The sequence below is a fragment of the Bartonella bilalgolemi genome, from assembly GCF_023500045.1.
GTDB lineage: Bacteria > Pseudomonadota > Alphaproteobacteria > Rhizobiales > Rhizobiaceae > Bartonella > Bartonella bilalgolemii.
The window spans coordinates 57,672-114,298 of sequence record NZ_JAMCOF010000006.1 but is presented as its reverse complement, the minus strand read 5'-3'; the positions used below and the strand labels follow the sequence as shown (position 1 = coordinate 114,298).

General features: G+C 32.9%; 48 protein-coding genes and 4 tRNA genes (1 of these 52 only partly in view). 24 read left to right on the top strand and 28 right to left on the bottom strand.

What is annotated here, in order from left to right:
* The first annotated feature begins 394 nt into the window (after window positions 1–394).
* Window positions 395–940 (top strand): hypothetical protein, encoded by a 546-nt coding sequence (locus M4Z11_RS04710; protein WP_249677020.1) that lies wholly within the window; start codon window positions 395–397, stop codon window positions 938–940.
* A gap of 29 nt (window positions 941–969) precedes the next feature.
* On the opposite strand, the gene M4Z11_RS04705 is transcribed toward M4Z11_RS04710, so the two are convergent.
* On the bottom strand, window positions 970–2,733 hold the full coding sequence (locus tag M4Z11_RS04705; protein ID WP_249677029.1) for an extracellular solute-binding protein: 1,764 nt from the start codon (window positions 2,731–2,733) through the stop codon (window positions 970–972).
* 368 nt (window positions 2,734–3,101) lie between these two features.
* Here M4Z11_RS04705 and M4Z11_RS04700 point away from each other — a divergent pair, with 368 nt between their 5' ends.
* Window positions 3,102–3,719, top strand: coding sequence for an invasion associated locus B family protein (locus M4Z11_RS04700; protein ID WP_249677018.1), 618 nt, complete (start codon window positions 3,102–3,104; stop codon window positions 3,717–3,719).
* Window positions 3,720–3,808: 89 nt separating this feature from the next.
* On the opposite strand, the gene M4Z11_RS04695 is transcribed toward M4Z11_RS04700, so the two are convergent.
* Entirely contained in the window at window positions 3,809–6,409 is a 2,601-nt protein-coding gene (locus M4Z11_RS04695) for an Rne/Rng family ribonuclease (protein ID WP_249677016.1), read from the bottom strand.
* 575 nt (window positions 6,410–6,984) lie between these two features.
* On the opposite strand from M4Z11_RS04695, the gene M4Z11_RS04690 reads away from it, so the two are divergent.
* The 3 genes from M4Z11_RS04690 (at window position 6,985) to prfB (ending at window position 12,111) form a co-directional block, all read left to right on the top strand.
* A complete protein-coding gene (locus M4Z11_RS04690; protein WP_249677014.1) occupies window positions 6,985–8,214 on the top strand; it encodes an N-acetylmuramoyl-L-alanine amidase family protein in 1,230 nt (409 codons plus the stop codon).
* Window positions 8,215–8,369: 155 nt separating this feature from the next.
* Window positions 8,370–10,835, top strand: a complete 2,466-nt coding sequence (locus tag M4Z11_RS04685; protein ID WP_249677012.1) for a penicillin-binding protein 1A — start codon at window positions 8,370–8,372, stop codon at window positions 10,833–10,835.
* Between the two features lie 153 nt (window positions 10,836–10,988).
* Window positions 10,989–12,111 (top strand): peptide chain release factor 2 gene (gene prfB / locus M4Z11_RS04680; RefSeq protein WP_249677010.1). Its coding sequence is split into 2 segments (ribosomal slippage): window positions 10,989–11,057 and window positions 11,059–12,111, totalling 1,122 coding nucleotides; the frame shifts between segments, so codons are not numbered across the junction.
* A 10-nt stretch (window positions 12,112–12,121) separates the two neighbouring features.
* On the opposite strand, the gene M4Z11_RS04675 is transcribed toward prfB, so the two are convergent.
* Window positions 12,122–12,601: a peroxiredoxin gene (locus M4Z11_RS04675; protein WP_249677009.1), complete on the bottom strand. Its 480-nt coding sequence runs from the start codon at window positions 12,599–12,601 to the stop codon at window positions 12,122–12,124.
* Between the two features lie 219 nt (window positions 12,602–12,820).
* Window positions 12,821–14,074: a tyrosine--tRNA ligase gene (gene tyrS, locus M4Z11_RS04670; protein WP_249677007.1), complete on the bottom strand. Its 1,254-nt coding sequence runs from the start codon at window positions 14,072–14,074 to the stop codon at window positions 12,821–12,823.
* Between the two features lie 750 nt (window positions 14,075–14,824).
* Between tyrS and M4Z11_RS04665 the strand changes: the two genes are divergently transcribed.
* The gene (locus M4Z11_RS04665) at window positions 14,825–15,037 is read left to right on the top strand and encodes a DUF3126 family protein (RefSeq protein ID WP_249677003.1); all 213 of its coding nucleotides are present in this window, start codon (window positions 14,825–14,827) and stop codon (window positions 15,035–15,037) included.
* Window positions 15,038–15,080: 43 nt separating this feature from the next.
* Here the strand turns inward: M4Z11_RS04665 and radC are convergent, their stop codons facing one another.
* The 3 genes from radC to sfsA are packed head-to-tail and all read right to left on the bottom strand — an operon-like array spanning window position 15,081 to window position 17,429.
* Entirely contained in the window at window positions 15,081–15,875 is a 795-nt protein-coding gene (radC, locus tag M4Z11_RS04660) for a RadC family protein (protein WP_249676995.1), read from the bottom strand.
* Window positions 15,876–15,892: 17 nt separating this feature from the next.
* Window positions 15,893–16,723 (bottom strand): type I methionyl aminopeptidase, encoded by an 831-nt coding sequence (gene map / locus M4Z11_RS04655; protein WP_249676985.1) that lies wholly within the window; start codon window positions 16,721–16,723, stop codon window positions 15,893–15,895.
* Window positions 16,716–17,429 carry a DNA/RNA nuclease SfsA gene (sfsA, locus tag M4Z11_RS04650; RefSeq protein ID WP_249676973.1) on the bottom strand — a complete coding sequence of 238 codons (714 nt, stop codon included), beginning with the start codon at window positions 17,427–17,429 and terminating at the stop codon, window positions 16,716–16,718. The genes map and sfsA overlap by 8 nt, the downstream gene beginning before the upstream one ends.
* A 302-nt stretch (window positions 17,430–17,731) precedes the next feature.
* Between sfsA and M4Z11_RS04645 the strand changes: the two genes are divergently transcribed.
* The 4 genes from M4Z11_RS04645 to ttcA all read left to right on the top strand — a co-directional run bounded on the left by M4Z11_RS04645 (window position 17,732) and on the right by ttcA (window position 21,321).
* Entirely contained in the window at window positions 17,732–18,553 is an 822-nt protein-coding gene (locus tag M4Z11_RS04645; protein ID WP_249676971.1) for an RNA methyltransferase, read from the top strand.
* Window positions 18,554–18,560: 7 nt separating this feature from the next.
* Window positions 18,561–19,373, top strand: coding sequence for a glutamate racemase (gene murI / locus M4Z11_RS04640; RefSeq protein ID WP_249676967.1), 813 nt, complete (start codon window positions 18,561–18,563; stop codon window positions 19,371–19,373).
* 174 nt (window positions 19,374–19,547) lie between these two features.
* Window positions 19,548–20,165 (top strand): 30S ribosomal protein S4, encoded by a 618-nt coding sequence (gene rpsD / locus M4Z11_RS04635; protein ID WP_249676953.1) that lies wholly within the window; start codon window positions 19,548–19,550, stop codon window positions 20,163–20,165.
* A 301-nt stretch (window positions 20,166–20,466) separates the two neighbouring features.
* Window positions 20,467–21,321, top strand: a complete 855-nt coding sequence (gene ttcA, locus M4Z11_RS04630) for a tRNA 2-thiocytidine(32) synthetase TtcA (protein ID WP_249676942.1) — start codon at window positions 20,467–20,469, stop codon at window positions 21,319–21,321.
* A gap of 34 nt (window positions 21,322–21,355) precedes the next feature.
* Here the strand turns inward: ttcA and rimO are convergent, their stop codons facing one another.
* Window positions 21,356–22,669 (bottom strand): 30S ribosomal protein S12 methylthiotransferase RimO, encoded by a 1,314-nt coding sequence (rimO, locus tag M4Z11_RS04625; RefSeq protein ID WP_249676935.1) that lies wholly within the window; start codon window positions 22,667–22,669, stop codon window positions 21,356–21,358.
* A gap of 287 nt (window positions 22,670–22,956) precedes the next feature.
* On the opposite strand from rimO, the gene M4Z11_RS04620 reads away from it, so the two are divergent.
* Window positions 22,957–23,032 (top strand) — tRNA-Lys (locus tag M4Z11_RS04620).
* Between the two features lie 580 nt (window positions 23,033–23,612).
* Here M4Z11_RS04620 and M4Z11_RS04615 read toward each other — a convergent pair.
* The 4 genes from M4Z11_RS04615 to M4Z11_RS04600 all read right to left on the bottom strand — a co-directional run bounded on the left by M4Z11_RS04615 (window position 23,613) and on the right by M4Z11_RS04600 (window position 26,359).
* Window positions 23,613–23,702, bottom strand: a tRNA-Ser gene (locus M4Z11_RS04615).
* Window positions 23,703–24,160: 458 nt separating this feature from the next.
* The gene (locus tag M4Z11_RS04610) at window positions 24,161–24,487 is read right to left on the bottom strand and encodes a hypothetical protein (RefSeq protein WP_249676924.1); all 327 of its coding nucleotides are present in this window, start codon (window positions 24,485–24,487) and stop codon (window positions 24,161–24,163) included.
* On the bottom strand, window positions 24,465–24,812 hold the full coding sequence (locus M4Z11_RS04605; protein WP_249676922.1) for a hypothetical protein: 348 nt from the start codon (window positions 24,810–24,812) through the stop codon (window positions 24,465–24,467). Before M4Z11_RS04605 ends, M4Z11_RS04610 begins: the two co-directional genes overlap by 23 nt.
* A 317-nt stretch (window positions 24,813–25,129) precedes the next feature.
* Complete coding sequence (locus tag M4Z11_RS04600) at window positions 25,130–26,359, bottom strand: UbiH/UbiF family hydroxylase (protein ID WP_249676920.1); 1,230 nt, start codon at window positions 26,357–26,359, stop codon at window positions 25,130–25,132.
* Window positions 26,360–26,586: 227 nt separating this feature from the next.
* Here M4Z11_RS04600 and pcsA point away from each other — a divergent pair, with 227 nt between their 5' ends.
* A complete protein-coding gene (gene pcsA / locus M4Z11_RS04595; RefSeq protein ID WP_249677027.1) occupies window positions 26,587–27,300 on the top strand; it encodes a phosphatidylcholine synthase in 714 nt (237 codons plus the stop codon).
* Window positions 27,301–27,382: 82 nt separating this feature from the next.
* On the opposite strand, the gene M4Z11_RS04590 is transcribed toward pcsA, so the two are convergent.
* The 7 genes from M4Z11_RS04590 to M4Z11_RS04560 all read right to left on the bottom strand — a co-directional run bounded on the left by M4Z11_RS04590 (window position 27,383) and on the right by M4Z11_RS04560 (window position 34,474).
* Window positions 27,383–28,195 (bottom strand): MBL fold metallo-hydrolase, encoded by an 813-nt coding sequence (locus M4Z11_RS04590; RefSeq protein WP_249676913.1) that lies wholly within the window; start codon window positions 28,193–28,195, stop codon window positions 27,383–27,385.
* A gap of 9 nt (window positions 28,196–28,204) precedes the next feature.
* The gene (locus M4Z11_RS04585) at window positions 28,205–28,978 is read right to left on the bottom strand and encodes a TatD family hydrolase (RefSeq protein ID WP_249677025.1); all 774 of its coding nucleotides are present in this window, start codon (window positions 28,976–28,978) and stop codon (window positions 28,205–28,207) included.
* Window positions 28,979–28,986: 8 nt separating this feature from the next.
* A complete protein-coding gene (gene metG / locus M4Z11_RS04580; protein WP_249676902.1) occupies window positions 28,987–30,528 on the bottom strand; it encodes a methionine--tRNA ligase in 1,542 nt (513 codons plus the stop codon).
* 64 nt (window positions 30,529–30,592) lie between these two features.
* Window positions 30,593–31,648, bottom strand: a complete 1,056-nt coding sequence (locus M4Z11_RS04575) for a DNA polymerase III subunit delta' (protein ID WP_249676892.1) — start codon at window positions 31,646–31,648, stop codon at window positions 30,593–30,595.
* A complete protein-coding gene (gene tmk, locus M4Z11_RS04570) occupies window positions 31,645–32,286 on the bottom strand; it encodes a dTMP kinase (protein WP_249676887.1) in 642 nt (213 codons plus the stop codon). The genes M4Z11_RS04575 and tmk overlap by 4 nt, the downstream gene beginning before the upstream one ends.
* A gap of 42 nt (window positions 32,287–32,328) precedes the next feature.
* Window positions 32,329–33,501, bottom strand: coding sequence for a D-alanyl-D-alanine carboxypeptidase family protein (locus M4Z11_RS04565; RefSeq protein WP_249676881.1), 1,173 nt, complete (start codon window positions 33,499–33,501; stop codon window positions 32,329–32,331).
* A 127-nt stretch (window positions 33,502–33,628) separates the two neighbouring features.
* Complete coding sequence (locus M4Z11_RS04560; RefSeq protein ID WP_249676877.1) at window positions 33,629–34,474, bottom strand: septal ring lytic transglycosylase RlpA family protein; 846 nt, start codon at window positions 34,472–34,474, stop codon at window positions 33,629–33,631.
* 1,321 nt (window positions 34,475–35,795) lie between these two features.
* On the opposite strand from M4Z11_RS04560, the gene M4Z11_RS04555 reads away from it, so the two are divergent.
* The 4 genes from M4Z11_RS04555 (at window position 35,796) to parE (ending at window position 40,500) form a co-directional block, all read left to right on the top strand.
* Window positions 35,796–36,443: a LemA family protein gene (locus tag M4Z11_RS04555; protein WP_249676869.1), complete on the top strand. Its 648-nt coding sequence runs from the start codon at window positions 35,796–35,798 to the stop codon at window positions 36,441–36,443.
* The gene (locus M4Z11_RS04550) at window positions 36,444–37,295 is read left to right on the top strand and encodes a TPM domain-containing protein (protein ID WP_249676862.1); all 852 of its coding nucleotides are present in this window, start codon (window positions 36,444–36,446) and stop codon (window positions 37,293–37,295) included.
* 294 nt (window positions 37,296–37,589) lie between these two features.
* Window positions 37,590–38,327: a lipoyl(octanoyl) transferase LipB gene (gene lipB, locus M4Z11_RS04545; RefSeq protein ID WP_249676852.1), complete on the top strand. Its 738-nt coding sequence runs from the start codon at window positions 37,590–37,592 to the stop codon at window positions 38,325–38,327.
* A 94-nt stretch (window positions 38,328–38,421) separates the two neighbouring features.
* Window positions 38,422–40,500, top strand: coding sequence for a DNA topoisomerase IV subunit B (gene parE / locus M4Z11_RS04540; protein ID WP_249676844.1), 2,079 nt, complete (start codon window positions 38,422–38,424; stop codon window positions 40,498–40,500).
* Window positions 40,501–40,517: 17 nt separating this feature from the next.
* Here the strand turns inward: parE and recJ are convergent, their stop codons facing one another.
* Window positions 40,518–42,302, bottom strand: coding sequence for a single-stranded-DNA-specific exonuclease RecJ (gene recJ / locus M4Z11_RS04535; protein WP_249676838.1), 1,785 nt, complete (start codon window positions 42,300–42,302; stop codon window positions 40,518–40,520).
* A 243-nt stretch (window positions 42,303–42,545) separates the two neighbouring features.
* On the opposite strand from recJ, the gene rplM reads away from it, so the two are divergent.
* Window positions 42,546–43,010 (top strand): 50S ribosomal protein L13, encoded by a 465-nt coding sequence (rplM, locus tag M4Z11_RS04530; RefSeq protein ID WP_249676835.1) that lies wholly within the window; start codon window positions 42,546–42,548, stop codon window positions 43,008–43,010.
* Window positions 43,011–43,012: 2 nt separating this feature from the next.
* Window positions 43,013–43,498, top strand: a complete 486-nt coding sequence (rpsI, locus tag M4Z11_RS04525; protein WP_249676830.1) for a 30S ribosomal protein S9 — start codon at window positions 43,013–43,015, stop codon at window positions 43,496–43,498.
* Window positions 43,499–43,614: 116 nt separating this feature from the next.
* Here rpsI and M4Z11_RS04520 read toward each other — a convergent pair whose 3' ends face one another.
* The 6 genes from M4Z11_RS04520 to M4Z11_RS04495 form a co-directional block, all read right to left on the bottom strand.
* The gene (locus M4Z11_RS04520) at window positions 43,615–43,980 is read right to left on the bottom strand and encodes a response regulator (protein WP_249676824.1); all 366 of its coding nucleotides are present in this window, start codon (window positions 43,978–43,980) and stop codon (window positions 43,615–43,617) included.
* 806 nt (window positions 43,981–44,786) lie between these two features.
* Window positions 44,787–44,863 (bottom strand) — tRNA-Arg (locus M4Z11_RS04515).
* Between the two features lie 37 nt (window positions 44,864–44,900).
* Window positions 44,901–45,206 carry an ETC complex I subunit gene (locus tag M4Z11_RS04510; RefSeq protein ID WP_249676820.1) on the bottom strand — a complete coding sequence of 102 codons (306 nt, stop codon included), beginning with the start codon at window positions 45,204–45,206 and terminating at the stop codon, window positions 44,901–44,903.
* A gap of 98 nt (window positions 45,207–45,304) precedes the next feature.
* Window positions 45,305–45,381: transfer RNA gene (locus M4Z11_RS04505), tRNA-Pro, on the bottom strand.
* A gap of 472 nt (window positions 45,382–45,853) precedes the next feature.
* Window positions 45,854–46,543: a DnaA regulatory inactivator HdaA gene (hdaA, locus tag M4Z11_RS04500; protein ID WP_249676814.1), complete on the bottom strand. Its 690-nt coding sequence runs from the start codon at window positions 46,541–46,543 to the stop codon at window positions 45,854–45,856.
* Window positions 46,540–47,697, bottom strand: coding sequence for an AI-2E family transporter (locus M4Z11_RS04495; RefSeq protein WP_409337883.1), 1,158 nt, complete (start codon window positions 47,695–47,697; stop codon window positions 46,540–46,542). The genes hdaA and M4Z11_RS04495 overlap by 4 nt, the downstream gene beginning before the upstream one ends.
* A 218-nt stretch (window positions 47,698–47,915) precedes the next feature.
* On the opposite strand from M4Z11_RS04495, the gene purM reads away from it, so the two are divergent.
* Together purM and purN are read left to right on the top strand one after the other, a co-directional pair.
* Window positions 47,916–49,001 (top strand): phosphoribosylformylglycinamidine cyclo-ligase, encoded by a 1,086-nt coding sequence (purM, locus tag M4Z11_RS04490; RefSeq protein WP_249676807.1) that lies wholly within the window; start codon window positions 47,916–47,918, stop codon window positions 48,999–49,001.
* The gene (purN, locus tag M4Z11_RS04485; protein ID WP_249676805.1) at window positions 48,998–49,609 is read left to right on the top strand and encodes a phosphoribosylglycinamide formyltransferase; all 612 of its coding nucleotides are present in this window, start codon (window positions 48,998–49,000) and stop codon (window positions 49,607–49,609) included. The genes purM and purN overlap by 4 nt, the downstream gene beginning before the upstream one ends.
* Window positions 49,610–49,831: 222 nt before the next feature.
* On the opposite strand, the gene M4Z11_RS04480 is transcribed toward purN, so the two are convergent.
* Entirely contained in the window at window positions 49,832–52,381 is a 2,550-nt protein-coding gene (locus tag M4Z11_RS04480) for a response regulator (protein WP_249676803.1), read from the bottom strand.
* Window positions 52,382–52,545: 164 nt separating this feature from the next.
* Here M4Z11_RS04480 and M4Z11_RS04475 point away from each other — a divergent pair, with 164 nt between their 5' ends.
* Window positions 52,546–52,872 (top strand): flagellar biosynthetic protein FliO, encoded by a 327-nt coding sequence (locus M4Z11_RS04475; protein ID WP_249676801.1) that lies wholly within the window; start codon window positions 52,546–52,548, stop codon window positions 52,870–52,872.
* Window positions 52,873–53,544: 672 nt separating this feature from the next.
* Here M4Z11_RS04475 and M4Z11_RS04470 read toward each other — a convergent pair.
* A complete protein-coding gene (locus M4Z11_RS04470; RefSeq protein ID WP_249676798.1) occupies window positions 53,545–54,084 on the bottom strand; it encodes a flavin reductase in 540 nt (179 codons plus the stop codon).
* Between the two features lie 157 nt (window positions 54,085–54,241).
* Between M4Z11_RS04470 and rpe the strand changes: the two genes are divergently transcribed.
* The 3 genes in view from rpe to M4Z11_RS04455 are tightly spaced (at most 9 nt apart) and all read left to right on the top strand, a layout consistent with a single transcriptional unit that may run on beyond the window.
* The gene (gene rpe / locus M4Z11_RS04465; RefSeq protein WP_249676796.1) at window positions 54,242–54,916 is read left to right on the top strand and encodes a ribulose-phosphate 3-epimerase; all 675 of its coding nucleotides are present in this window, start codon (window positions 54,242–54,244) and stop codon (window positions 54,914–54,916) included.
* A gap of 9 nt (window positions 54,917–54,925) precedes the next feature.
* Window positions 54,926–56,227 (top strand): adenylosuccinate lyase, encoded by a 1,302-nt coding sequence (purB, locus tag M4Z11_RS04460; RefSeq protein ID WP_249676793.1) that lies wholly within the window; start codon window positions 54,926–54,928, stop codon window positions 56,225–56,227.
* Between the two features lie 8 nt (window positions 56,228–56,235).
* Window positions 56,236–56,627: the 5' portion of an RBBP9/YdeN family alpha/beta hydrolase gene (locus M4Z11_RS04455; protein ID WP_249676790.1), read on the top strand. The gene runs 157 nt beyond the window's last position; the window shows 392 of its 549 coding nt (coding positions 1–392); the start codon lies at window positions 56,236–56,238; its stop codon lies off the right edge, out of view.

The following is a 56,627-nucleotide window of genomic DNA, read 5'->3' as shown; positions in this document are numbered from 1 at the left end:
GATGCGTATAATACTGTAATGATTTCCTTAAATAATTAAAAAAGAAATAAATATAATATGATTATTACAAAAAAATTATTAATTATAGCTCTTTTGTTACTCAGTATAATATTTAGAGTAAAGTATGCTTATGCTGAGGCTATTTTAAGTAAAGAATCGCTCAAACAATCCCTAAAGCAATCCCTTTCTGGTTTAACTCTTGATGAGAGATTCAAATATCTTATAGAGCAACAGAAAATTATTCAATAATGAAAATGATTCTCTTCAAAAAGAAAAGGACTTTTTTACGAATATAATTCGTGAAAAGAGAGCTAAAAATTCTCCTATACCTGAACATATTTTTGATGACAAAAATAAAGTTTTAAATAAAATAACTAATCTTTTATCAGAAAGTATGGTGATTTTTCATGAAATAGGGATTGTGCGCTCACTGTTAGAAAAGCGTGTTATAGCAAAAGAATATGCAACAGGAGAATATGAAGAAAAACAGATTAAAGCACTAAAATATTGGAACAAGTTTCAGTCAGAAAAGATGACGCAGGCGTTTTCTTATTTGGAGGTGTATCAGGCTGCCCTTGTATGCAAAACACAAGGAGATGTATTAAAAAAAAGTGATGTAGGGCCTGTATTGCGTGAAAATTTCTCTTGGAAAGACGAAGACTTTAGTTGGGCAAAAGATGCGATCGCTTTAAGTCCCGCATTAAAAAATGAATTCAGGCCTCTATATGAAGGTTTTCTTTCCTCTGATTTTAAAGAAGAAGCACTTAGTACTATAGAAAAGTTCACTACAGGTGATGAAGCTTGGTATTTTCAACACCTAAAAGAAATTCCTTCAGAGTGTAAAGCTTACAAAGAGATACACAATATAATGCTTCCAAACAAGAGAAAAAGCATTATACATCGCATATACTTTTATATTGATACTTTTTTTTCGCAATAATTTTCATAGGCTGTTTTCATTTGTATTTTTCATTCACGCCACCAAGCTTGAAGGCGATAACCATATAACGATGTATACGCAGGATGTTTAAGATATGACCATCTTGCTACCCATTGTTTAGGTAAATGATAAAGCGGTATGTAATAACTGCCAGAAATCAAAATTCTATCTAAAGCACGCACGGCTGCAATAAATTCAGATTCTGAGCGTGCGTCAAGTATTGCTGTTATCATAGCATCTATAGCGGGATCAGAGGCTCCTGCAAAATTAAAACTTCCTTTCAAATTTCGAGAAACAGAAGCCCACCGATTTATTTGTTCATTACCTGGTGACAGAGAATTTTTTAATTTGCCAATAATCATATCATAATCAAACATTCCTAAGCGATTTTGGTATTGACTATCATCAACAGTTCTTATTTCAACATCAATACCAAGACGTGATAAATTGCTCTGAAATGCAAGCGCAACTTTTTCTTCTTCAAGTGCTTGAGTCATAATCTCAAATTTAAAAGGCAAACCATCAGGAGTGATAGCTTTATTGTTTTTTCTGGTAAAGCCTGCTTCTTGTAGAAGTATCCAAGCTTTCTGAGCAAATTGACGCTCCATACCTGATCCATCTGTTTTAGGGATATGCCAATGTCCATTCATGACTTCAGGAAGAACAGCGTCAGGATAAGGCGCTAAAAGTTCTTTTTCTTTTTCACTTGCTGGCTTCCCAATAGATGAGAGAACAGATCCATCCCAATAACCTTCTGTTCTAGTGTAGATATTATTAAAAAGATGATGATTAATCCACTCAAAATCAAAAAGCATCGAAAGTGCTTGTCGTACTTTTCTATCTTTAAAAATAGAACGGCGTGTATTAAAAACAAAACCAATAAGATCGGCAGGTGTACCTTTCGAAAAATTTTCTTTTATAACTCGCCCTTCACGAACAGCTGGAAAATTATAAGAAAGCTGCCAGCGATTTGGATTGGTTTCAATGAAAATATCAATGAGGCCTTTTTTAAAAGCTTCAAAGTGGGCGGTATCATTACGAAAATACTCTATTTGAATGGTATCAAAATTATTTAGTCCCTTATTAACAGGAAGATCCCTACCCCAATAGTCAGGATTGCGTTTATAGATAATTCGTTCACCTGGATCAACATGCTCAATAATATAAGGACCACTACCCGGAATTTTAACTAAACCGTTTTTCTCAAAATCATCAACATTAATAGCGTGTTTTGGTAATATTGGCATTACACTTGCCAAAAGAAGTGGAAATTCACGATCCTTAGAGTGTAAAAAACGTATTTTAATACCATGGGAGCCAATTTTTTCGATAGACTCTATGCGTTTCATATATCGATCAAAGGGTGGTCTTCCCTTATCTTTCAGCAGTTTAATTGTGAATAAAACATCTTCGACTGTTATAGATTTTCCATCTGAAAAACGAGCTTTGGGATTAAGAAAGAAAGTAATTTCAGTACGTTCATCATTTAATTCAACTTTTTCTGCAAGAAGATTGTATAATGTAAAGGCTTCATCACGAGAGCGTACCATCATTGTTTCATAAACAAGACCAGAAAATCGCTCATCAGCCACAAGACCTTGTGCAGTTGTACGAAAACTACGGATAACGAATGGATTTAACCCATTAAATGTTCCAACAGCTCCATAGATAATTTTTCCTTTTTTATTTGCGTTAGGATCAGCATAAGGAAAATAGTCAAAATTATCCGATAATTTTGGTGTTCCATGCATAGCAATACCTGTCGCTATAACACTATGACAACAAAAGAACATTATAAAAGTGAGAAAAAATTTAAAATAACGAGCACTATAGCATGACATAATTTTTTTTTCATTATAATCTAACAACGATTCTTTAATTTTATTTCAAAGATTAGAATATTTTATGCATCAATTTGAAAAAAAAAGCTAATAAGATAAAAAAATGTGCTATACATAGTATATAAAAAGTTAATTAGTTATTCAATGAGCTTTCTTAATTCTAGATTTTACTTTTTTCTTTGGACTAAAGTAAATAAAATAGAGAAATACCATTCTGTAATTTAATTATACTTAATTGAAAATTATATTTAATGTCCTATCTGAAAATTATTATATCTTAGAAATTGTTCTGAAGGCGTATTGAAAGGATTAGCTTAATCATGTCGCATAAAAATACTTACTTTTTTGTTTCAGTGTTAGCTGGAGCTGTTGCTTTTTTTCTTGCCATCCATACTCCAGTAAATGCACAGAGTTTATCTCAAGGATGGTATAAAGTTTGCAACAAACAGCATGATGTTGATATTTGTAATACGATGAACACAGTTGTATCAGATACCGGTCAGCCTTTGACAGCTATTAATTTAGTCGAAATAAAAGGCAAACAAAATGAACGGCGCATAGGCCTTCAAATACCTACGGGGCGTTTGTTACCAGAAGGTGTTCATATTCAAGTTGGAAATGATTTCTCTAAAAAAATTCCTTATATTGTTTGTAATGCAACTAGCTGTATTGCCAACGATGTTTTAGATGATAAGCTAATTTCTGCTATGAAAGCCGGTTCAAAAATGGTTGTCACTACAGTTAATGTGCGTGGAACAGCTAACCCTATAGAATTTTCTCTTAAGGGTTTTACTGGCGCATATACAGGCCCTGGTATAGATGAAAAAGCTTTTCAAGAAGAACAAATGAAATTACAAAAAGTTATTCAATCAAAGCAAAAGGAGATTGAAGATCGCATGAAAGCTGAACAAGAAAAAGCAAAACAAACAGTGAATTAAAGAAAAAATTTTTAAAAGGTTTTCAATTTATCTTTTAATATTCATCTATTTAAACCGCTATAAAATATTTTATAGCGGTTCTTTATTAATTATTTTTTTGAGAAAAAACCTTTACGTTTCCACCAACCTATACGCTCAGTTCTTTTATTAGTTTCAGCTTCTGATGATGTCACAATAGGTTCAGTAGATGTTGTCGCAACTGAAGAAGAAATATGTTCAACATTTTTTTCAATTACAGGTTCTTGTTCTGTCATTTCAGTCGTTTGTACAGATTTTTTAGTTTCTATTTTTCTTCGTATTTTCAATGTTAATTTTTTTGTATTTGTAGAAATCACTTCATTCGCGAGTTCATTTATTTCTTTTATTTTACTTTTCCGATTAGATTTGGTAACTAACTTTTCCTCAACAAGTTCTTGTTTCGGTGTTGTTATGTTTTCGTCCTTTGTAAGGACTTGTTTATTTTGTAAAACTTTTGAAGATTTTACATTACGCTTTTTGGATTTAATAGCAGTACGGCCTTCTATAATTTCATTTTGCTGTGTACTGCTTAAATGGCTTTTATAGTGGCTGTCTTTATTAAATCCAACAGTCTCAGCAGCTGGAATATTATAATGCTGGCGATATTCTGCTTTAATTTCTTCTAAAGCTTTCTTAGCAAAATCTCCAACAGGCTCTGCATAGGAGACACGAGACTTATAATTATTACTCTGATTACGCCGTCCCCCACGGCGTCCACGACGACGTCCGCGGCGATGGGTGTCTTCATCATTGGAAGTATCATTTTTATCAGTAGCAGAAGAAATACTATCATTATTAGATTCAATCTGGTGGTTTTTACGCTGATGTCGTTTGTTGTTTTCAACGGTTTTATTTTTAATTAAGACAGCATTTTCAATTTCTTGTATATCATTATCTTCAATAACTGTTGAAGAAAAAGGATCTCCTTTTGCTATTAAGCTTTTAGAAATAGTGAAATGTTGTGTTCCAACATTATCATCTGCTTCAATATTAATACTGAGCCCAAAACGTGTTTCTAAATTAACAAGAATATGGCGTTTATGATTTAGTACGTAGAGTGCTATTGTTACGGGCGTGCGTACAATAATATTATATTGTGAATTGTGGAGTAGATATTCTTCAATTGAACGCATAACATGTAAAGCGACCGATGATTCAGAGCGTATATTTCCAGTTCCAGCGCAATGCGGACAAGGTTGTGTAGTGCTTTCTAGAACGGATACACGAATACGTTGACGACTCATTTCCATAAGACCAAAATGTGAGATATGACCAACCTGAATACGAGCGCGATCGTTCTTTAAACAATCTTTTAACTTTTTTTCAACAAGCTTAATATTCCTATTTTCTAGCATATCAATGAAATCAATTACAATTAAACCTGCAAGGTCACGTAAACGTAATTGGCGTGCTATTTCTTCTGCAGCTTCAAGATTGGTTTGTAATGCTGTTTTTTCAACAGAATGCTCTTTAGTAGAACGACCAGAATTTACATCAATAGCGACGAGTGCTTCTGTTTGGTTAATTACTAAATAACCTCCAGATTTTAAACTAACCTGCGGATGCAACATTTTATCAAGCTGAGCTTCGATATCATAATGCGTAAAAATAGGAGTAGGATTACGATAAGGTTGAACAACTTTCGCATGACTTGGTATGAGCATGCGCATAAAGTCTTTAGCTTCACGATATCCTTGATCTCCTGAAACAAGAATTTCATTAATATTTTTATCATAAAGATCACGAATAGAACGTTTTATAAGATTACTTTCTTCGTGAATTAAACACGGCGCAGTTGATTTAAGTGTTAAGGTGCGAATAGTATCCCATAGGCGCATGAGGTATTCATAATCACGTTTAATTTCAGCCTTTGTTCTATTTGCTCCAGCTGTTCGTAAAATAACTCCCATACCTTTGGGAACTTCTAGTTCTTTTACAATATCTTTAAGACGTTTGCGATCTTGTATATTAGTAATCTTCCGTGAAATACCACCACCTCGAGCTGTGTTAGGCATTAAAACAGAATAGCGACCCGCTAGAGACAAATAAGTTGTGAGTGCTGCACCTTTATTACCACGCTCTTCTTTGATTACTTGAACTAATAAAATTTGACGACGTTTAATAACTTCTTGAATTTTATATTGACGCCCTTGTTTACGCGGATAGGCCGGTAATTCTTCAAGTGCATCTTCTGCTCCAACCATTTCGATATCATCATTGGAAAAATCCAATATTTCTTCAACATCATCAGCTATAATTTCTCCAGATGTAATATCATTTTCAATATTCGTTGCTATAACATTATTATTTTTATTTATTTTTTTTAAGCGTTTTTTATTTAGAGTTGTTTCCTCAATGGGAGCATCCTCATAATTTTCATTAATAGCAGCTTTCTCCTCTTCAAGTAGAGCAAGGCGATCGGCAACAGGAATTTGATAATAATCGGGATGAATTTCTGCAAAGGTTAAAAAGCCATGGCGATTACCACCATATTCAATAAAAGCAGCTTGCAGCGATGGTTCTATACGCGTAATACGCGCTAAATAAATATTTCCTTTAAGTTGTTTTTTATGTTCTGACTCAAAGTCAAGTTCTTCAATTTTATTACCATGAACGACAACAACACGTGTTTCCTCTGGATGAGAGGCATCGATAAGCATTTTGTTTGACATAAGTTAAAATCCTGAAGGCGACATGTATAACCTTATTTAAATAAACAGTATAACTATTTGCAAAAATAAAGGGCTGTCTGCCATAAAAAAGGGGGGCCGATATAGCAAAACAGACTGCCATACGCAAACACATTACAGCATTTACTTTCATTGCTCTTGTCTGTCTTATATGACTCATATTTTTAAGTCTCCGGCAAAACAATTTCAATAATAGTTCGGATAACCAAACCAATGAATCTTAAATCACGCAATCCTACTGTATTGAGGAATGAAGACTTTTTACTTATAAAAAGCACAAACGCATAGTATGCGATAAACCTTTTAAAGACAACTTAATATGAATTATCAATAATTTTACCAATACTAGATGGTTACATCACCTAAGAATCTTAATATATTCTTTTATGTTGATATTATGCTTTTGGCAAGTAATAATGTAATTTCTGAATAATACAATATAATCACTGTCTTAAATTTGATTTTTTTGATATTTGTGGCTAAAAGATTCAACGCTTAAATTGAAAAAATAATATATACTTTAAAATTAATAGCGAATACAAAAAAGCATTTCACTTATGATTGGACGATTCTTTAATAAAAAACCAAAAATTGGTTATAGGAATGTTTTTTTGCATCTTGTATGCTATTTACTGTTTTTTTTAATGTTTCAGCTTCATATTCAAGCTGCTAATGCATTAAAACTTATTAATTTGCAAACCGTTAATGTTAATTCGTCTACACGTATTATTGCAGTTTTTAATGCTGAACCAAATTTTCATTTAGAGATTTTAAATACGCCTACGCGTTTGGTTATTAATTTACCTATAGTTGATTTTTCAACGCAAGATAAATCTCTAAACAACAAAAATATTTTGTCAGATATGCTATTAGATGTACATTATGATTTTTCTGATACGCGATCTTCACGTATTATTCTTACGAGTAAAACTGCCTTTTCTATAAAAAATAGTAGAGTAGAAAAATTAGATAATGGCTTATGGCAAATATTAATTGATATTACTCAAAGTTCACAGAAAGCTTTTAACGAATCACTACAAAATCAAGAAAAAATTTATCATGATATAAAAAAACGAATAAGTTCAGAAAATCATTTTCGCGTTGTTCTTGATCCTGGTCATGGTGGAATTGATAGTGGAGCACAAGGTGTTACTGGAGTTTTAGAAAAAAATATAACACTTGTTTTTGCTCGTGCGTTACGGGATGAATTAAAAAAAGACTCTAATATTCACGTTATCTTAACACGTGATTCTGACGAATTTTTAAGGTTAAGCGAAAGAGTCAAAAAAACACAAGATTTTGATGCTAATCTTTTTATATCCATTCATGCAGATAGTATTAATATTCCTTCTCTTCGTGGTGTTACAGTATATACTCTTTCTGATAAAGCCTCTGACGCTATTGCAAAGTCTTTAGCTGATCATGAAAATAAAGTAGATTTTCTTGATGGATTAATAGCAGAAGAAACAGCTGAAGTTACAGATATTTTAATTGATCTTATTCGACGTGAAACTCAGATATTTTCGATCGATTTTGCTAATTGCGTTATTTTAAATTTATCAAAAAATAAAATCAATTTAATAAATAAACCTCATCGATATGCTGATTTTTTAGTTTTAAAAGCTTTAGATATCCCTTCTATTTTGATAGAGATAGGTTATTTATCTAATAAAGAAGATGAACGATTATTAAATGATTCTCAATGGAGAAAAAAAATGGTTACAGCTATTGCTAACTCCATTCATCAATTTGCAGCAGATCGACAGAAAACTATACAATCTCTTTAAATATATGGGGAGATAGAGTAAACAATATTAATATCTTATATGAAAATAAATAATAGTCTTATATTTGTCTCAATATTAATAAAAATTACATTTCATTAGCGATAAATAAAGTATGTTCCTTCTGATAAATTCTAAAGAGAGTGATACCCATTTCAATGATAATTTTTTTTAGATGTTTTTTGAATTTTTCTAAAGTTATTGCGCTTTGTGGAACAGTGATGTGGGTAATATTGACTTCTAATCAAGCTAAAGGGCTTCCTGATTATGAGGTTCTTTCATTATATGAGCCACCTGTGATGACTCGTGTTCATGCTGCAAATGGTCATCTGATGGCCGAATTTGCCAATAAATATCGCCTTTATTTACCTATCAAATCAATACCAAAAATTCTTAAAGAAGCTTTTATTTCAGCTGAAGATAAAAATTTTTATCATCATTTTGGCTTAGATCCTGCTGGACTCTCTAGAGCTCTAATCAAAAACATTATGAATATTGGTTCTGGCCAACGTCCAAAAGGAGCTTCAACTATTACACAGCAGGTTGCTAAAAACTTTTTTTTAAGTTCAGATGCAACACTTGAACGTAAATTAAAAGAAGCCATCTTAGCAATGCGTATTGAGAAAACTTATTCAAAAGACCATATTCTTGAACTTTATCTCAATGAAATTTATCTTGGTCGCGGTACTTATGGTGTTGCAGCAGCTTCATTGACCTATTTTAATAAGCCTGTGAGTGAGCTTACTTTAGAGGAATGTGCTTATTTGGCTGCTCTTCCTAAAGGTCCAGCAAATTATGATCCATTCAAGCATATACAGCGAGCCGTTGATCGGAGAAATTGGGTTATAGATAGAATGGTTGCAAATGGATATGTAACGCTAGAACAAGGTGAGAAAGCTAAAGAAAAGCCTTTGGGAGCAGTGATACGTGGTCGTGATAGCTATGTTTTTGCTGCTGATTATTTTACTGAAGAAATACGCCGTCATTTAATGAATCTCTATGGAGCTACAACACTTTATGAGGGTGGGCTTTCAGTTCGTGCAACACTTGATCCAAATTTTCAGCTTATTGCGCAACGTTCTTTGAGAAATGGTTTAATTAGATTTGATCGTTTGCAAGGATGGCGTGGGCCTTATAAACATATCAATATCCAAGATGATTGGGATATTGTACTCAAAGGTATTGCTGGATTAAATGATGTACCGGAATGGCGTTTAGCGGTTGTTCTTTCTACTGACATTAATACAGTAAAAATTGGTTTACAGCCACGGCATCAAAATTCAGGTTTATTATCACAAAAAAAAGAAATTGCTACATTATCCGAATCTGAATCAAAATGGGCATTAAGTGTTATTGACAAAAATGGTTATCGGAAAACTGTTCAGAGTCTATCGAATGTTTTGCAAGTTGGAGATGTTATTTTTGTCGAAAAAATATCAAATAGGAATGATACTTATCGTTTACAACAAATTCCCAAAATTGAAGGGGCTATTGTTGCTATGGAACCTCATACAGGACGTGTTCTTGCAATGGTAGGAGGATTTTCCTTTTCTGAATCTCAATTTAATCGTGCAACGCAAGCTTATCGCCAAACAGGTTCTGCTTTTAAGCCCTTTGTTTATGCCGCAGCGCTCGATAATGGATATACACCAGCATCAGTAATTTTAGACGGTCCCGTTGAAGTACGTCAAACTAATGGGCAAATCTGGCGACCTAAAAATTATGGTGGTACATTTGCAGGACCTTCTACATTACGTTATGGAATTGAACACTCTCGTAATCTTATGACTGTGCGGCTTGCCAATGATATGGGTATGTCTATTGTTGCTGAATATGCAGAGCGTTTTGGCCTTACAGATAAATTGCAACCTTATCTTCCCATGGCTTTAGGAGCTGGAGAAACAACGCTTTTACGAATGGTAACAGCTTATTCAGTTATTGCTAATGGTGGACGTTCTATTAAACCTTCTCTTATAGATCGAATTCAAGATCGTTATGGCAGAACTATTTACCGTCACGATAACCGTCTATGTGAAAATTGTAATGTTCAATCCTGGGATAATCAAAGCGAACCGACATTAATCGATGAACGAGATCAAGTTCTTGATTCTATGACGGCTTATCAAATTACATCTATGATGGAAGGGGCTGTTCAACGTGGTACAGCTGCACGTTTACGTTATCTTAATCGGCACATCGCTGGTAAAACAGGTACAACCAATAATTCTAAAGATATATGGTTCATAGGATTTACACCTGACCTTGTTGTTGGTGTTTTCATGGGATATGATCAACCAGCTTCATTGGGATATAAGGAAACAGGAAGTTCATTAGGAATACCAGTGTTTGGTGAATTTATACAAGCGGCTCTGCAAGGTAAACCAGATGTGCCGTTTAAAGTGCCAGAAGATATGATTTTAATGCCAATTAATCGCAAAACAGGCATGCTTGCTCAAGCAGGAGATAATGATGTTATCATAGAAGCATTTAAACCAGGAACTGGCCCGGCTGATATATATCAAGTGATTGGTGGAACAGACTTTTTTCAAGAAGGGATTCCAGCCATCACTACTTCTCCACAAGTTAATAAAGCTCTTCAAGATGGTGGCGGTGGATTATATTAATTTGAAAAGAAATTCTTTTGATAGGGTAACAGATATGAATAATATTCGCCGTGTTATTCATAATTGAGATGTAATAAATAATTTTGTAAAATTATTAGAATAAAAAATTCAAAAAAATTATTATTAAAAAAATAATGACTAAGGTATTAAATTATGAGAGCAGAAATAGAGACATTAGTCGATGAAATTCAGCAGGCGATTAGTTTGCTAAGGAGGCATCTTTAACTGGGAGCAATCACTAAAACGCCTTGAATATCTCAATCAAAAAGCAGAAGATCCATTGCTTTGGAATGATGCACAAAAAGCACAAGATATGATGCGTGAACGTCAAAATCTCGAAGATTCGGTGAATAGCACTCAGTTGTTCACACAAAAGCTTGAGGATTGTATCGAGCTAATAGCAATGGGTGAAGAAGAAAATGATGTAGGAATTATTGCTGAAACTGAAAATACAATACGTCAACTTAAAAGCGAAATAGACAAGCGACAAATTGAGATGCTTCTTTCAGGAGAAGCAGATTCAAACGATACTTATTTAGAAATTCATGCTGGAGCAGGGGGAACAGAAAGCCAAGATTGGGCTTCTATGCTTTTGCGTATGTACACTCGTTGGGCTGAACAGCATAAAATGAAAGTTGAAGTACTAGAAATTCATGATGGTGAAGAAGCAGGTATAAAATCAGCTACTATTCTTGTAAAAGGACATAATGCTTATGGTTTGTTAAAAACTGAATCAGGTGTTCATCGTTTAGTTCGTATTTCGCCATATGACTCAAATGCAAGACGACATACCTCTTTTGCAAGCATTTGGGTTTATCCGGTTGTTGATGAAAATATTGAAGTTGATCTATCAGAAGCAGATGTTCGTATTGATACGTATCGTGCATCAGGAGCTGGAGGGCAACATGTTAATACAACAGATTCCGCAGTACGTATTACGCATATAAAAACTGGTATTGTTGTTCAGTGTCAAACGGAGCGCTCTCAACATAAAAATAGAGCAACAGCTTGGTCGATGTTACGCGCACGTCTTTATGAAGAAGAACTCAAAAAACGAGAAGAAGAAACTAACGCAGTTGAGGCTTCTAAAACAGAAATTGGCTGGGGATATCAAATCAGATCTTATGTTCTTCAGCCCTATCAGCTTGTTAAAGATTTGCGTACAGGAGTTGAAAATACTGATCCACAAACTGTACTCAATGGTGATTTAGATACATTTATAGAAGCAGCACTTGCTCAACGTGTTCACGGAAAAAAATTGAACGATATTAATTAATTATATAGTATTATCGTACAGCACACAGAGCGCATGCAGCGGCTAAAACGTTTTCGGCATGTCCAGATACACTAACTTTACGCCATTCTTTAGCAATTTTTCCAGTTGAATCAATTAGAAAAGTACTCCGTTCAACACCCATGTATTTACGTCCGTACATGCTTTTTTCAACCCAAACGCCGTAAGCATCAAGTGTAGTTTTTTCTTCATCTGAAACAAGGATAATATCAAGTTTGTGTTTTATTTTAAATTTATCATGTTTAGCAATATTATCTGGAGACATACCAATGATCGTGACTCCGATTTCGTTAAATTTTTCTTTCAATCGAGTAAAATCAATCGCTTCATTTGTGCATCCACTTGTGTCATCTTTTGGATAAAAATATAAAACAACTGGTTTTCCTTTAAAATCAGAAAGGCTTAATTGCCCTCCACCATCACGTGGCAAATTAAAATTAGGAGCAGTATCACCTTTCATTAGTTTTGTCATTACATTATCTCTCTTTATTATATAAAATCATTCCATAAGATATGAATGTATAGCAAAAAATTATTCAATTATAGGATAAATTACTCAGAAAACTTTTCTCTATCATAATATGGTGTAGTAATATAATCAAAATGAATTAAAGAGTTTTATCTTAAAATATAAGTTTTTTATTTGTTAATCTAAACAATTATCTAATATAACTAAAATAATTATAAATAATTATATTGGTTTAATTAAAATATGTTTTTTCTTACCGAAAGACAGCTTAATTACTTCATTTGCATTGACATCTTTTTCATCAATAAGATGTGTTTCATCTTCAATAATTTGATCATTTATACGTACACCACCGCCTTGGACATATCGACGTGCTTCACTATTTGATTTAGCGAGCCCTGCTTGCACTAAAAGAGTAAGCACTCCAATGCCTACTTTTAATTCTGTAGCATTGATTTTAATACTTGGAAGATTTTCTCCAAACATTTTTTCTTCAAAGGTCTTACGTGCGGTTTCTAACGCTTCATTTGCGAGAGTGCGACCATGTAGCATTGCTGTAACTTCTGTTGCTAGAATCTTTTTTGCTTCGTTAATTTCAGTACTTTTTAATGCAGAAAGTTTAGCAATCTCGGTCATTGGTAATGTAGTATAAAGCTTTAAAAATCGCGTAACATCAAGATCTTCTGTATTACGCCAATATTGCCAAAATTGATAAGGAGAAAACATATCTGCATTAAGCCATATAGCACCATTGAGCGACTTACCCATTTTAGCACCAGAAGAAGTTGTAAGCAATGGTGAAGTTAACGCGTATAACTGCGGTGTTCCTAAGCGATGTCCTAATTCAATACCATTTACAATATTACCCCATTGATCGGAACCACCCATTTGTACCCGTAAGCCATAACGCTTATTAAGCTCTACGAAATCATAAGCTTGCAGAAGCATGTAATTGAATTCAAGAAATGATAAAGAATGCTCACGTTCGAGTCTTAGTCGAACGGAATCAAATGATAACATGCGATTAACTGAAAAATATTTCCCTACATTACGTAAAAATTCTAGATAGTTTAAATGGCATAGCCACTCAGCATTATTCACAATACATGCATCGGTTTTTTTACTACCGAATGTTAAGTAGTTCGTAAATATTTTTTTAATGCTCATGATATTTTCAGTAATATCATTGTGTGTTAAAAGACGCCGAGCTTCGTCTTTAAAAGAAGGATCACCAATTAAGCCTGTTCCACCACCCATTAATATAATAGGGCGGTGACCAGTTTTCTGTAACCAATGAAGCATCATAATTTGAAGAAGACTTCCAGCGTGTAGGCTCGAAGCTGTAGGATCAAACCCAATATAAGCAGTTACGGTTTCCTTAAAAAAAAGGTCATCCAAGCCTTTTTCATCTGAAATTTGATGAATGAATCCTCGTTCGCTTATAATATGCAAAAATTCAGATTTAAAAGCAAACATGGATCTCATTCCCTCTAACTATATATCTGTTTATATATTATGCATTTAATACAATTTTTATCATCGTATACTCTTCACAAGAAACGAGAAATTTTAGCGAATATAATGATGGATTGATAAAAGGAGAAAATATATAAAAAACAATAAACTATGTTTTTGTTTTTTTTAAATCCTTATCAAGTTTTATATTTTAATGCATAATATAATTGCTCGCTTTTGATAAAAAATGCAATATACGAGCTTTTATAAAAAAATTACAATAATCGCAATTACGAGATTTACAAATAATTGTAATAATTAAAATTTATAATCTTAACTTTATAATATCTAATAATACTAATTCATTGAATAAATTGTCTATTTTTTTAGTTTCTTTAATATCAAAATGAGTAAAAATCTCAATAAAAATTTTCCATAAGATTTTATAAAAGATAAATAATAATGCATGGTGTATTCAATGAAATACAAAATCTATCTATCATAACAGTTCTAAAAAATGTAATGAGTACTAAGATTTTTATTTATGCATCGAAGAAAAGCCTTTATGCTATATATTATCGGATAAATCTTAGCATTACAAATTTTATGTAAAGATTATTTAGTAAAGTTTATAAAAAGTAATCTTGCTTATACATGTATTATTGATAGAGAATTTAGACAAAATTTTCTATCTTTACCAATGGTAATAAAAGCAGCTTATTGATACAATAATGTATTTAAGTTAGTCATCTCAGAATAGAGGAGAGTACAGTGAATGTTGATGAAATCAAAAAACTTGATAGTTATTTTAAAACCAAATTTCAAAATTCATCCTTACAAATAAAGGCACGGCCTAAAAAGGATGATTCTTGCGAAGTTTATATAGGAGATGAGTTTTTAGGTATTATTTATCGCGATGAAGAGGACAATGAAGTATCTTACAATTTTTCTATGGCCATATTAGGCATCGATTTAGATAATTGATACATGATTGTAATTAAACAAAATTTCTCTCTAAGGTGAATTTTTATATAAGCTTTAACTCTTTAAAACTTGTATAATTATTACGTGCGATAATAATGTGATCATGAATAGTAATTTCTAATGCGTTTGCAGCGTCTTTTAATCTATATGTCATCGATATATCTGCTTTAGAAGGTGAAGCATTACCTGAAGGGTGGTTGTGAATTAAGATCAATCCTGATGCCGATAATTCCAAAGCTCGAGAAATTACTTCACGAGGATAAACAGGGGTATGATCAATAGTTCCAGTTTGTTGTACTTCATCGGAAATCAAACCGTTCCTTTTGTCAAGAAATAACACACGGAATTGCTCACGCGTTTGATGAGCCATTACGGCTTTGCAATAAGCTAATACTTTATCCCATGAAGAAAAAATATCACGTTTGTACAATTGTGCACGAGCAAGGCGTCCTGCTACATCTGAAATAATTTTTAAATCGATAGCAGTAGCTGGACCACATCCTTCAATTTCTTGAAGTCGATGAATATCTGCTGTCAACACATCAGCTAATGAACCAAAATTCGCTAATAAATTTTTAGCTATTGGTTTTATATCAGCTCGAAGAATAGTACGAGAAAGCAACAGTTCAAGATATTCATAATCTTCAATCCCGTTACCTTTTGTTTTTAAATAGCGTTTACGAAGACGCTCACGATGTCCTTGATAATGCCTATTTACTTTTGAATTTTTCTTAATTTTTTTATTATTCTTTTGTGCCACTGGATGAGATGGAACATTTGATGTTAGTTCAAAGGAACTATTTTGGGCAACTCCATTTTTATTAGTCTTTTTTGCCATGATATTTTTACATTTATTTAAGCACGTGAATTTAAAGTATAAAAAATATTGTTAGGAGACTGAGTGAATATTTCACATCCTTCACTTGTTACGCCAATTGTATGTTCGTATTGTGCCGTAAGAGAACGATCTCGGGTAACAGCAGTCCAACCATCCGATAAAACTTTAATTTGTGGTTTGCCAAGATTAATCATAGGTTCAATAGTAAATATCATGCCTTGTTTAAGCTCTACACCTTCGCCTGGTTTTCCATAATGTAAAATATTTGGTGCATCATGAAAAAGTTGACCAATCCCATGTCCACAAAAATCTCTTACAACGGAGCAGCGTTCAGATTCTACATAATGTTGAATAGCAGCACCAATATCACCTGTAGTTGCTCCAGGTTTGACTGCAGCAATTCCTCTCATGAGGCTTTCATGAGTTATTTGTAATAAGCGTTCTGCAGCGCGCTTGATTTTTCCAACAGGATACATACGGCTTGAGTCTCCATGCCAACCATTGAGAATAAATGTGACGTCAATATTAACAATATCACCTTCTTGTAAGGGTTTTTCGTTTGGTATGCCATGGCAAACAACATGATTGATAGACGTACAACACGAATGACCATATCCATGATAATTCAGGTCAGCGGGCAAAGCATTTCGCTCAGCTCCAAAAACAAAAACGAAATCATCAATTTCTTGTGTTGTAACACCAGGCTTAATAATGTCGGTGAGTGCATCGAGACATTCTGCTGCAATTCGACCAACTTTACGCATTTGAGAAAAAGCGTAATCATCGAAAATACGGATTTGACCATTAAATTTTAAGGGAGCTTTATTATATTCAATATAACTAACCATTTTTTTTGCTATTTTCTATCTTTACTTGATGAATCGGAAAAATACCTTCGACACTTACGTGGCATTTTATAGCATAAAATTCTACCCCTGATTTTAATGCTAAATCAAATTTAAATCCATAAATGGGATCAAGATCATGGCAAATTTTAAAAGCAGAACAGTCCTCTCGTTGAATTACATACAGCATGGCAGCTCGTTTTCCTTGATGCACAATTTTTATAAGCTCTTCAAGATGGCGTGCACCACGTTTTGTTATGGTATCAGGAAATTCTGCTAATTGCTTTTGACGGACAAAATGGACATTTTTTACTTCTAAATAACATTCAGACAAATCGTTATTGCGTAAGAGAAAATCAATACGTGATTGCCCGTAGCATTGTTCGCTCAAAATTGTTTTATAATCACTAAATTCAGGCAATATCCCACCTTGAATTGCTTCCAAAGCAAGTTTATTTGCTAAAGTTGCATTAATACCAACTAAGGTATTATCTGCTTCAACAATTTCTAATCGATACGGATATTTCCGTTTTGGATCATCACTATACGAAAGCCAAACATTGGAATCAGAAGCTGTTAATCCAAGCATCGAACCAGTATTAGGAACAGAAACCGTAAAGATGTGTTGATCATTCTTTTTGACATCAGCAAGAAAGCGTTTATAACGACAAACAAGTTTTGCAGGATGAAGTTTGGAAACAAAGAACATACGGCCTTTATTAAAATGTATGACCTTTTAATTCAACTCGGATCATAATTAAAGAGTTATACTAACGTTATCTTAACACTTAAGTAGCGCCTTTATAATTATTGTTATAAATATTTTAGTTATCTTTCTTTCAAAATTCATTATTCTATTGATTATTCAACCAATAGAATAGCATCATTTGCAAAAATAAATTAGTTATATAGTTGCCCTCAATAAGGTTATTTTATGAAATATTCATTTAAAAAGTTGCGTTCAAAAAAAATTAATAATGAAGGCATAATTTATGAAAACTGGTGAAGTAAATGGCCGGAACAAATAGAAAATGTCAAAACGTAATGAATGGCCCAATTATTATTTTAGTTGAGCCACAATTATCAGAAAATATTGGTATGGTAGCAAGAGCGATGGCCAATTTTGGTTTATCAAAACTTCGACTTGTTAAACCAAGAGAAATATTTCCAAATGAAAAAGTTAGAGCTACCGCCAGCAAAGCAGATCATATCATTAATGATACACTAATATTTAATACATTATGCGATGCAATTGCGGATTTAAATTATGTTTACGCTACGACAGCACGTGAAAGATGTGGTTTTAAAACTGTTAAAAGTGCTGTAGAAGCTGCAAATATTTTGCGTTATTATGAGGATATTGGTCATAAAACAGGTATTTTATTTGGAAGAGAAAGGTGGGGATTGGAAAATAATGAAATTAGCCTTGCTGATGAGATTATTACTTTTCCAGTTAATCCTGCTTTTGCATCACTTAATATAGCGCAAGCCGTTTTGTTGATAGCTTACGAATGGATGAAATCAGGTTTGGAAGATTTGAGCGATACAGCTTTTCGTGCAATAAAGTTAAAACCAGCTGAGAAAGCAACACTTCATGGTTTTTTATCACAGTTGGAAGATGCTTTAGATGTTCGTGGATATTTTAGGCCTCAAGAGCGTAAAGAAGTAATGGTTACAAATATACGCTCTGTTTTTACGCGCGCAAATTTTAGCGAGTCTGAAATTCAGCTCTTACGAGGCGTTATATCTTCACTGGATCATTTTTCGCCTAAATTTCCACGAGGTAGTGGAGCCCCCGAAGGGCGTGATCGCAAAAAATTAAAACAAATGTGAATACCTAATGAGTGAACAACCTCTTCTTTTTTTTGATAGTGGTATTGGTGGACTAACAATATTAAGAGAAGTACGCCTTTTTGTTTCCGAGTACCAATTTATTTATGTTGCTGATGATTCAGGATTTCCCTACGGCATTTGGGAAGAGGAGATGTTAAGATGCCGTATTTTAAAGATTTTTACATATCTTCTAGAACTTTATAATCCTGCTTTATGTGTGATTGCTTGCAATACAGCTTCTACATTAATGATAGAAGATTTACGACGAGAATTTCCTAATATTCGTTTTGTAGGAACTGTTCCTGCAATTAAATTAGCGGCTGAACAAACAAAATCTGGCGTTATTTCAGTATTAGCAACTCCTGGCACAGTTAAACGTGCATATACACACGAATTAATCAATTCTTTTGCTGGTCAATGTTATGTACAGCTTGTAGGAAGTGAAAAGCTGGCAGGATTTGCTGAAAATTACTTACGTGGTTATCCTATCAATCATGAAGAATTACGCCATGAAATTTTGCCATGCTTTATTAAGAAAAATGGCAAATTAACTGATATTATCGTCTTAGCCTGCACACATTATCCTTTTTTAATCAACTTATTTCGTGAACAAGCATTATGGCCAGTTGATTGGATCGATCCAGCAAAAGCCATAGCTAAACACATAAGATCATTATTACCAATCAAAATCCAAAACAAGAATATGAAGAAATATACAGATTTCATTTTGTTTACATCACAAAATATAAGCCCTTCAACTGAGAATTTATTACAAAAGTTTCACTTAAAAATAATGAAGGGAGTTGACTTTAAATCGTAAGATAAGTAGAAGTTAGGATGTTTTTTCTGAGAAAGATCATTAATTGACGTGTCCCGTGGGTAATTTGCAGTTGATGCAGAAGTTGTCCTGTTGGTTTTCTTTTTTGAAAACAGAGGAGGGTGCGTTTCCTTAAGATCTAATGTTTGATCTTATTTTTTATTTAAAGGAAATGCGATGAGTAAACGCGAAACAACAAAACATAAAATTGACCGCCGTATGGGAGAAAATATCTGGGGGCGTCCCAAATCTCCAGTTAATCGTCGTGATTATGGTCCTGGACAACATGGTCAACGCCGTAAAGGAAAGCTTTCTGATTATGGAGTCCAATTGCGCGCTAAGCAAAAATTAAAAGGGTTTTATGGCGATATTTCAGAAAAGCAATTTCGTAAAACCTATGAAGAAGCTGCTCGTCGTCATGGTGATACAGGTGAAAATCTTATCGGTCTTTTAGAGTCGCGTTTGGATGCTATTGTTTATCGTGCAAAGTTTGTGCCTACCATTTTTGCTTCTCGTCAATTTATTAATCATGGTCATGTTAATGTAAATGGTCGGCGTACAAATATTCAGTCATACCGTTGTAAACCAGGTGATGTGATTGAGGTTCGTGAAAAATCAAAACAACTTGTCTTAGTTTTGGAATCTGTACAATTAGCTGAGCGTGATGTGCCTGAATATATTAATGTAGATCATAACAAGATGAAAGCAACCTTTATTCGTATACCTGCTTTTGCAGATGTTCCGTACGCTGTTCATATGGAACCCAATTTGGTTGTTGAGTTTTATTCTCGTTAGGTTTTTAATACAGAGATCATTGTTTTAATTTTCGCTATATATCAAAAATTGTTATGCTATTTTGTATTTATTAGCAGCAGCAGTGTTCTTGATAATAGAAACAGATGTTATCTATTATCATTTTCTCTAGCAATGCATTTTATTGTTTTTTTCTTGTATAATTCCAACGTATAAATTGATTAGCATAGATTTAGATTATATTATGTCTGTTATCGGATTATAATTTATTATTGCAGGATTAAATCATTCTACTATACAGAGTTATGATATTATAAATTGAATCTTAATCAAATTTTATGTAATGAAAAAAAATATAGATACGAGCGATCCTTTGGAAGAAAAGACTGATGATTGTCATCCGATGTTCCGGGTTGCTCCTTCAACTGTACAATTTAATAAATTACGTAAACGGCTTTTGCGCCATATAAGGCAGGCATTAGATGATTTTTCTATGCTCTCTTCAGGAAAAAGATGGCTTATTGCATTATCAGGTGGAAAAGATTCTTATGTTTTACTAGCACTTTTACTTGATTTAAAATGGCGTGGTCTTCTACCTATTGACATTTTAGCTTGTAATCTTGATCAAGGTCAGCCAGCTTTTCCAAAGCATATTCTTCCTGATTTTTTAAATTATTATCAGATTCCATATCGCATTGAGTATCAAGATACTTACTCAATTGTTACAGATAAATTAACACAAACACAAACATATTGTTCACTTTGTTCTCGGCTGCGACGTGGACATTTATATCGGATTGCACGTGAAGAGGGATGCTCTGCTTTGGTACTTGGTCATCATCGTGATGATGTCTTAGAGACATTTCTTATGAATTTGTTCCATGGCGGCCGATTAGCAGCTATGCCTGGAAAACTTATAAATGATGAAAAAGATCTTTTTGTTTTACGTCCTCTTATCTATGCTGCTGAAGAAGATATAGAGAAATTTTCTCAAACGATGCAATTCCCTATCATTCCTTGTAATTTTTGTGGGAGTCAAGATGGTTTACAGCGCAATGCAATGAAAAAAATGCTCAATGATATTGAAAAAAAAATGCCAGGACGCAAAGATATCATGATCCGTGCCTTAACAAATGTTCGTCCTAGTCATTTACTTGATAAAAAACTTTTTTCTTTTAAGAGTTTGTTATCATTATAAGGTACTAGAATATAAGTTTATGTCGTTGATATTTTCAAATTACGTTTCCATAAAGATCATAAGAATCTGATTGCTCGATTTTAACAGTAACAAATTCACCTATACGAAGTGGTCGCCGAGATGATATATGCACAACACCATCTATTTCTGGAGAATCATATTTACTACGACCTTTAGCGATTTTACCTTGTGTTTCATCGATAAGAACTTGAAGTCTTTTTCCAATCTTTTTCTTTAAAAGATATGCGGAAATTTTTTGTTGTTTTGTCATAAAGCGATGCCAACGTTTTTCTTTCACTTCTTCTGTAATATTTTCCAATCCAAGATCATTTGCTACAGCACCTTTTACTGCTTCATATTTGAAGCAGCCAGCACGTTCAATTTTTGCTTCCTCTAACCATTCAAGAAGCATGTTAAAATCTTCATTGGTTTCTCCTGGAAAGCCAACAATAAATGTTGAACGTAACGTCAAATCCGGACAAATTTTTCGCCATCTTTCAATTCTACGGCTTATTTTTTCGACATGGGCAGGACGTTTCATATTACGTAAAACAGTTGGTGACGCATGCTGAAAAGGGATATCTAGATAAGGAAGAATTTTTCCTGCAGCCATGAGCTCAATAGCTTCATCAATATGAGGGTAAGGATATAAATAGTGCATTCTCACCCAAATTCCCATTTCACCTAGTTCGCGACAAAGATCTAAAAATTTTGTTTTGATAATGTGATTTTTCCAAACACTTTCAGCGTATTTAAGATCAATCCCGTATGCGCCAGTATCTTGGGAAATAACCAAAAGTTCTTTCACACCTGCTTGTACAAGCTTTTCTGCTTCGCGAAGAACATCGCTTATAGGGCGTGAAATGAGATTACCACGTAGAGTAGGGATAATACAAAAGCTACACCGATTGGAACATCCTTCAGAAATTTTTAAATAAGCGTAATGGCGAGGTGTTAAACGAATACCTTGCGGAGGTACTAAATCTACAAAAGGATCATGAACCGGAGGTATTACTGTATGAACTGCTCGTATAACACTTTCGTAATCTTGTGGTCCAGTAATAGCTAATACATTAGGATGTGCTTGAAGAATAATATTAGGTTGAGCACCAAGACATCCGGTTACAATAACTTTTCCATTATTTTTGATAGCTTCATCAATATTAGCTAATGATTCATTTCGAGCAGAATCAATAAAACCACAGGTATTAACAATAACTAAATCAGCTCCTTTATGTTTATTTGAGATCTCGTAACCTTCAGAACGAAGGCGTGTGATAATGCGCTCAGAATCCACAAGTGCTTTTGGACAACCGAGAGAAACAAAACTAATACGAGGCGCTACCATAACAATTCCTGCAAATTCTTTAATGAAGGTCTCATTTGATTCATTATTTCTGCTATTTTACTACTTTTCTTAAGAAAAATTATTTATAAAACAAAATTTAAATAACTTTGTAAATTAAGTATTTAATTTCTTTTTACGCTAAATATTTTATAAATCAAATTTACACTCTTATAGAATTTTAATAAATAAAATTAGAAAATGATATTTTTTTTAATAAAGTGTTGACCAAATGAAGAGTCAATCGTATGTTCGACCCACTTTCTATAAGCAAGATTAACTTGTTTGGGGAGCGCGTAGCTCAGCCGGTAGAGCAACTGACTTTTAATCAGTAGGTCCAGGGTTCGAATCCCTGCGCGCTCACCATATTAAATAAAATTAATAGATTATATATTCAGAAATTTTGCTTCTATTGATTCTTTTTAGTTTTTTGGGGCTCTAAACTTGATTGTAGTCTTTTGATTGATTCTTTATGCTCATTTTAATAGTTGGTGCTTTATTTATCACAGATAAACATTTTCTTTCCAATTGATTCGTATTGGATTACCACGTCGCGAACCGATGTAAAAAAACATTAATCCAAGAAGCGTATTCATTTATCACGCACTATCGTTGTTAGCCTTCATAGCATTCATGAAATGCTCTCTTGTATTGGCGAACCTCCACAATATCTTTGAAAAGAAAGAACTATGTATTGTCATTGACTCAAGCGTGGTTAAAAAAATTTAAAGCATAACAAACAAGGTGAACATTGTGAACATTTCTGTGGGTGCCAATATGCGCAAAAGATCAAATCATAAAAATTAAAAGACTTAAAAAACGATATTGGCCCACAATATATTTTAGAAAAAAACGTGAAATCCTATTCCTTAACCTTTATTTTGTTATCCCGCACCTTTAAAAAACATGTATAAAATCAATATGTTATAGAACAACAAAAGTACTGTGGCGGAGGGGGTGGGATTCGAACCCACGGTACAGTCTCCTGCACGCCGGTTTTCAAGACCGGTGCCTTAAACCACTCGACCACCCCTCCAAAGTAAATACAACCTTATTTAAAGAGCAATATACTTTTTACAAGGTTCTTTTAAAAGGTCAATGACCTAAATTGTATTTCTAAACATTTTAATTAAATCGTTTTAAGTATTTTTATCAAAATGAATAAACATTATCGATAATAGTGTATACTTTTAAGAAGCCAGATTGTAAATTCTGATATTAAAAAGCAGAAAAGGGGGAGGAGGGCGATCATTTAAATTATGAACTTTTGTTTAGTTTTTTGTTCAAACGTATAAAAATTACTTTGATCAAAACAGATTACTATTTTCGTCTTTTCAGAGATTAATATTTTATAACATTTATATCATTAGAATACAGAAAAAACGCAATACTCTATCAAATATCAATTAACATGTTTGCAAAGTATAGTGAGATAATTTAGCAAAATAATATAAATAACGGAATTTTTTCTCACCACAAAACTTAAAAAAATAATTATTGCAAAATATTAAAATTATTTAAAAAATTGAAAACAATGCTAATAATAACACCTATTATTGATCCTACTGTAACACCAATTATTATTCCAGCAGGAAGTGTTAGACTTATACCTATTGCCACAATTGGGCCAAATCCTGGAAGAGCAATATAGCCATAATTCGCAAGAATTGCCGCAAGTGCTCCTGATAAACTACCATTGAGGCCTCCAATAAATGCTGAATCTTTAATACAACAATAGATCCATTTCAAAAAGTTTTTTTCATAATTATTTGAGTTAATATCGCTATGCGCTTTAAAATTAGTCATATTGTTTTCTTTCATTTTGAATACTAATTGCTCCAGAATAATCAATGGATATAAGAAAATAACAGTTTTTAAATTCTGCTAAAGCACGCCAAATACCTTTATCATCTAAACGTAATCGTTTAATATTTTTAAAACCATTTTCTGTAAGATGATTTTTGATTTGTGAAGCGGTGAATGAGTTTTTTCCTACTTTGCTGTTTTTTTGAAAGAAAATATATTGGGATGTTTGATAACAAGGATCGTAATAAATATTTATTGGTAAAGCTATAACGGTGGACGGGATACAAACAATCACCATAAAAAGAATAGTAGTTGCTCTTAAACTTTTATTTAGTTTCATTTATGTTTGCCATTGATTAAAAAAAATCTCTAAAATATTTACTTTCATATTAACTTAACCCGTTTATTCTTAATGGGTTCCCTAACATTTTATTTTCAAATCTTGTTTATCGAATAAATAAGATTATTTTCATTTTAACAAATTGTATGAGGGTTTGTTTTAATGCGTGCGCATTTATATATCGGTCTTTATATTTATGAAAAAAACTTTTTAGGAATTTTCTAGCTACTAGAGCCTATATTAATAATGAAAAAAATCAAGATTTCCATTTTCATATGATAGACCTGTGCAGGGGTGAATAAGAACGTATTTTTTTATTATTTAATCTTAATATTAGCTGATTTTGTTGTAAACATATTCATAATTGTTTTTAAGCTATAACCATAACCCATTCCTTCTCTCATAAATAAATTACGTAATGGTGAGCAATTACGTAATAATTCAAGCCCAACGCTACGCAAAATATGAACAGGTAGCATATTGGAGAGCAAAGTATAGCTAAGTGTATGAACAAATCCGCTTCGAGTAAAAATATCATATTTACGATGTTGATTATAATTCGCAGTGATTTTTTGAGAAATAGCAGTAGATATTTCATTAGGTATAAGATCAACCAAAGTTTGAATATCACGCATTCCTAAATTAAATCCTTGCGCACCAATAGGAGGAAAAACATGAGCTGCTTCACCAACCAAAATTATTCTTTTAGCGGCAAAGAGATTAGGAATAAGACCTAAAAGAGGCCATGTTTGAATTTTAGTTTCTATTTTTATTTCACCAAGAATTGATTGCATCTGATTTTCAATTATTTTTGCAACTGCTTCTAATTTCATATTCAAAAGCTCTTTAGCACGAGAGGAGTTACCAATCCATACAAGACTAGATTTATTGCCTGGTAAAGGAACCTGTGTAAAAAGACCATCTTTTGTATAAAATTCAGTTGATATATTTTGATGAGGTAAATTATGTGAAAAATTGAAAACAAGTGCTGTTTGTGGGTAATTCCATTGTTTAATATTAATTCCAGCTGCAGCTCTTGTCGGAGAATAACGTCCGTCAGCAGCAATGGCAAGTGATGCTTTAATAACTTGTCTATCTTCAAGAGTAATACAAATATGATCTTTTTGATGATCAAAGTCTTTTGCTAAAGAAAAGAACCTGGTAATATTTGGTGTGTGTTTAATAGTATTGATCAAAGCGTCATTTAATTTTAAATTAGGTATATTATAACCGAAAGCTTTTTCACCAATTTCAGTGGAGCGAAAATTTACAGTAGGAGCTCGTACAATCTGAGATGTTATATCAATAATTCTAATTGAAGATAAGGCAGCTGCATGACATTTTATAGTATCCCAAATACTGAGCGTTTGCAGCATACGGATTGTAGGCATCATAATAGCAGTTGTTCGTAATTCATCTATTTTAGCAGGTGGACCAATCAGAGATACAGAATGTCCTTTACGAGCAAGATTAAGTGCTGCTAACATACCGATTTGACTTGCACCAACAACAGCAATGTTTTGATGCATATTTTTTTTAGATATCACGATTGTTTAAGCCTTTTTAATATTAATCTTTACAGCGTCTTCAAATAAATTATATCTTATTATATACTTAAATAAATATAAAATAATTATCTCGTACTCTTTTTAGCTATCAGTCATATAATAAATAGAAATAGCATTTGAGAAAATAAATAAAAGCTCTAATTTAGGATAGAAAAGCCTTGAAACTTAAGATTCAAATTAATAGAGATAGATTATATCCAAAAATAATGACAGTGTTACAAGCAAAAGCATTTTCTGTTCATTTATTAACAGCATCAGGCTCATTTTTGGCATTTCTTTCTCTAATATCTGCATCCGAAAAAGAATGGGTCTCTATGTTTTTTTGGCTTGGACTTGCTTTTTTTGTCGATGGTATTGATGGGCCAATTGCGCGTAAATTAGACATAAAATATATACTTCCAGCATGGTCTGGTGAAATACTGGATAGTATTATTGATTATATAACTTATATTTTAATTCCAGCATTTGCGCTTTATCAAAGTGGTTTTATGAATCCTAGACTATCATTTATATCAAGCGCCATTATTGTCATTTCATCAGCTATTTATTACGCAAATACTGGAATGAAAACTAAAGAAAATTTTTTTAAAGGATTTCCTGTCGTTTGGAATATGATGATTTTTATGCTTTTTGTGGTAAAACCGGAGGAATGGGTTGCTTTCATTATTATTTCTTTATCGGCAATTGTATCTTTTTTACCCATTTATTTTATTCATCCAGTGAGAGTTATCCGATTACGTATGCTTAATTTTTCAATTTTTCTTATATGGTGCTGTTTTGGTATAGCTGCATTTTTTTATCAGCTAAATGCTCCAAATTGGATTAAAATTGGAATTTCAATCTCTGGTCTTTACATTTATTGTATTGGTGCTGTTATGCAATTTTTTCCAAAATTAGGTGCAAAAGATAATAAAAAATAACGTAATTATTCTTACGTCAGTTTTAATGAATTGAAGTTCCATAATATATATTATGCGATAATTTATAAAATACCCGCTACACTTATAATACATTTGTTTCAAAGATAAGTCCTTGATAAGCTGGTTCAACGTGCTCTGGGACATAATTTATAACATCATTATAGTCAAGTGAGTTATCCATATGTGTTAATATAGCTCGTTTTGGTTTAAAATATTTTATCCAATATAATGCTTGATCAACTGAAAAATGACTCGGATGAGGTTCAAATTGAAGAGCATCAATAATTAAAACATCTAAATTCATAAGACCTGACAGTGTTTTTTCAGGAAATTCACTAACATCTGTACAATAAGCAACATTACCAATACGAAAACCTAAAGAATGAGCGGCACCATGAATCTGTAAATGTGCCTTAAAAACAATGTCTCCACCCTGCCCTCGGATTTTAAACTCACTTTTTTCATATATAAGATTTTCTTTTAAAATGGGTGAATAATGTGATCCCTTTGGGGTTTGAAAACAATAACCAAAAGCTTTATTAAGGTGTTTTAACGTAGAGGCATCTGCATAAATGTCTATTAAACATTTTTGTGCGAGGGCATAGCTGCGTAAATCATCAATACCGTGAGTATGATCTGCATGGAAATGCGTATAAACAGCAGCATTAAGATGACTAATACGCGCATTAATCATTTGTGAACGAAAATCTGGACCAGTATCAATAATGACTGTTGTTTTCATTCCTGATTTATGAATTCGTTGAACTAATAAAGAAGTTCTATAACGTTTATTTTTAGGATTATTTGCATCACAAGCTCCCCAATAGCCATTAGGACGTGGCACTCCTGGTGATGAACCACAACCCAATATTGTAAAACGGTATCGATCAGACATTTTTGTGTTCTATTTCATTTTACTAAACAAACGAAAGGCATTTTGCGTTGTTATTTGTATTGTTTCTTCAATGCTTAAATTAATATTTTTAGCAAGAACAGTAGCTATATGACACAAAAAAGACGGCTCATTTGTTTTGCCACGATAAGGAACAGGTGCTAAAAATGGAGCATCTGTTTCAATCAACAAGCGCTTATGAGGAACAATTTTCGCTATTTCACGAATTTCAAGAGCATTCTTGAATGTGAGAATACCTGAAAAAGATATATAGCCACCAAGTTCAATAGCAACATGAGCAAGTTGCATTCCAGAAGAATAACAATGAAGAATAAATGGAAAACATTTCTCTTTTGTTTTCTCACGTAATATTTGTTCCATATCTAAATCAGCATTGCGCGAATGAATTACAAGAGGTAATTGTGTTTCCTGAGAAGCGATAATATGCTTTATAAAATTTTCCTTTTGCTCTTGAGATAAAGAATAATTGTAATGATAATCAAGTCCAGATTCACCAAATGCAACGATTTTAGGATGCTTTGATAAATGAATAAGATTTTCAACCGTAATATTTTTTTCCTCATGTACATAATTAGGATGAGTTCCAACAGAACAAAAGACTTGATCATAAGTCTGCGTAATTTCTAAAAGCTTATCCAATTTATGAACATGCGTTGAAATTGTTATCATACGTCTAACATTAGCAGTTAGAGCTCGCTGAATAATTCCATTCAAATCTTGCGAAAAATCCTCAAAATCAAGATGACAGTGTGTATCAATTAACATCATCAATATCAGCTTTCTTTATGAATATAACGAGGGAAAATTGGTACTGGTGGTGAAAGTACTGTCTCTTCTTTAATTCTTAAATCACTAATATGATGCAATAACCGATCCTCTTCAGCAACTGCAAGACTATCAAGAAGTTTAGCTGCTGATTGTGGAATGAAAGGTAAAAGCATGATTCCTACTCGCCGCAAAACCTCTAAAGTTATATAAAGAACTGTAAAAAATCTTTCTGGATTATTTTTACGTAAACTCCAAGGCTCTTCACTAGCAAAATAACGATTGGCATCTGCTACAACTGAAAAAATAGCTGAAAGCGCTAAATGTGGAGCCTGATCTAACATAGTTTGGCGTACAATTTCAAGTGCTTGAAGAGATTGTTTCAGTAGCTGTTCATCTTGAATTAGAAATGCAGTTGGTGTAGGAATTTTCATATTACAATTTTTTTCAACCATAGATAAAGAACGTTGAGCTAAATTGCCAAGATCATTAGCAAGATCAGCATTAATGCGATTGACAAAATTATCATGATTGTAACTACCATCCTGTCCAAATGGTACTTCACGAAGAAAAAAATAACGTACTTGATCAAGACCATAGCGATCAACCATTTCAAAAGGATCAACTACATTTCCAACAGACTTTGACATTTTGGCACCGCGGTTAAGTAAAAATCCGTGTGCAAAAATCCGTTTAGGTAATTCAATTCCAGCAGACATTAAAAATGCTGGCCAATAAACTGCATGAAAACGAATAATGTCTTTACCAATAATATGAATATCTGCAGGCCAAAACTTACGTTTCTTTGAATTTTTATCAAAAAAATCAACTGCAGTAAGATAATTTGTAAGTGCATCAACCCAAACGTACATTACATGCTTTGGATTTTCTGGAACATGAATTCCCCAATCAAAAGTTGTTCGTGAAATGGAAAGATCTTTTAAGCCTGATTTTATAAAATTTATAATTTCGTTGCGTCGCTCATTAGGCCCAATAAAATCAGGATATTTTTCATAATGCTGAAGAAGTGCTTTTTCATAACGTGAAAGCCTGAAGAAATAACTTTCTTCTTCATTCCATTCAACTGGAGATCCTAACTCTTTCTCACGACGGATTCCTTCTTGATCAATTTCGGTGTCTTTTTCTTCATAATAAGCTTCTTGACGAACTGAATACCAACCAGCATAACAACCAAGATAAATATCACCTTTAGCTTCCATTTTTTTCCAAAGTTCTTGACAAGCTTTATGGTGCCGTTCTTCCGTTGTGCGGATAAAATCATTATTAGAGCAATTAAGCATTGCAAGCATTTTTTGAAAAACAGCACTGTTACGATCTGCAAGTTGTTGAGGTGTCATATTTAACATCTGTGCTGTTTGTTGCATTTTTAGACCATGCTCATCGGTACCAGATAGAAAAAATACATTTTTTCCATCGGCTCTTTGAAAACGGGCCAAGGTATCACTTACAATTGCGTTATAAGCATGTCCAATATGCGGAGCACTATTGGGATAAAAAATTGGAGTCGTTATATAGTATATGTCACGCATAATTATGCCCATTTTAAAATGTAATCAAAAAATATGAATGACATAACGTTTGTTCGTAACGTTGTCACGGAAAAAGCTTATTTTTATAAACAATCTCATGAGTTTTAAAAAGAAGATTAATGACGAATTGCTTTTTATCAAGATTAAATGATTGTATTTCTATTATTTCTTGAAAGATATTTTGCCATGTTTCTGCATACTTTTTCGATAAATGAATAGCTCCCTCTTTTACCAACATAATAGCTTTTTTATGAATTCTATCAAGAATTTCATCACAAAACTGTTGAAATTGTATATCTGCATCAGATAAGGAAAGCGCTTGAGCAAGATTATGTACAACAACTGGATCACAAATAGATTGCTCTAAGAGTTTATTAATGGTTTGAATAATTTCAAGTCCACCATGACAAAGAAGTAATGCTGCTTTTCGAAGACTACCTTGAGATTTTTGAATAATTGTTTCAATATTTTGGGGATTAGTTAATAGCTGATTGGAAAAAAAATGTGAAATGGCTTTTTGCATTTCATCATCATGTAAAGGTCTTAGAGAGATTTTTTGACAACGTGAACGAATTGTTGGAAGCAATTTTCCTAAAGAATGAGAAATAATAATGAATAAAGTTTTTGTTGGAGGCTCTTCAAGTGTTTTAAGAATAGCGTTTGTAGCATTTCTATTCATATCATCTGCAGAATCAATAATGATAATGCGCCACAAATCATCTTGAGACGTCTGATTTAAAAAATGCTTGATATCACGGATATCATCAACTGTGATTCCTGTTTTAAATTTTTTTGTTTTTGCATTAAAACGACGTGAGACGTGTATAATGCCAGGATGACTACCCTGCTTAATTTGGCGCCATATGATTGAATCTTGTCTTGGTTGTAAAAATTTATTTTTTTGAGAGTTCAAAATATTCCAAGCAAGATGAAATGCTAACGTTGCTTTTCCTATTCCACGCTCTCCTTCAAATAATAGCGCGTGATGTAACTGCCCTTCTCTAAGCATTTTCTCTAAAAAATGACGAGCCTCTTCATGGCCAATGAGGATATTATTCTGTGAAGGTGATAAAATGCCGTCAATATCGTCATATTGACGTAAAAAATTTATATCATTCATGGAAAAGCCAATAGTGCTTGATGACAAATATCTTTTATTTGATCTGCAATTACTTCGACTGAACATGTTCCGTCAATAACTTGAAATCTGTGAGGTTCATGTTTCGCTAATTCAAGAAAAGCTTGGCGTCTTTGCTCTTGAAGAGCTAAGCTGGCTTTTTCAAAATAATCAATTTTTTCTATTTTTTTTCTTCGTAAGTTTACACGCTCCATCCCAAGTTTTGCAGGTATATCTAATAAAAACGTTAAATCAGGTTTTATTCCTTTCATACCAATATGCTCTAAAATAGAAAAAATATGTGCATCCACTTTATTATCTAATCCTTGATAAACACGTGTAGAATCAATAAATCGATCACATAAAACAATCTTTCCAGATTGCAAAGAAGGTTTAATGATTTCAGAAACATGATCAGCACGTGCTGCTGTAAATAAAAACGTTTCAATAAATGGCCCATATTGGGCTACGCTACCTGATAATAAAATATAGCGTATTGCTTCTGCACCCGCTGTTCCTCCAGGTTCACGTGTTATAATAACATCATAACCTTTTCTACCTAAATGTTGAGCAAGCAAAGAAATTTGAGTTGTTTTTCCTGTGCCTTCTCCCCCTTCAAATGTAATAAAATAGCCTGACATGTAAAAAGCTCTTAATTCCTTATTTGGGTGCACATTTGCGCATTATAAGTATTTTCGTGTCCATCCAATTGTTATTTCATAAAGCGCATCTTTTACTTTTGTAAAAAAATTGCCTTTTTGAATATCTGCTCCAGCCCAAATTGATTTTTCAACAAGAAGTTGTTTATCTGAAAAAATTTGAATAATACCAATTTTTTGTCCTATAGTGACAGGAGCTTTTAACGGACCATGATATTGAATTATTGCTTTAACATCATTAAAAGTTTTTTGCTTTGAAAGCATAAAACTTATCGGTTCTTTAACAATAAGCGGAATAGAATTTTGTGCTCCACCATAAACAGAAGCATAACCAACCGTCTTACCTCTTGTAAAAACTGTTTTAAGATCAAAAGCTGTCATAGCCCATTCAAGAATGCGTTCTATTTCTTTTGAACGCTCTTTTTTATTTTGTAAACCGTTAGCTGCAAGAAAAATACGTCGCTGATTCTTACAAGCAGAAACAACTGTTGAAAAACCTATTCCTTCACTATAACCGAAACCTAGCCCCTCTATTTCTACATCATTTTTTTGAAAAACAAGGGAATTTTTATTATGTTGAGTAATCTTATTCCAAGTAAATTTAGGCTCACGATAAAGAGCATAATAATCAGGATATTCACGAGAAATATGGCGTGCTAACGTAATTATATCACGTAATGTTATAAATTGCCCTTTTTCAGGTAACCCTGTTGCGTTAATAAAATGGCTGTGTAGCAATCCAAGTGTTTTAGCCCTCTTATTCATTAATTCTGCAAAATTAGTTTCATTACCAGCTATTCCTTCAGCCAAAGTAATAGCTGCATCATTTCCATTAACAATAATAAGACCCCGCAAAAGATCAAAAACACTAATTTCCGTTTTTTCCTTTGCAAACATAGTGCTTGTACCGGAAGGCGCTCCCCCTTTTCTCCAAGCATTTTCACTGACTTTAAATTTTTGTGTTTTATTTAAAAATCCTTTTTTAAGTTGATAAAAAACCACTTCAGCTGTCATCAATTTTACTAATGAAGCAGGAAAAAAAATAACATCACTTTGTTTTTCAAAAAGTATTGTATCTGTATTGTCGTCAAATATCAGTAATTGTAATGCAGATGTCTGAAATTTTTTTGTTTGTCCTTGTTCATTGAATATTAATATCCAAATTAAGGAAAATGAAATCTTCAATAACAGATACATGCTGATTCTCCCTCTCTTTTAGAATCAACATAAAGCGGTTTATTACGCAAGAAAAGATTTATTCTCTTTTTAAACAAAGTGCTTGCAGATTAGAAAAATGCTTTAAACGCCATTTAGTTTACTGCACTTATTTTAAATATTTAATAGAAGCAACTTGATAGAATGATGTGGGCTTATCAGGCAAAATCGGACCAATTTGCGGCAATTTTATTGAAATAGTTTTATTTTGTTGCTTTTGATTACTCATATTATAATTATTCGTATTAAAAGTAAACAATGTAACATCTTTTTGTGCTTCTATGGTATTTGATAATGCCATCATCATAGATGGGTTATAATTTCCAGGTTTATAAGAAGCTACTAAATATTCACTGTCATAATTATTAATAGGTGCTTCAGAAACATATTCTACTTTAACATCCGCGGTACCTTGATTTAAATAACCAAGCATTGTTGCAGCTTGTTTTGATAGATCAATAATTCTATTTTTCATGTAAGGACCACGATCATTTACTCTAACGATGATAGAAGAACCATTTTGCAAATTAGTAACACGAGCATAACTAGGTAACGGCATAGTAGGATGTGCTGCAGTTAAAAGATTCATATTATAGATTTCGCCATTTGCAGTTAAGCGTCCATGAAAATACGAACCATACCACGACGCTTGCCCAACACGCTGATACGTTGGGTCAGCTTTTGGATAGTACCACTTTCCTTTTATTTGGTAAGGTTTACCAATAACAGTTCCTTTTACAACTTTATTTTTTGATTTATTTTGTCCACTTAAAATTCTTTCAGGCACAGAAACAGCTTTAGCCTTTACAACTTTATTATTATCAACATTTTTTTTTGAAAGTTGCATCATTGGATTTGCACAAGCTGTCAACAATTGAGTGGCAACTATTATAAAAATAAACCGAAATATCAGTTTAACAATGGAGGTAAATTTTACTCTGCTATTTAAAAGCATTTATCAACCCGCTTATTTCTATATTTATATCATGTACACAAAATTTATTGTACACAAACAAAACTAAAATCTCTGCATATGATAAGGAAATTAATACTATTGAAAATCCTTACTCCCACGCTAATGTGTATGGTATTATTAAAATTTACTTTTTATCAATAGCTTAACAAAACGTTAAAAATATTTATTATATTATTAGAAATGATTAATACCATTTTAAAAAGATAAAATAGTCATTAAAATTTAATAAAATCAATTCATTAAAGTAGAAAGTTGAATAAAATAATCACGATATAGTTTATTAAATAAATAGTATACATTTATGTGAATAACTTATAAATACTCTTAATTTAAGAATAACAGACAGACATATTCAACGAATCATCTCGACAATTTTTTATTAATTTATACATAGAGAATATTGAAAAACATTATTGATGAGCACGTAGAAATCGAGTTGTGAAATTATGTGCTATAATGAAAATCCATTTACTCAAGCTTTTAAAAGCCTAAACTATTTTAAGGAGAAGTTTTTGATGCATGCATAAAGATGAGTAATATCAATAACAAAAATAAAGGTGATAAAAGCTAATCTTTTCAAACAATGTGACATCATCTTCAAATCTTGATATGTCTCTTTTGTAAGGTGATTGTTATTCCGTTTTCATAAGATGTTTTCTCTTTAATTACTTTATTTTTTACCATCCATACAAATGTTTATCCTGTTTGCTATACTTTAAGATTTGTCTTATCAAATTTGGTTTTTTGAGCTGATGACAGTACAGTCTTTCCTCTCCAGATAAATTAGAGACAAACTAATATAAAAAAGCACATTATAGATAGCTCTCAGCTTTTTACTAAGCAAAAAAGCTTTTGCTAATCCCTCAAACAAAGTAAAAAATGCAACGACTGCCATCATCAGATTTTTTATTGATTAATTTTCGTTCTGATTGAAAACTTGTTTATCTTATTAACGTGTCTTATCGATAATTTCTTCTAAAAATATTAAATTTGGCTTCAGCTTTCCTGTTGTATCTTTAGCAGAAATAACACCAAGCATTTGAAATCCCATAATTACATTTTTTTGTGCGGAATAACCTGATTATAGCAACTTCAATAATCGTTTCAATGTTTAATCATTAATAAATAATCAAGATTCATAAATTCTTGTTAAAGAATGTGTAATTAGCTTTTTCGCTAAACTAGTTATTGAAAATTAGACTAATTCGTTAATATAAATGAGCTAGTTTACAAAGTTCAAAATATTTTGTCATATGTAAGCTATGCCCTATATACATGAATAAGCTTTTGGAGATATTTTATGCTAGATGCACTAACTACACAACGAACTATAACTATCTATCTTAAATTAAAAATATTAAAGCTATTTTTTATTATTATTTTTTTAGCGTTTTTAATACCGTTTTTAAGCGGATGTGGATTTAATGTGATACCAACAAATGAAGAAAAAGCGCATGCAGCGTGGAGTGAAGTTTTAAACCAATATCAACGTCGTGCGGACCTCGTTCCTAATCTTGTAGAAACTGTTAAAGGTTATGCATCACACGAAAAAACTGCACTTGCTGATGTTATCGAAGCACGTGCAAAAGCAACACAAACAACCATTAATGCTGATATGTTAAACAGCCCAGAAATTATGCAACAATATCTCAATAATCAAGCAAATTTATCAAGTGCACTTTCACGCCTGATGGCTATTGTTGAAAATTATCCAGACCTTAAAGCAAATCAGAATTTCTTAGCTCTTCAGTCACAACTAGAGGGAACTGAAAATCGTATTTCTATTGCTCGCCGTGATTATATTGAAGCAGTACGTATCTATAATACTGCACTTAAAACAATGCCAACAATGATTTGGGCAAAGTTATGGTTTCACGATGCAAAATCTATGCAAACATTTACTATTGACAGTAACGCTCACCAAACACCACAGGTTAATTTTAATTAAATGATGCCATTTCGAGATTCTATTCAACGTAGTATTATTTTATATTTTTTAGCTTTTGTAAGTGTTTTATTTTTAATTATTACATTGAATAGTGTTGTCTATTCTCAAAGCTCATTCCCTCGCCTAACTGGTCATGTGAATGATATAGCTCACTTACTTGATCGAGCAACAATAGAAAATCTGACAACAAAGCTTTCTGCTTTAGAAAAAAAAACAGGTGATCAAATTGTTATTGTAACTGTCCCTACTCTTTCTGGAATTGATATTGAAACTTATAGTAATTCCCTTTTCCGAAAATGGGCTTTAGGTCAGGAGAAGATTAATAATGGCGTATTACTTGTTGTTGCACCAAATGAACGTGAAGTACGTATTGAAGTCGGCTATGGTTTAGAAGGAGAATTAACCGATGCAGTTTCTGCCGTCATTATTAATAATTTTATTCTTCCTAATTTTCGTAAAAAAAATTATCAACAAGGAATTATCGAAGCAATCAATGCAATTACACGAATTATTATAGAAAATGATTCTGATTTTACTTTTCGAATTAAGGAAAAGGCTAAAGCCATTGAAATACAACGTAAACAAGAAAAAAAAGAAGAAATGATAGTTAATGCAATTATATTTTTAATCTTTTTTACAGTGATTGGTTTACCCATTTTAGCAATGATTTTTGGTAAAAAAGTAGGCCCACAAAAATATCGCTGGATGGGAATCATTTTTACTCTTTGGTTTATCAATTTGAGCGCTGATGGTAGACGCTCCGTTGGTAACTTCAGAAGACATTCAAATGGCGGTGGTTTTAGAGGCGGAGGAGGTTCATCAGGTGGTGGTGGAGCGTCAGGAAGATGGTAAAATATCTTTTAAAGACGAATTTTATCACTTCATATATTAAATATTAATCCATACGATAAAAAAATATTAAAAAACAAAAATATAATAATGAATAATAAATTAAATTATTAATTGAAAATCCTCTAATTATTTTAAGGTTTTGTTAGACTATAATGATTTAGAATAATAACCTTCATTTTAATGACAATGTCGATACCCTTTATTTTTAATTTTCATTTCAATAAGCAACTCTATATCGTTGCGCTATTATTTTAAGTAATAAAAGACCAAATAACTTTAATATATATTTTTTTGATGACGTCTAAATTGAAATATACTGATCGCAATCATTTATCACATCATTTTAAAGCAACTCACCATACTTCACCAGTTGAGTGGAAAATAAGTGATAATTTAATCGAATACCCTGAAGCATTACGCTATATGCAAGAACGCGTAGAGAATATTTTTGCAAAAACTGCACACGAACAAGTCTGGCTTCTCGAACACCCTCCTCTTTATACAGCAGGAACAAGTGCTCAACAAAAAGATTTATTAACTCCTCATTCTCTTCCTGTATATGAAGCAGGTCGTGGTGGTGAATTTACATATCATGGTCCAGGACAACGTGTTGCTTATATTATGCTTGACCTTAAACGTCGGAGACAAGATATACGTGCCTTTATTAGTGCATTAGAACAGTGGATCATCGAAACACTTGCACAATTTAACGTTAAAGGAGAACGTCGCGAAGATCGAGTTGGTGTTTGGGTTATTCGGCCTGATCGTCCACTAACAATAAATGGAACACCAGCAGAAGATAAAATTGCTGCTATTGGTATTCGTATGCGTAAATGGGTAAGCTTTCATGGCATTTGTATTAATATCGATCCTGATCTATCTCACTATACAGGAATTGTTCCCTGCGGAATTGCAAATCACGGTGTAACAAGTCTATTAGATCTAGGTTTACCTGTAACAATGCATGATGTTGATATTGCTATGAAACAAACTTTTGAACAAATTTTTGGTCCAACAATTGCTATTTCTTAAGTGCATTGATTTTTAAATAAAAAACAGGCATAAAACTTAATTCTGATTAAAGGTTTATTTATATAACCTAAATTTAGATAGACGATTGAGTGCTATGAGCGATAATAATAAAGATCTTTTTAGTGTTTTAAATAATGCTCAATTTCGCATAGAAACGAAAGAACAAAATAAGCCAATTTCAGTAAACCGGGAAGAGGTACCTCAGGCAATTTCTGTATCTGCTTCCAAAAATGATACAGAAGAAAATGAATATAACGCTTTATCTATCCGTATACTTGAAGGTTTAGAGCCTGTACGTTTACGGCCTGGGATGTACATTGGCGGAACAGACAGCAAAGCGCTTCATCATTTATTTTCTGAAATTATCGATAATGCAATGGATGAAGCTGTTGCTGGTTATGCAGATTTAATTGATGTCTCATTGGATGGACAAGGTTATATAACAGTTACAGATAATGGGCGTGGAATCCCTGTTGAAAATCATCCGCAAATGCCGGATAAATCTACCCTTGAAGTCATTATGACACAACTTCATTCAGGCGCAAAATTTGATGGAAAAGCTTATCAAACCTCTGGTGGATTACATGGAGTAGGTATTTCTGTTGTTAATGCTCTTTCTGATGATATGGAAGTTGAAGTAGCACGAGAGCGCAAACTTTACCGCCAACGTTTTTCACGCGGCATTCCTCAATCTGATTTAGAAAATCTAGGTGATGTTTATAACCGTCGCGGTACGCGCGTGCGTTTTCATCCCGACAGTAAAATTTTTGGTGAAAAAGTAGCTTTTGAACCAGAGAAAATTTATAAGATAGCTCGCTCTAAAGCTTATCTCTTTGGTGGAGTAAAGATTCGCTGGAATTGTGATCCTATAATACTTGAAGGTATAAAAAATATTCCTGAAAAAACTATTTTTCACTTTCCAGATGGATTAAAAGACTATTTATTGTCCTCATTAAAAAATGAATATCGTGTAACCTCTGAAATTTTTTCTGGTAAAACAAAACAACATGGTGGTCATGGTTCAGTTGAATGGGCTATCGCTTGGTATGGTGGTAACGCTTGTGTACAATCTTATTGTAATACTATTCCGACTGGAGAAGGTGGAACACATGAAGCAGGATTACGACAAGCTCTCTTGCGTGGCTTAAAAGCTTATGCTGAACTAATAGGTAATAAACGTTCTGCCATCATCACTTCTGATGATGTGATGATCTCAGCAGTTGCAATCCTCTCAGTTTTTATCAGAGAACCTGAGTTTGTTGGACAAACTAAAGATCGACTAGCTACAATTGAAGCACACCGTATTGTTGAAAATGCAATACGTGATCCTTTTGATCATTGGCTTGCTAATTCTCCACAAGAAGCGACAAAACTTCTTGATTGGGTTATTGAAAGAGCTGAAGAACGCTTAAAACGGCGCCAAGATAGGGAAATAAATCGAAAAACTGCTGTACGTAAATTAAGACTACCTGGAAAGTTAGCAGATTGTAGCCAAAATTCTGCTGCTGGAGCTGAATTATTCATTGTTGAGGGTGATTCTGCTGGTGGCTCTGCTAAACAAGCACGAAATAGAATTAATCAAGCAATTTTACCCCTTCGTGGAAAAATATTAAACGTAGCTAGTGCAGCGCGTGAAAAAATGAGTGCAAGTCAAACAATTAGTGATCTTATTCTTGCACTAGGATGTGAAACGCGCTCTAAATATCGTGAAGATGATTTAAGATATGAGCGTATTATTATTATGACAGATGCAGATGTTGATGGTGCTCATATTGCATCACTTTTGATTACCTTTTTCTTTCAAGAGATGCCCGATCTTATTCGTCAGGGCCATTTATATCTCGCTGTACCTCCTCTTTATAGAATATCACAAGGAGGAAAAGTTGCTTATGCGCGTGATGATATTCATAAAGATGAATTACTAAAAACTGAATTTACTGGAAAGGCTAAAATTGAAATTGGACGTTTTAAAGGCCTTGGAGAAATGCGTGCTGAACAACTTAAAGAAACAACTATGCATCCGCAAAAACGCACGCTTTTACGTGTTGCTATCGATACAGTTAACATGCAAGAAACTAAAAATATAGTCGAAAGTTTAATGGGTACTAAACCAGAAGCACGATTTCGATTTATACAAGAAAACTCTACTTTTGCAGATAATCTAGATATTTGATTTTAAAAATGTATTTATTAAACTACTGCAGCTGCATCAATAACACGCAATTGTGGACTGATATTTCCTCTCCAATGATTTAAACTAAGATTACCAGCTAAATGAATTGTTTTACCAATATTCTCAAAAAGAAATTGACCAAGTGGTGTTCCTACTGCACCAAAAGCGATTCCTTGCAATTTTTTACCTTCAATATTAGAAATAATAAGGCGCAAATGGCCTTTTCCAACTTCATATAAGTTAACTAACCGGTGAGAAGGAAAGACAAAAACAGGTATAGCATTTCCTGAGCCAAAAGGACCAGCCTTTTCAATCATATCAAAAAGATCTTTATTAGCGCCAGAAGCAGAAAGAAAACCATCTATACTAAGAGACTTCTCAGCACGTAATTGTGAAACCATTAAAGATACTTTTCCTTCTAGCCATTCACGAAAAGCTTCAATTTTTTCTGACTGAATTGTAAATCCCGCTGCCATACTATGTCCTCCTCCTTTTTCTAATAAATTTAATGTAACTGCTTCACGTACAAGTACTCCCAAATTTATACCACTAATTGAACGCCCCGATCCAATACCACTTCCATCTTCTTTCAAAGCTATGACCAAAACAGGGCAAAAAAAGCGTTCTTTTAAACGAGCTGCAAGAATACCAATGATACCAGGATGCCATTCTTTATGAGCAATCACAAAAGAAGATGGTATTGTTTTCTCTTGATAAATAGAATCAAGATAAGATTCAGCTTGAACTAATTGAGTCATCTCCATTTCTTGACGTTCTTTATTAAGTCGGTCTAGTTCTTGTGCTATTCTATCGGCTTCATCTCTATCATTACAGCTGAGCAAATATGCTCCTAAGGCCTGATTTCCAATACGTCCTCCTGCATTAATCCTGGGTCCCAATAAAAAACCCAAATGAAAACTATTGAGTGGTTCTCCTATATGCGCAACCTTCGTCAAAGCAGCTATTCCAGGATTATGCATAGAACGAGCTACCTGAAGCCCTTTAACTACAAAAGCACGATTGACACCTTGTAATGGAACAACATCGCATATAGTGGCTAATGCAACAAGATCAAGCATACTTAAAAGATCAGGCAGCGTTCCTCTCCATTTTTTCTCCCGCAATAAACGATTAACCCACGTTAATGTAATAAATACAACACCAGCAGCGCATAAATGTCCTTGCTCAGAAAAATCATCAGGACGATTAGGGTTAACAAGGGCAACAGCTTCTTCGTGAATATTCTCCATTTGATGATGATCTAAAACAATGACATCAGCACCCGCAAGCCTCGCTGCTCTTACTGCATCCGGACTATTCGCACCACAATCAACAGTAATAATTAAACTCGCCCCTTCTTGTACCAATCCTTTCATTGCCTGTTCATTTGGACCATATCCCTCAATAATACGATCAGGAATATAGATTTTTACTATTATACCAAAACAATGTAAAAAACGCGCTAAAAGCGCTGCTGAACAAGCACCATCAACGTCATAATCGCCAAAAATAGCAATCTTTTCTCGGTTTATAATAGCTTTAACTAAGCGCTCTGCTGCACAATCCACATCTGTAATTTTTTTAGGATTAGGCATTAAAATACGCAGTGTCGGGTTAATAAAAGCCACAGCTTCCGATTCATCAACATCTCTTGCTGCAAGAACCCGCGCAAGTTGGTCTGGCAAACCAAATTTTTGAGAAATGGCACGAGCGTTATTAATCCTATCCATATCAAGAGCATCAATCCAAGCTTGATTACAAGCAGAAGATTGAACATTAAGTAAATAACGAAATCGTCGCATTATTGTTGATAATACTCCAACAAGTAATAAAAATACAGTCACGCCTTAAATGAATAAATCATCATTAGTAAAGTTATCATAACAGCACATTTATATAAGTTTTATTTTCTCTTGACGCAAATCATCAGACATTATATCAAATAAATAGTACACTTGTAGTGTCTCTTGTTGTGATAGTAATACACAACGCCAAGCAACAAAAAATGCCCTTACTCTTAAAGGGATTCTTATAAAGGATACTTCATGGCAACTTTTTCACAAAAGCCAGCTGAAGTGGTAAAAAAATGGGTTATTATTAACGCAGAAAACCTCGTTTTAGGTCGTCTTGCTACGCTCGTTGCTAACCGCTTACGTGGAAAACACAAAGCTACTTTCACTCCACATGTCGATGATGGAGATAATGTTATTGTTATAAATGCAGATAAAATAGTTCTCACCGGGAAAAAATATACTGATAAAAAGTATTATTGGCATACTGGTTATATCGGCGGCATCAAAGAACGCACAGCTCGCCAAATTCTGGAAGGGCGTTTTCCTGAACGAGTTATTGAAAAAGCTGTAGAACGTATGATTCCTCGTGGCCCTCTTGGTCGCCGTCAAATGAAAAACTTGCGTGTTTATGCTGGTAATGAACATCCACATACAGCACAACAGCCTGAAGTTCTTGATGTAGGTGCTTTAAATTGCAAAAATAAAAGGATTGCTTAGATATGGCTGAACTCAATTCTCTTTCTCAATTTGGTACCGCAACAGGTATTGTAGAATCTAATGAAAATGTTGCTCCCATTCACGTACAAAAACTTGATTCACAAGGACGTGCTTATGCAACAGGCAAACGTAAAGATGCTATTGCTCGTGTATGGATCAAACCAGGATCTGGGAAAATTACTATTAATAATAAAGAGTTCGACAAATATTTTGCTCGTCCTGTTCTTAGAATGATTCTTCGCCAACCAATTGTGGCAACCCAAAGAGATACTCAATTTGATGTTGTTGCAACCGTCGCTGGAGGAGGTCTTTCCGGTCAAGCAGGAGCAGTACGGCATGGACTTTCAAAAGCGCTAACTTATTACGAACCAGCACTCCGCACTATTTTAAAAAAGGGAGGATTTCTTACACGTGATAGCCGTGTTGTTGAACGCAAAAAATATGGTAAAGCGAAAGCGCGTCGTTCTTTCCAATTTTCAAAACGTTAATTCAAATTTTTATAATGGTATGTTGAGTTTTTGTTTTCATTGGTTTTTTTGTTAAAAAAAACTAAAGTTATTTAATCAAACAATATTTTTATTTGTTGTTATCTAAAATAAAGCTTTTAATTTAAAAAAGATTTTACCGTTGTAATAAAATGAGGAACAGAAATAGGTTTTGACATGTATTCTTCACACCCACTTGCACGAATTCGTTCTTCATCTCCTTTCATAGCAAAAGCTGTTACAGCAATAACGGGAATAGATTTAAGTTCTTCATCCTCTTTCAATTGTTTAATAATATCAATTCCTGATATTTCAGGCAATTGAATATCCATGAGAATGAGAGAAGGTTTTGAAGAACGAGCTAGATCTAATGCAATAAGTCCGTTACGTGTTTCAATGGTTTCATAGCCACACGCTTCTATAAGATCACGAAATAATTTCATATTAAGTTCGTTATCTTCCACGATCATAACTTTTTTTAACATTCGTATAACTCCTGCCCTTCCTATATAAAAAGGCTATTATAGACTAGAATAAATTATCACTACGCTAGATGATAAAAAACTATAAATTTTGAAAAATCTAAATAAACCATAATAGAAGCATTTTTTCATTATCTATCGTACAGTGATACAATTAAGTTAATTATAAATATCACTTCAATAAAAAATAATATTTAAATTACTTAAAAAGCTGAGCAACTTATGGTTTGAAACCCAAAAAGAAATTCAATAATTTTGAAATCAAATATATATCTACAGTTATAAAAGCGAATACTGCTTACACTTTTTTATACATGGCGTTAAAAAAATATTTAACGTATTTTAATCATAAAAGCATTTTTGACGAATAGTATATTTAATGTTTCTAAATATTTTATAAAAATTAATTTTAAATATGAAAAACCTCACTAAATACAAATATTTGCATTCAGAGTATTATTTTAATATTCAGTCATATTCCGTGAGCCCTATTGTGTAATGAAACTGCTAAAGCATTCTATTATTTATAGATTATCAGTATTTTTGAGTTCTTTAATGATAATCATTTATCGAATTGATTTAATTAATAATTTGGATAGTCTAAGTTAAAATCATCTATTTGAACCATTTCAAATATTTGATAAGACAATAAATTGAAAGTTTATGGTATTTATAAATGTTTTTCAAACTTTTTTCCACTATGATGGAGCATGCTCAGAAATTATTAGCAATACAGAAGAAATAAAAAATTCAATCAATATGACCCAAAATTTCTAACTTTTATATAGCTCATTTATTTTATTGATATTTGGCGATCCCGACAGGATTCGAACCTGTGACCTACGGCTTAGAAGGCCGTTGCTCTATCCAGCTGAGCTACGGGACCAAATAAAAAACATCTTAATTTATGAGTAACATCCTTGTTAATGTGTCCAAGGTTGTTGCCGATTACTATGAAAATTATCAGAATAAGAAATAGCGCGTCGTAAAGCTTCATGCAAATTTTCTACACGATAAGGAATAGCATTTTTTATAGCAAAATTTATTGCTTCTTCTTTTGTTTGAAACCGAATTTTTATTTGACTATTTATATCAGATGTTGCTGTATACCCCATAAGAGGTTCAATCATTTTTTTCTGTACTGGCTCATATTGAAGAATCCAAAAACCAGTATTTGCCTTGCCTGACTGCATTGGTGTTTTTGCAGGACTATAAATACGCGCAACCATAGAACTTTTTTTCCCTTAGATAAAATAATAGCTAAAGCTAAATAATAACTTTACCGCATACTATCCAATTCGTGATATTATCTTTCATCGAATAAGCATGGTCGGAGCGATAGGATTCGAACCTACGACCCCCTGATCCCAAATCAGGTGCGCTACCAGACTGCGCTACGCTCCGTCATTTATATTTAACCTATCTTCCCTAAAATTTTCATAGCAGAAGTGCAAGAGAAAAACACACTTTTTTTAATTTTTCTATTCCTTAATATATAATAATTCTTTTAAGCACTTTTTAATCAAATGATTAACGATAGAAATAAAAAACACTCTATAAAAAATAAAATCCATACTAGCTAGAATAAAAATATCCTTAATATAGATTTTCCAAGAAGTTAATAATAATTCATTATAGCAATACCAGGCTGTTATTATGTATGTCGATAATAGAATGCAATATAAATAGCCTAATATTATCCTTCAAATTATCATTACTTTCTAAAAAATCAGAAAATACGCCCATACTAAAAGCTGCAAATGAAATCATTACTCGTAAAATAAATATTATAGTTAAAAAACTAAGCTGTATTTTTTATTTCATAAATTTATATAATACTAAGATTAAAAAAACATTAGAATATGTCAAAAAGTATTTACTGAATTTGCATATTAATAACCTCACTAATAATAGCACGCGTTACCTTACTTTTTCTTTGTAAAGCTAATTGATCAACGGAATCAATGATACTCTTTAATGAGAATAAAGAACGCTCACAACGGTTTATAAGATAATGAATAACACTTGGATGAACTGTAATTTGCCGATCAGAAAATAATTTAAAAGCAATAGCCGTTAATAATGCATCATCAGGCTGCTTTAATACAACTAGCATAACTGAGTTAAGGCGACTTTTCAGATCATTCAATTGCAAATTCCATGTAGATGGTAATGTACGTGCAGTCATTAATAAAGTAGCTTGCTTCATACCTAGATTTGCTTGTTTAATGCTATTAATTAGATGAAAAAGACCAATTTCACTGATCTCAGCTGAATCAATATCCTCAATTAAAAACGATTTACCTGAAGCAGCTACGGTTATAATCTGATCAATTTCATCATGACAAATATTTAAAGCATTAGCTTTTTGAGCCCATACACTAGAAAAATGCGTCTTCCCAGATCCTTTGTCTCCGATTAAGGCTGCAATAGGTGGAACCCAATTTGGCCAATGATTAATCAGTTGAAAAGCCATGCGATTACTATCTGTCATTATTAAATCATCAAATTGAAAAACTGATTTATGAGAAAAATCCAACGGTAACTGCGTTTCGTATTTATTCATTCTATTGACTCCAAATTTTCATTTTGAGCATACATCTGAGAATTCAGATAAATATGAAGAACAAAACGAACTAGAACGCCAATGATAGCAGCTGCAGGAACGGCAACAAGCATACCTGTAAACCCCAATAATGAACCAAAAGCAAAAAGTGCAAACATCAACCAAACTGGATGCAGGCCAACTGATGAACCAACAAGCTTTGGTTGCAGAATATAACCTTCAATGAATTGTCCAATAAAGAAAACTATCATTACAACAAAAACCCAACCCCAATTATCTGGATAAAATTGAACCCATGCAACACCAATAGATAGTATAAAGCCAATCATTGTACCAATGTAAGGAATAAAACTTATGAGACCAACAAATATACCAATTAAAAGAGCAAAATTCAGTCCTGTAATAGTTAAGCCAATAGCATAATACCCCGCCAGAATTAAACAAACAGTTCCTTGTCCACGTACAAAACCTGCGACAGCTTTATCCATTTCATGAAAAAGACTGCGAACAGTTATAAGATGATTGCGTGGTATCCAAGAATCAACAGCCTTAACCATCTTTGGCCAATCTAATAAAATATAAAATGTTACTACTGGCGTTACTACAAATAGACTAACAATATTAACAATAGATTTTCCTGACTTTAAAAGCGAATTTAATAGAGACGTAATAAAATCAGAGCTTTGTCCTAAAAGCGCTTTAATATTAGTATGTAGCTCATTTGGATCACTATCAAAATAACGCCTTACCCAATCAAAATTATGCTCAACAAAAAAAGTTTGAATGCGATTGACATAAACCGGTAAACCATTGCTTACAAATTGTTGTATTTGTCCACTGATAATAGGAATCAAAATTATTAAAGCAACCACAAAAAAAATAATAATAGACAAAGTAATTAGCACAGTACCAAAAACACGATGAATTCCAATTCTTTCAAAGATTTGTACAATTGGATTAAGAAAATATGCTAACACAATCCCTGCTATAAAAGGAAACAAAATTGATCCAAAAATAAACATAAAAATAACGAAAAAAATCAATGCGCCTAACCAGAAAAAAATTTGCTTTTTCATACCATTTGGTAATGGTACTTGGGCATAAGCGGGTATAGAGGCCGTATAATGATCATGAGATTTCTTTTTTTTATTCATTGTCTTGTTCATTGGCAGTAAAGAGTTCTTTTAACTACTTGATATCCATTTGATAAATATTACCAAAATTCTTTTAAAAGATTATGGAATTTCTTCCTCTTGAGTCAAGTAAACAATAATTGTATTTTGATTAATAAATCCAATAACTCTTGCAGAGATAACTTTATCATGGCATTGCATAAATATCAAAATCTGATTTCCTATAAAGGAAGACTCCAATGAGCAATCAACAACTAGTGAATAAAAAAACTAATAAGAATCTTACCTACGCAGATAGTGGTGTTGATATTAACATAGGCAATATAATGGTAGAAAAAATTAAGCCTTATGTGCACTCAACAAAACGAATAGGTGCAGATACAAAGATTGGTGGGTTTGGTGGTCTATTTGATTTAAAAGCAGCAGGTTTTGTAGATCCCATTCTCGTAGCAACTAATGATGGCGTAGGTACAAAATTAAAAATTGCCATTGAAATAGGTATTCATAATACTGTTGGTATTGATCTTGTAGCCATGTGTGTTAATGATTTAATTGTACAAGGTGCGGAGCCTCTTTTTTTCCTAGACTATTTTGCGACTGGAAAACTAGATACAAAACAAGGAGTAGAAATTGTTTCTGGTATTGCAGCAGGATGCCAACAAGCAGGAGCGGCTCTTATCGGAGGGGAAACTGCAGAAATGCCTGGTATGTATGCAAAAGGAGATTATGACCTAGCAGGTTTTGCTGTAGGAGCTACTGAACGGAATTCATTGTTACCTTCAAAAGATCTTGCAGAAGGAGATATTATCTTAGGTCTTAGCTCATCTGGAGTTCATTCAAATGGCTTCTCTCTCATAAGACAAATCATTAAACAAAATGATTTTAAATGGAATTACCCTGCTCCTTTTAATCCTGAAATAACTCTTGGTGAAGCACTGCTAATACCAACTCGTATTTATGTAAAATCTCTTCTGCCGGTTATAAGGAATAACAAAGGAATTAAAGCTCTTGCTCATATCACAGGGGGTGGCTTTCCTGAAAATATTCCACGTGTTCTGCCATCTTCTCTTTGTGCTGAAATTAACCTCTCTGCAATTCCTATTTCACCAGTATTCTTATGGATTGCTCAACAAGGTAAAATACAAGAAACAGAAATGCTCCGAACCTTTAATTGTGGTATTGGCATGATTGTTATTGTAGCACAAAATTCAGCTGAATCTATTATGAAAGCGCTTGAGGACCAAGGAGAAACCATTACTCCACTTGGTATTTTAAAAAAATATCAAAATAAAAAAGTTACTTATAAAGGTAAGCTTAATTTATGAAAAAACAAATAATTGTCTTTATTTCCGGTAACGGATCTAATATGATTTCGCTTATTAAGGCTAGCCAACAAACAGAATATCCTGCTAAAATCGTTGGGGTTATTTGTGATAGTCCTCATGCTGCTGGCATTAAAAAAGCACGTGATAATAATGTACCTATTCATGTCGTTGATCGCACAAATTATCCAACAAAAGAAATACATGAAAAGAACATCCTCACTATTTTATCCCAATATCAACCAGACCTGATCTGCTTTGCTGGTTATATGCGGCTTGTTTCACCATATTTTATCAAGCTATATGAAGAACGAATACTTAATATTCACCCCTCTCTTCTTCCTTTATTTAAGGGCTTAAATACCCATGAAAAAGCTTTAGCAGCAGGAATGAAAATCACTGGCTGTACTGTTCATCTGGTTACAGAAGAAATGGATGCAGGAAAGATTCTTGCTCAAGCTGCGGTTCCAATACACCCCCATGATACTGTAGAAAGTTTGGCAGAAAGAGTTTTAAAAGCTGAAAATAAACTCTATCCAGAAGCCTTAAAAGCATTTATTCAAGGAAATAATAAAGCAACAGATTACCAACAACAACTTTTTTCTCTTTAAACAAAAATTTTCTATAAAAAATTTTAAGATAAAAATACAAAATTGATAAAGGAATATTTGAAATAGGGATACATGTAACATTTATTTAAATAAGTTTTTTATTTTATTTAAATGTATAGCTTAAAATAAAAAATTAACAATATAGTTACTAAAATATCTTTATTACTTAAGCTACAATACTTGAAAATATTGAAGTCTTATGACTTTTAAAATCATACTATCCTATTGTGCTAGGGTTTCTTTAACTGCTAGTGCTAACTGTTTAAGTGTGAATGGTTTAGATAAGAACCCAAAAACAGCATCTTCTGGAAGATTTTTAGTAAAAGCATCTTTTGTATATCCAGAAACAAAAATGATTTTTATATTAGGATAATTTTTACGTGCTTCTATGAGTAAAGTAGGTCCATCCATCTCTGGCATAACTACATCAGAAACAATAATATCAACAACACCTCTGTTTTTTTCAAGTATAGCAAGCGCTTCCACCCCGCTTGCAGCCTCTAAAACCGTATATCCTCGCATTTGGAGAGCTCTTACACTACTCATTCTTACAGAATCTTCATCTTCAACTAATAAAACAGTAGCAGAGCCTGTTAGATCTGTATTCTTTTCCTGTTCTTCTACTTTTTCAATCTGTTGAGAAGTCTCCCTACTCATAGGAATATAACGTGGTAGAAAAATATGAAATGTTGTGCCTTCTCCTTCTTGACTATCACAGTAAATATATCCCCCTGTCTGTTTGATAATACCGTAAACCATTGATAAGCCAAGCCCTGTACCTTTACCAACTTCTTTTGTTGTAAAAAATGGTTCAAACATTTTTTCTTGTATAACAGCAGATATACCAGTTCCTGTGTCTGCAATGCTTAACTGTACGTATTCACCAACAACAAAACCAGCATAATTGAATTCCGCACTTTGCTGTTTTGTAATATTATTTGTCGTAATTGTTACTATTCCTCCATCAAGCATGGCATCACGTGCATTGATAACTAAATTCATAATAACACGTTGAAAAGATGCTTGGTCAACTTTAACATTCCACAAATCTTTTCCATGAATGATTTTTAATTGAATATTATTTCCTAAAAGAGGTAAAATAAGATTACGTATATCTGATAAAAGCTCTGTAAAATCAACTTTTTCAGGTCGAAGCGTTTGCTTTCTGGAGAAAGCTAATAACTGTTGTACAAGTGCAGCTGCACGATTAGCATTGTTTTTGATGTTAATAAGATCAGCATGTGCCGGGTCAGAACTGCGATGTGTATTTAAAAGAAAATCACATGACATTAAAATTGCTGTTAAAACATTATTAAAATCATGAGCAATACCACCAGCTAATTGTCCCACAGCTTGCATTTTTTGGCTTTGTATCATTTTATCTTCAAGCATTTTTTGTTCTGTTATTTCTATTCCAGATACAATCACGAAATCTTGTAATGCATTATCATGATCTAATGTTATAAGCATTGTATAAAGACGCAAATAGCGTTTTTGATTACCTTCTAATACTGTTTCTATTGGAACTGAATAGTTTTTATTCGTTGTAATCTGCTGAAATACACGCTCTAACTGTACATGATCACAGGGAGATATAATATCATAAAAACTAACAGCTCTAGATTTTCCCGTAAGCAACAAAAAGGCATTATTGACATATATAAATTGTCCTTTTTGAGTAATAACTGCTATCGCAAAAGGGCTCGCATTAAAATATTCGATTAATATGCTTGGCAATTTTGATTGGCTATTACTTTCATTCTTTTTTATTTTCTGTGGTATCATAATAATGCGATAAATAGCCTCATCCTCTAGAAGAGAAGAAGCATACATAAAACAATTGAATATTCTTTTATTACCAGTTTCTGAAATTGAACATAAAGAGAACGTATAGGGTATCGTACAATTTGAATTTTGATATTTATTATTGTTCCAACAGATATCATTCCATTTGCTATTATTTTCAACGGAATGAAATAATTGATCAAAACTATATTGACCAACAGTAAAATTTGTTAAATCGATTAAAAACCATTTAGCAAAAACAGTATTCAAATATATAATTATTCCTTGTGCATTCACAGATAAAAATCCAATAGGAGCTTGGTCTAAATAACTAATAGATTCCTGTGAATTTAAGAAAAAAGTTTCATTGTACTGATGATATTGCTGTAAATGAGAAACATCTGTGATACGCCAAAATAAAAGCTTCTCTCCCCTCTTAACTGTAGTAGGATGAACAGAAATATTGTACCAAATAGCACCTTTTTGTTTTGAATTAATAAAAATTGATCGATCCATTCTCAATACTTCTTGAGCTGCAGAACCACTTAATGCTGCTACTTTTAAACGGTATAAAAGTGCGCCAGTGTTTGGAAGATCAGCAATAACTACATAACAAGAAGCTTCAGGCTTATAAGTAAAAATTTTTTGATAATTTTGATTGGAATAATAAACAAAGCCAGATAAATCAGAGACTATAATTATATCATCTATCTCATTAAAAATGTTAAAATCTAAATCTTTATGTAATTGCACAGCACTACATCTGAAAATGTTCATTCCTAATAAAAAAAGTGCTATAATACCTATTATAGCTAAAACTAAAAGAAATATCAAAGCAGTCTTATAAAAATAGCCTTGCGGATAAAAAAAACCTATCAATCCAATAATGAGTAAAAAAATTATTGTAAAAATAGTAACTGCAATTATAATTTCCCAACGCACGAAAGTAGACAATAATTTATTAATATTATCAAAATTTTTATCCATTTTTGCCTCAATTATGACTATTTTTTGCCACAAATTGCCTTTACGGTTTTTATAAATTATTGATATTAAGTACTGTGTTTCATAATGTAATTTTAAAAGTCTAAATTTTATAATATTATAAATGAAAAATAATAGGCTTATTATTAAGATTTAAGAGGAATAATATGAAAAGTTGGTTATCAGATTATATAAATGTGCCGATAACGCAGGTGATGATCAACTTTTTTTATCTCATGCTAATAATTGTAGCAATCGCTATAATTATTCAGCTTTTAACTAAGTTAAATAAAATACAATTTAAAACTAACAGGAAGTATCAGTCACGTTTAGCTGTATGTGATACAGTCGCTATTGATCGTACACATCGTCTTGTTTTAATACGCCGAGATAATATAGAACATTTGCTTCTTATCGGTGGATCAACAGCTATTATTATAGAATCAAATATTGCCAGCATAGAATCAGATATTGTTAGAAAATATACTGCATAATGTACCTCATACAAATAACCAAAAGATAGATAGCTGATATTAATACAGTAGAAATCACTATTTGTTCTATGCCTCTAGCTCTTAAAAATAAAATTCTCTTCCGTAAATTTTATACTTTTTTATAGGTAGTATTTTCTCTCCTTTTATGACTATATTAAAATTTAGATAGTAAATTTTTGATTGATTTATGTTCTCTGAAATAGCTGATTTTAAAATCATCACGATAGGTTGTTTTTCGTTGTTCGTAGCGTTGTTCTTGTATTTCTAATGAAAAACTGCAATTAATCTAACTTCAAAGTGCTTTATACTATTAGGCTCTTCATTTCTCTTACAAAATCTATAAGTACCATCATCAATACGCTTCAAAGCTGCATCTATTTTTGCTATAGGTTTTCATTGATCAAGAATACGTAATTCAATTGTATCACTCAAATTATATTAAAAATATGCGTTTAAGCTTTTCATATGTAGGAGTTTTATGAAATGAATGATGATATATTATGCTAGTAAAGATGATCGTTTCATAAATAAGCAGCAAAAGGTATATTTTTGTGCTAAATTAATTCTTTGAAAAATGATATACTAAGAGAAGTACATGAAATTTTAGACAAATTGCAAAAAAGGTTAATCAACCTAATAATAACAAATCACCAATATTTGCAAAATATACGCTTACAAAGGTAAAGATAAGGTATGATAGTCGCGATTAAAATACATTAAAGAATCTTTTTCTTGATTACGGTTTATTGCAACAACTTCACCGATCAAAATATAGTGAGTTGCATGTTCATGATAACAAATTAAATTACAGTCAAACGAGGCTAAAGCATTTAATAAACTGGGAGCACCGGTCTGCAAAATACCCCATTCAGCTGCAGCAAAACGTTCATTTTGTGTGAAACTATAGCGTCCAGAAAAGACATCGGCTAATAAACGATGTTTTCCTGTTAAACTATTGACACAAAAATTTCCGTTTTCCATAAATAGCTTATTTTCAGTATTATATCGCATTAAACAGACAAGAAGTGTTGGAGGATCGTCTGATAAGGAACAACAAGCTGAAATTGTCACACCACGCTTACCCTTAATACCATCTGTTGTTACAATATGCACAGCTCCTGCAAAATGACTCATTGTATCCCGATATTCTTGAGACGAAACAGGAACTATTGATTGAGGTTTCGGTGTTAAATGTATTTTATGCTTAGACATAATTTTTTACTTATACAACTGTTAAAATTTCAAAATATATTTCAATACTTTCTTTTATTATACACTATCACTCTCTTAATATCATATATGAACAATAAAAATGTATATTTTATCATATAAAATTACATGCTAAAAAAGATCAACTAAGGAGATCTTAATGTCCCGTTCCCATCTTATTGCCCCTTCACTCTTAGCTTCTGATTTTTCTAAACTTGGTCAAGAATTATCAGATGTTCTTGATGCTGGTGCAGATTGGATTCATCTTGATATCATGGATGGTCATTTTGTCCCTAATATCACCTTTGGGCCAGACGTTGTTAAAGCTTTACGTCCACAAACAAAAGCAGTATTTGACGTTCACCTTATGATAGCATCTGTAGATCCTTATCTTGAAGCTTTCGCAAAAGCTGGTTCAGATATTATAACCATTCATGCAGAATCAAGTACTCATCTTCATCGTTCATTGCAAATGATCAAAGCAATGGGTAAAAAAGCCGGAATTGCAATAAATCCAAGCACATCAGAACATATACTCGAATATTTGCTGGATCAATTAGATCTCATCCTTATTATGACAGTTAACCCTGGATTTGGTGGACAAAATTTTATTCCAGGTATGGAAAATAAAATCAAAAGAGTAAAAAATATGATTGCCAACCGTCCTATTGATCTTGAAGTTGATGGTGGTATTACGGTTGATACAATTGGAAAAACTGCAAAAGCAGGTGCAAATATATTTGTTGCAGGCTCTGCAATTTATAAAAATGGTAACAAAAATCTTTACAAAACACGTATTAATGCACTGCGCCAAGCTGTAATTCTCTCACAATAAGGAAAAATTATGATCACACGTTATTCTCGTCCTGAAATGGTGGCAATCTGGTCATCAGAAACAAAATATCGTATTTGGTTTGAAATTGAAGCACATGCTTGTGATGCAATGGCTCAGCTTGGTATTATTCCTAAAGAAGCAGCTAAAACCATCTGGGAAAAAGGTGCAATTGCCAAATTTAATGTGAGTCGTATTAATGAAATTGAGACAATTACTAAGCATGATGTTATAGCATTCTTAACTCATTTGGCTGAGTTTATGGGACCAGAGTCTCGTTTTATTCATCAGGGTATGACATCGTCAGATATATTAGATACAACACTCAATGTCCAATTGATGCGTGCTACTGATATTCTTTTACAAGATATAGACCATCTTCTTGCAGCATTGAAAAAACGTGCCTTTGAACATAAAGAAACAATTACTATTGGACGTAGTCATGGTATTCATGCTGAGCCTACGACATTTGGGATCAAATTTGCTTTCGCATACGCTGAATTTGCTCGTTGTCATAAACGTTTACTTACCGCACGAGAAGAAATTTCCACTTGTGCTATCTCTGGAGCTGTTGGAACTTTTGCTAATATTGATCCACGTGTTGAAAAATATGTAGCAAAAGCATTAGGTATGCATATTGAAACTATTTCCACTCAGGTTATACCTCGCGATCGTCACGCTATGTTTTTTGCAACACTTGGTATTATCGCTTCATCTATTGAAAGATTAGCCATAGAAATACGCCATTTGCAACGAACAGAAGTTCTTGAAGTAGAAGAATATTTTTCCTCTGGTCAAAAAGGCTCATCAGCAATGCCTCATAAACGTAATCCGGTTTTAACAGAAAATTTGACTGGATTAGCCCGTATGGTACGCGCATTTGTAATACCTGCAATGGAAAATGTAGCACTTTGGCACGAACGTGATATTTCTCATTCATCTGTTGAACGTTACATTGGCCCTGATGCTACTATTACGCTTGATTTTGCTCTTGCCCGATTAACATCTGTAATTGAAAACTTAATTATTTATCCAGAAAATATGAAAAAAAATCTCAACAAATTTTGTGGCCTTATTTATTCGCAGCGTGTACTTTTAGCACTTACACAAGCTGGTACTAGCCGTGAAGATGCGTATCAGATTGTACAACGCAATGCAATGAAAGCTTGGGAACAAGGAAAAAATTTTTTAGAAGAGTTGCTAAGAGATGAAGATGTTCTAAAAATTTTAAGTGAAGCAGAGCTTCGTGAAAAATTTGATCTTTCTTATCACACTAAACATGTTGATACAATTTTTGAACGGGTTTTTGGATAAAAAAGTTCATGAAAGCAAATCAACTCGATATTCTTATTATCCCGGGCTATAAAGGATCTGGCCCTGATCACTGGCAAACACGTTGGGAACAAAAATTATCTACAGCTCGCCGCGTACAACAAATCCAATGGTCAAAACCTGCCCGAGAAGAGTGGGTTAATGCTGTTGAAGCTGCTATTGAACAAGCTAATAAACCTATTGCTATTATAGCTCATTCATTAGGAGTTCCAACAGCTATTCACGCAGTTGCACGTAATCCAGAAAAAATTCGTGGTGCTTTCTTTGTTGCTCCACCGGATATAGAGAATGAAAAAATACATTCCAAACATTTGATGACATTTGCTCCATATCACCGTAAAAGTTTACCTTTTCCTTCAGTGGTTGTAGCTAGCCATAACGA

Coding starts and splice junctions, on each gene's coding strand:
- rplM (WP_249676835.1), top strand. CDS start 42,546: ATGGCAACTTTTTCACAAAAGCCAGCTGAAGTGGTAAAAAAATGGGTT.
- purN (WP_249676805.1), top strand. CDS start 48,998: ATGAAAAAACAAATAATTGTCTTTATTTCCGGTAACGGATCTAATATG.
- rimO (WP_249676935.1), bottom strand. CDS start 22,669: ATGGTAGCGCCTCGTATTAGTTTTGTTTCTCTCGGTTGTCCAAAAGCA.
- pcsA (WP_249677027.1), top strand. CDS start 26,587: ATGACAGTGTTACAAGCAAAAGCATTTTCTGTTCATTTATTAACAGCA.
- M4Z11_RS04710 (WP_249677020.1), top strand. CDS start 395: ATGGTGATTTTTCATGAAATAGGGATTGTGCGCTCACTGTTAGAAAAG.
- M4Z11_RS04475 (WP_249676801.1), top strand. CDS start 52,546: ATGAAAAGTTGGTTATCAGATTATATAAATGTGCCGATAACGCAGGTG.
- map (WP_249676985.1), bottom strand. CDS start 16,723: ATGGTTAGTTATATTGAATATAATAAAGCTCCCTTAAAATTTAATGGT.
- M4Z11_RS04470 (WP_249676798.1), bottom strand. CDS start 54,084: ATGTCTAAGCATAAAATACATTTAACACCGAAACCTCAATCAATAGTT.
- recJ (WP_249676838.1), bottom strand. CDS start 42,302: ATGCGACGATTTCGTTATTTACTTAATGTTCAATCTTCTGCTTGTAAT.
- sfsA (WP_249676973.1), bottom strand. CDS start 17,429: ATGTTCTTTGTTTCCAAACTTCATCCTGCAAAACTTGTTTGTCGTTAT.
- purM (WP_249676807.1), top strand. CDS start 47,916: ATGAGCAATCAACAACTAGTGAATAAAAAAACTAATAAGAATCTTACC.
- M4Z11_RS04585 (WP_249677025.1), bottom strand. CDS start 28,978: ATGTTAATTGATACACACTGTCATCTTGATTTTGAGGATTTTTCGCAA.
- rpe (WP_249676796.1), top strand. CDS start 54,242: ATGTCCCGTTCCCATCTTATTGCCCCTTCACTCTTAGCTTCTGATTTT.
- M4Z11_RS04560 (WP_249676877.1), bottom strand. CDS start 34,474: ATGCTTTTAAATAGCAGAGTAAAATTTACCTCCATTGTTAAACTGATA.
- radC (WP_249676995.1), bottom strand. CDS start 15,875: ATGGCAAAAAAGACTAATAAAAATGGAGTTGCCCAAAATAGTTCCTTT.
- M4Z11_RS04590 (WP_249676913.1), bottom strand. CDS start 28,195: ATGTCTGATCGATACCGTTTTACAATATTGGGTTGTGGTTCATCACCA.
- M4Z11_RS04520 (WP_249676824.1), bottom strand. CDS start 43,980: ATGTTAAAAAAAGTTATGATCGTGGAAGATAACGAACTTAATATGAAA.
- M4Z11_RS04510 (WP_249676820.1), bottom strand. CDS start 45,206: ATGGTTGCGCGTATTTATAGTCCTGCAAAAACACCAATGCAGTCAGGC.
- tyrS (WP_249677007.1), bottom strand. CDS start 14,074: ATGTTTGCTTTTAAATCTGAATTTTTGCATATTATAAGCGAACGAGGA.
- hdaA (WP_249676814.1), bottom strand. CDS start 46,543: ATGAATAAATACGAAACGCAGTTACCGTTGGATTTTTCTCATAAATCA.
- M4Z11_RS04480 (WP_249676803.1), bottom strand. CDS start 52,381: ATGGATAAAAATTTTGATAATATTAATAAATTATTGTCTACTTTCGTG.
- M4Z11_RS04645 (WP_249676971.1), top strand. CDS start 17,732: ATGGCCGGAACAAATAGAAAATGTCAAAACGTAATGAATGGCCCAATT.
- purB (WP_249676793.1), top strand. CDS start 54,926: ATGATCACACGTTATTCTCGTCCTGAAATGGTGGCAATCTGGTCATCA.
- M4Z11_RS04685 (WP_249677012.1), top strand. CDS start 8,370: ATGATAATTTTTTTTAGATGTTTTTTGAATTTTTCTAAAGTTATTGCG.
- rpsI (WP_249676830.1), top strand. CDS start 43,013: ATGGCTGAACTCAATTCTCTTTCTCAATTTGGTACCGCAACAGGTATT.
- M4Z11_RS04495 (WP_409337883.1), bottom strand. CDS start 47,697: ATGAATAAAAAAAAGAAATCTCATGATCATTATACGGCCTCTATACCC.
- M4Z11_RS04605 (WP_249676922.1), bottom strand. CDS start 24,812: ATGAAACTAAATAAAAGTTTAAGAGCAACTACTATTCTTTTTATGGTG.
- M4Z11_RS04690 (WP_249677014.1), top strand. CDS start 6,985: ATGATTGGACGATTCTTTAATAAAAAACCAAAAATTGGTTATAGGAAT.
- lipB (WP_249676852.1), top strand. CDS start 37,590: ATGACGTCTAAATTGAAATATACTGATCGCAATCATTTATCACATCAT.
- rpsD (WP_249676953.1), top strand. CDS start 19,548: ATGAGTAAACGCGAAACAACAAAACATAAAATTGACCGCCGTATGGGA.
- ttcA (WP_249676942.1), top strand. CDS start 20,467: ATGAAAAAAAATATAGATACGAGCGATCCTTTGGAAGAAAAGACTGAT.
- parE (WP_249676844.1), top strand. CDS start 38,422: ATGAGCGATAATAATAAAGATCTTTTTAGTGTTTTAAATAATGCTCAA.
- M4Z11_RS04550 (WP_249676862.1), top strand. CDS start 36,444: ATGATGCCATTTCGAGATTCTATTCAACGTAGTATTATTTTATATTTT.
- M4Z11_RS04575 (WP_249676892.1), bottom strand. CDS start 31,648: ATGAATGATATAAATTTTTTACGTCAATATGACGATATTGACGGCATT.
- M4Z11_RS04555 (WP_249676869.1), top strand. CDS start 35,796: ATGCTAGATGCACTAACTACACAACGAACTATAACTATCTATCTTAAA.
- M4Z11_RS04610 (WP_249676924.1), bottom strand. CDS start 24,487: ATGAAAGAAAACAATATGACTAATTTTAAAGCGCATAGCGATATTAAC.
- M4Z11_RS04695 (WP_249677016.1), bottom strand. CDS start 6,409: ATGTCAAACAAAATGCTTATCGATGCCTCTCATCCAGAGGAAACACGT.
- M4Z11_RS04675 (WP_249677009.1), bottom strand. CDS start 12,601: ATGACAAAACTAATGAAAGGTGATACTGCTCCTAATTTTAATTTGCCA.
- tmk (WP_249676887.1), bottom strand. CDS start 32,286: ATGTCAGGCTATTTTATTACATTTGAAGGGGGAGAAGGCACAGGAAAA.
- M4Z11_RS04705 (WP_249677029.1), bottom strand. CDS start 2,733: ATGTTCTTTTGTTGTCATAGTGTTATAGCGACAGGTATTGCTATGCAT.
- metG (WP_249676902.1), bottom strand. CDS start 30,528: ATGCGTGACATATACTATATAACGACTCCAATTTTTTATCCCAATAGT.
- murI (WP_249676967.1), top strand. CDS start 18,561: ATGAGTGAACAACCTCTTCTTTTTTTTGATAGTGGTATTGGTGGACTA.
- M4Z11_RS04565 (WP_249676881.1), bottom strand. CDS start 33,501: ATGTATCTGTTATTGAAGATTTCATTTTCCTTAATTTGGATATTAATA.
- M4Z11_RS04700 (WP_249677018.1), top strand. CDS start 3,102: ATGTCGCATAAAAATACTTACTTTTTTGTTTCAGTGTTAGCTGGAGCT.